This is a genomic window from Plectonema cf. radiosum LEGE 06105, from assembly GCF_015207665.1.
GTDB classification, from domain to species: Bacteria; Cyanobacteriota; Cyanobacteriia; order Cyanobacteriales; family Nostocaceae; genus Rivularia; species Rivularia radiosa_A.
Genome location: NZ_JADEWL010000010.1, coordinates 1 through 57,671, shown reverse-complemented (window position 1 = coordinate 57,671; position 57,671 = coordinate 1). Strand labels below are relative to the sequence as shown.

Annotated in this window: 48 protein-coding genes (1 of these 48 running past the window's edge); 29 read left to right on the top strand and 19 right to left on the bottom strand. The window is 37.6% G+C overall.

Annotated elements, in window-relative coordinates; all coding sequences use genetic code 11:
- The 3 genes from secA to IQ247_RS05060 all read left to right on the top strand — a co-directional run.
- Positions 1–399: the end of a preprotein translocase subunit SecA gene (secA, locus tag IQ247_RS05070; protein ID WP_193917681.1), read on the top strand. It extends 2,388 nt beyond the left edge of the window; the window shows 399 of its 2,787 coding nt (coding positions 2,389–2,787); its start codon lies off the left edge, out of view; it ends in the stop codon at positions 397–399.
- 180 nt (positions 400–579) lie between these two features.
- Positions 580–1,311 carry an RNA methyltransferase gene (locus IQ247_RS05065; protein ID WP_193917680.1) on the top strand — a complete coding sequence of 244 codons (732 nt, stop codon included), beginning with the start codon at positions 580–582 and terminating at the stop codon, positions 1,309–1,311.
- Between the two features lie 156 nt (positions 1,312–1,467).
- A complete protein-coding gene (locus IQ247_RS05060; RefSeq protein WP_193917678.1) occupies positions 1,468–3,012 on the top strand; it encodes a serine hydrolase in 1,545 nt (514 codons plus the stop codon).
- Positions 3,013–3,097: 85 nt separating this feature from the next.
- On the opposite strand, the gene IQ247_RS05055 is transcribed toward IQ247_RS05060, so the two are convergent.
- Positions 3,098–3,679, bottom strand: a complete 582-nt coding sequence (locus tag IQ247_RS05055; RefSeq protein ID WP_193917676.1) for a Uma2 family endonuclease — start codon at positions 3,677–3,679, stop codon at positions 3,098–3,100.
- Positions 3,680–3,851: 172 nt separating this feature from the next.
- Between IQ247_RS05055 and IQ247_RS05050 the strand changes: the two genes are divergently transcribed.
- Positions 3,852–5,957: a M3 family metallopeptidase gene (locus IQ247_RS05050; protein ID WP_193917674.1), complete on the top strand. Its 2,106-nt coding sequence runs from the start codon at positions 3,852–3,854 to the stop codon at positions 5,955–5,957.
- Positions 5,958–6,039: 82 nt separating this feature from the next.
- Here the strand turns inward: IQ247_RS05050 and IQ247_RS05045 are convergent, their stop codons facing one another.
- Together IQ247_RS05045 and IQ247_RS05040 are read right to left on the bottom strand one after the other, a co-directional pair.
- Complete coding sequence (locus IQ247_RS05045; protein WP_193917672.1) at positions 6,040–6,780, bottom strand: hypothetical protein; 741 nt, start codon at positions 6,778–6,780, stop codon at positions 6,040–6,042.
- A gap of 147 nt (positions 6,781–6,927) precedes the next feature.
- The gene (locus IQ247_RS05040; protein WP_193917670.1) at positions 6,928–7,668 is read right to left on the bottom strand and encodes a hypothetical protein; all 741 of its coding nucleotides are present in this window, start codon (positions 7,666–7,668) and stop codon (positions 6,928–6,930) included.
- A gap of 850 nt (positions 7,669–8,518) precedes the next feature.
- Here IQ247_RS05040 and IQ247_RS05035 point away from each other — a divergent pair.
- A complete protein-coding gene (locus tag IQ247_RS05035) occupies positions 8,519–9,607 on the top strand; it encodes a methyltransferase (protein WP_193917668.1) in 1,089 nt (362 codons plus the stop codon).
- A gap of 67 nt (positions 9,608–9,674) precedes the next feature.
- On the opposite strand, the gene IQ247_RS05030 is transcribed toward IQ247_RS05035, so the two are convergent.
- Positions 9,675–12,800, bottom strand: coding sequence for a PAS domain-containing sensor histidine kinase (locus tag IQ247_RS05030; protein WP_193917666.1), 3,126 nt, complete (start codon positions 12,798–12,800; stop codon positions 9,675–9,677).
- Positions 12,801–13,188: 388 nt separating this feature from the next.
- Between IQ247_RS05030 and IQ247_RS05025 the strand changes: the two genes are divergently transcribed.
- Entirely contained in the window at positions 13,189–13,626 is a 438-nt protein-coding gene (locus IQ247_RS05025) for an arsenate-mycothiol transferase ArsC (protein ID WP_193917664.1), read from the top strand.
- Between the two features lie 70 nt (positions 13,627–13,696).
- Here IQ247_RS05025 and IQ247_RS05020 read toward each other — a convergent pair whose 3' ends face one another.
- The 3 genes from IQ247_RS05020 to IQ247_RS05010 form a co-directional block, all read right to left on the bottom strand.
- Positions 13,697–14,485: an FHA domain-containing protein gene (locus IQ247_RS05020; protein ID WP_193917662.1), complete on the bottom strand. Its 789-nt coding sequence runs from the start codon at positions 14,483–14,485 to the stop codon at positions 13,697–13,699.
- 140 nt (positions 14,486–14,625) lie between these two features.
- The gene (locus tag IQ247_RS05015; protein WP_193917660.1) at positions 14,626–15,900 is read right to left on the bottom strand and encodes a DNA double-strand break repair nuclease NurA; all 1,275 of its coding nucleotides are present in this window, start codon (positions 15,898–15,900) and stop codon (positions 14,626–14,628) included.
- A 140-nt stretch (positions 15,901–16,040) separates the two neighbouring features.
- Positions 16,041–16,835 (bottom strand): HAD family hydrolase, encoded by a 795-nt coding sequence (locus IQ247_RS05010; protein ID WP_193917658.1) that lies wholly within the window; start codon positions 16,833–16,835, stop codon positions 16,041–16,043.
- Between the two features lie 287 nt (positions 16,836–17,122).
- Between IQ247_RS05010 and IQ247_RS05005 the strand changes: the two genes are divergently transcribed.
- The 3 genes from IQ247_RS05005 (at position 17,123) to IQ247_RS05000 (ending at position 19,827) form a co-directional block, all read left to right on the top strand.
- Complete coding sequence (locus tag IQ247_RS05005) at positions 17,123–17,938, top strand: RNA-guided endonuclease InsQ/TnpB family protein (RefSeq protein WP_322745427.1); 816 nt, start codon at positions 17,123–17,125, stop codon at positions 17,936–17,938.
- Positions 17,939–17,942: 4 nt separating this feature from the next.
- Positions 17,943–18,362 (top strand): zinc ribbon domain-containing protein, encoded by a 420-nt coding sequence (locus IQ247_RS33740; RefSeq protein ID WP_322745426.1) that lies wholly within the window; start codon positions 17,943–17,945, stop codon positions 18,360–18,362.
- Positions 18,363–18,633: 271 nt separating this feature from the next.
- A complete protein-coding gene (locus tag IQ247_RS05000; protein ID WP_228059494.1) occupies positions 18,634–19,827 on the top strand; it encodes a DUF4336 domain-containing protein in 1,194 nt (397 codons plus the stop codon).
- Here the strand turns inward: IQ247_RS05000 and IQ247_RS04995 are convergent.
- The 4 genes from IQ247_RS04995 to IQ247_RS04980 all read right to left on the bottom strand — a co-directional run bounded on the left by IQ247_RS04995 (position 19,824) and on the right by IQ247_RS04980 (position 23,110).
- Positions 19,824–20,426, bottom strand: coding sequence for a hypothetical protein (locus tag IQ247_RS04995; RefSeq protein WP_193917656.1), 603 nt, complete (start codon positions 20,424–20,426; stop codon positions 19,824–19,826). The genes IQ247_RS05000 and IQ247_RS04995 overlap by 4 nt on opposite strands.
- A 155-nt stretch (positions 20,427–20,581) precedes the next feature.
- Entirely contained in the window at positions 20,582–21,586 is a 1,005-nt protein-coding gene (locus tag IQ247_RS04990; RefSeq protein WP_193917654.1) for a protochlorophyllide reductase, read from the bottom strand.
- 245 nt (positions 21,587–21,831) lie between these two features.
- A complete protein-coding gene (locus IQ247_RS04985) occupies positions 21,832–22,227 on the bottom strand; it encodes a KTSC domain-containing protein (protein WP_193917652.1) in 396 nt (131 codons plus the stop codon).
- Positions 22,228–22,573: 346 nt separating this feature from the next.
- On the bottom strand, positions 22,574–23,110 hold the full coding sequence (locus tag IQ247_RS04980) for a nucleotidyltransferase family protein (protein WP_193917650.1): 537 nt from the start codon (positions 23,108–23,110) through the stop codon (positions 22,574–22,576).
- Positions 23,111–23,339: 229 nt separating this feature from the next.
- Here IQ247_RS04980 and msrA point away from each other — a divergent pair, with 229 nt between their 5' ends.
- Entirely contained in the window at positions 23,340–23,816 is a 477-nt protein-coding gene (gene msrA / locus IQ247_RS04975) for a peptide-methionine (S)-S-oxide reductase MsrA (protein ID WP_193917649.1), read from the top strand.
- A 108-nt stretch (positions 23,817–23,924) separates the two neighbouring features.
- Here the strand turns inward: msrA and IQ247_RS04970 are convergent, their stop codons facing one another.
- On the bottom strand, positions 23,925–24,809 hold the full coding sequence (locus tag IQ247_RS04970) for a class I SAM-dependent methyltransferase (RefSeq protein ID WP_193917647.1): 885 nt from the start codon (positions 24,807–24,809) through the stop codon (positions 23,925–23,927).
- A gap of 497 nt (positions 24,810–25,306) precedes the next feature.
- Between IQ247_RS04970 and IQ247_RS04965 the strand changes: the two genes are divergently transcribed.
- From IQ247_RS04965 to leuD, 3 genes are all read left to right on the top strand, one after another.
- Positions 25,307–25,879: an HPF/RaiA family ribosome-associated protein gene (locus IQ247_RS04965; RefSeq protein ID WP_193917645.1), complete on the top strand. Its 573-nt coding sequence runs from the start codon at positions 25,307–25,309 to the stop codon at positions 25,877–25,879.
- 147 nt (positions 25,880–26,026) lie between these two features.
- A complete protein-coding gene (gene leuC, locus IQ247_RS04960; protein WP_193917643.1) occupies positions 26,027–27,433 on the top strand; it encodes a 3-isopropylmalate dehydratase large subunit in 1,407 nt (468 codons plus the stop codon).
- A gap of 92 nt (positions 27,434–27,525) precedes the next feature.
- Complete coding sequence (gene leuD, locus IQ247_RS04955) at positions 27,526–28,122, top strand: 3-isopropylmalate dehydratase small subunit (RefSeq protein ID WP_193917641.1); 597 nt, start codon at positions 27,526–27,528, stop codon at positions 28,120–28,122.
- 189 nt (positions 28,123–28,311) lie between these two features.
- Here the strand turns inward: leuD and ruvC are convergent, their stop codons facing one another.
- Positions 28,312–28,803: a crossover junction endodeoxyribonuclease RuvC gene (gene ruvC / locus IQ247_RS04950; RefSeq protein WP_193917639.1), complete on the bottom strand. Its 492-nt coding sequence runs from the start codon at positions 28,801–28,803 to the stop codon at positions 28,312–28,314.
- A gap of 181 nt (positions 28,804–28,984) precedes the next feature.
- Between ruvC and IQ247_RS04945 the strand changes: the two genes are divergently transcribed.
- Positions 28,985–30,394 (top strand): gluconeogenesis factor YvcK family protein, encoded by a 1,410-nt coding sequence (locus tag IQ247_RS04945; protein WP_193917637.1) that lies wholly within the window; start codon positions 28,985–28,987, stop codon positions 30,392–30,394.
- Between the two features lie 212 nt (positions 30,395–30,606).
- Positions 30,607–31,107, top strand: coding sequence for a tRNA (adenosine(37)-N6)-threonylcarbamoyltransferase complex ATPase subunit type 1 TsaE (gene tsaE, locus IQ247_RS04940; RefSeq protein ID WP_228059489.1), 501 nt, complete (start codon positions 30,607–30,609; stop codon positions 31,105–31,107).
- An 817-nt stretch (positions 31,108–31,924) separates the two neighbouring features.
- On the opposite strand, the gene IQ247_RS04935 is transcribed toward tsaE, so the two are convergent.
- Positions 31,925–33,244, bottom strand: coding sequence for a dihydroorotase (locus IQ247_RS04935; RefSeq protein ID WP_193917635.1), 1,320 nt, complete (start codon positions 33,242–33,244; stop codon positions 31,925–31,927).
- Between the two features lie 261 nt (positions 33,245–33,505).
- Here IQ247_RS04935 and lepB point away from each other — a divergent pair, with 261 nt between their 5' ends.
- The 5 genes from lepB (at position 33,506) to IQ247_RS04910 (ending at position 41,225) form a co-directional block, all read left to right on the top strand.
- On the top strand, positions 33,506–34,180 hold the full coding sequence (lepB, locus tag IQ247_RS04930; RefSeq protein ID WP_193917633.1) for a signal peptidase I: 675 nt from the start codon (positions 33,506–33,508) through the stop codon (positions 34,178–34,180).
- Between the two features lie 619 nt (positions 34,181–34,799).
- Positions 34,800–36,659 (top strand): two-component system response regulator, encoded by a 1,860-nt coding sequence (locus IQ247_RS04925; RefSeq protein ID WP_193917631.1) that lies wholly within the window; start codon positions 34,800–34,802, stop codon positions 36,657–36,659.
- A 243-nt stretch (positions 36,660–36,902) separates the two neighbouring features.
- Positions 36,903–38,210: a hybrid sensor histidine kinase/response regulator gene (locus IQ247_RS04920; protein ID WP_193917628.1), complete on the top strand. Its 1,308-nt coding sequence runs from the start codon at positions 36,903–36,905 to the stop codon at positions 38,208–38,210.
- A gap of 53 nt (positions 38,211–38,263) precedes the next feature.
- A complete protein-coding gene (ldpA, locus tag IQ247_RS04915; protein ID WP_193917626.1) occupies positions 38,264–39,421 on the top strand; it encodes a circadian clock protein LdpA in 1,158 nt (385 codons plus the stop codon).
- Between the two features lie 55 nt (positions 39,422–39,476).
- The gene (locus IQ247_RS04910) at positions 39,477–41,225 is read left to right on the top strand and encodes a R3H domain-containing nucleic acid-binding protein (RefSeq protein WP_193917624.1); all 1,749 of its coding nucleotides are present in this window, start codon (positions 39,477–39,479) and stop codon (positions 41,223–41,225) included.
- Between the two features lie 267 nt (positions 41,226–41,492).
- Here IQ247_RS04910 and tnpA read toward each other — a convergent pair whose 3' ends face one another.
- Positions 41,493–41,906 carry an IS200/IS605 family transposase gene (tnpA, locus tag IQ247_RS04905; protein ID WP_193917622.1) on the bottom strand — a complete coding sequence of 138 codons (414 nt, stop codon included), beginning with the start codon at positions 41,904–41,906 and terminating at the stop codon, positions 41,493–41,495.
- A 78-nt stretch (positions 41,907–41,984) separates the two neighbouring features.
- The gene (locus IQ247_RS04900) at positions 41,985–42,353 is read right to left on the bottom strand and encodes a hypothetical protein (RefSeq protein ID WP_193917619.1); all 369 of its coding nucleotides are present in this window, start codon (positions 42,351–42,353) and stop codon (positions 41,985–41,987) included.
- Between IQ247_RS04900 and bioA the strand changes: the two genes are divergently transcribed.
- Positions 42,348–43,625 carry an adenosylmethionine--8-amino-7-oxononanoate transaminase gene (bioA, locus tag IQ247_RS04895; RefSeq protein ID WP_193917617.1) on the top strand — a complete coding sequence of 426 codons (1,278 nt, stop codon included), beginning with the start codon at positions 42,348–42,350 and terminating at the stop codon, positions 43,623–43,625. The genes IQ247_RS04900 and bioA overlap by 6 nt on opposite strands.
- A 491-nt stretch (positions 43,626–44,116) precedes the next feature.
- On the opposite strand, the gene IQ247_RS04890 is transcribed toward bioA, so the two are convergent.
- Both IQ247_RS04890 and IQ247_RS04885 read right to left on the bottom strand, forming a co-directional pair.
- A complete protein-coding gene (locus IQ247_RS04890) occupies positions 44,117–44,911 on the bottom strand; it encodes a PhzF family protein (RefSeq protein WP_193917615.1) in 795 nt (264 codons plus the stop codon).
- 35 nt (positions 44,912–44,946) lie between these two features.
- Entirely contained in the window at positions 44,947–46,509 is a 1,563-nt protein-coding gene (locus IQ247_RS04885) for an aminotransferase-like domain-containing protein (RefSeq protein WP_228059488.1), read from the bottom strand.
- A gap of 90 nt (positions 46,510–46,599) precedes the next feature.
- On the opposite strand from IQ247_RS04885, the gene IQ247_RS04880 reads away from it, so the two are divergent.
- From IQ247_RS04880 to IQ247_RS04865, 4 genes are all read left to right on the top strand, one after another.
- Positions 46,600–47,493: a DMT family transporter gene (locus IQ247_RS04880; protein WP_193917611.1), complete on the top strand. Its 894-nt coding sequence runs from the start codon at positions 46,600–46,602 to the stop codon at positions 47,491–47,493.
- A gap of 364 nt (positions 47,494–47,857) precedes the next feature.
- Positions 47,858–48,217 (top strand): hypothetical protein, encoded by a 360-nt coding sequence (locus IQ247_RS04875; RefSeq protein ID WP_193917609.1) that lies wholly within the window; start codon positions 47,858–47,860, stop codon positions 48,215–48,217.
- A gap of 55 nt (positions 48,218–48,272) precedes the next feature.
- Positions 48,273–49,064, top strand: a complete 792-nt coding sequence (locus IQ247_RS04870) for a peroxiredoxin-like family protein (protein ID WP_193917607.1) — start codon at positions 48,273–48,275, stop codon at positions 49,062–49,064.
- 360 nt (positions 49,065–49,424) lie between these two features.
- Positions 49,425–49,607 carry a hypothetical protein gene (locus IQ247_RS04865; protein WP_193917605.1) on the top strand — a complete coding sequence of 61 codons (183 nt, stop codon included), beginning with the start codon at positions 49,425–49,427 and terminating at the stop codon, positions 49,605–49,607.
- 116 nt (positions 49,608–49,723) lie between these two features.
- Here IQ247_RS04865 and IQ247_RS04860 read toward each other — a convergent pair whose 3' ends face one another.
- Positions 49,724–50,824, bottom strand: coding sequence for a glutamate--cysteine ligase (locus tag IQ247_RS04860; protein ID WP_193917603.1), 1,101 nt, complete (start codon positions 50,822–50,824; stop codon positions 49,724–49,726).
- A 789-nt stretch (positions 50,825–51,613) separates the two neighbouring features.
- On the opposite strand from IQ247_RS04860, the gene IQ247_RS04855 reads away from it, so the two are divergent.
- From IQ247_RS04855 to IQ247_RS04840, 4 genes are all read left to right on the top strand, one after another.
- Positions 51,614–52,303 (top strand): Mo-dependent nitrogenase C-terminal domain-containing protein, encoded by a 690-nt coding sequence (locus tag IQ247_RS04855; RefSeq protein ID WP_193917601.1) that lies wholly within the window; start codon positions 51,614–51,616, stop codon positions 52,301–52,303.
- Positions 52,304–52,686: 383 nt separating this feature from the next.
- Complete coding sequence (gene obgE / locus IQ247_RS04850; protein WP_193917599.1) at positions 52,687–53,742, top strand: GTPase ObgE; 1,056 nt, start codon at positions 52,687–52,689, stop codon at positions 53,740–53,742.
- A gap of 8 nt (positions 53,743–53,750) precedes the next feature.
- Positions 53,751–55,151, top strand: coding sequence for a 1-acyl-sn-glycerol-3-phosphate acyltransferase (locus IQ247_RS04845; protein WP_193917597.1), 1,401 nt, complete (start codon positions 53,751–53,753; stop codon positions 55,149–55,151).
- Between the two features lie 174 nt (positions 55,152–55,325).
- Entirely contained in the window at positions 55,326–57,662 is a 2,337-nt protein-coding gene (locus IQ247_RS04840; protein WP_193917595.1) for a monovalent cation:proton antiporter family protein, read from the top strand.
- Positions 57,663–57,671 lie beyond the last annotated feature (9 nt).

Genomic DNA, 57,671 nt, shown 5'->3' with positions numbered 1-57,671 from the left:
TTCGTTTATCTGTTATCGGACGTGCAACCTTCCCATTTAGAAGATATGTCCATGAACGAAATCAAAGCCTTTTTACACGAACAAGTCCGCATCGCTTACGACATGAAAGAAGCTGAAGTTGACCAAATTCAACCAGGATTAATGCGTCAAGCAGAGCGATTCTTTATTTTACAGCGGATTGATACTTTATGGCGCGAACATTTACAGCAAATGGAAGCCTTGAGAGAGTCAGTCGGATTACGTGGTTATGGTCAAAAAGACCCGTTAATTGAGTATAAGAGCGAAGGTTACGAACTATTCTTGGACATGATGACAAATATCCGCCGTGACGTAGTTTACTCCTTGTTCATGTTCCAACCACAGCCACAACCTACAGTAGAAGCATCGCAAATGGTCTAACGATTTTGGATTTTAGATTTTAGATTTTGGATTGACAATTCTAAAAATATCAACCGGGTTTTAAATATCCGGTTTTTTTATATTCTCAATTACTGACCACGGATTGAGAAGGATTTCACTGATTTCACGGATTGAATTACCTATTCCCCATTCCCTATTCCCCATTCAAAGAAATACAAAATGAATGTATCAGAGGTGAAAATTATTTTAGTCGAACCAGGTGGAGCATTAAATGTAGGTTCAATTGCGCGGGTAATGAAAAATTTTGCACTCCATCAACTGGTTTTAGTTAATCCCCAATGCGATTATTTAGGGGAAGAAGCAACAAGAATGGCAGTTCATGCCAAAGACGTTTTAGAATCAGCAGTATCTGTCGCTACATTACCCCAAGCATTACAGGGATGCAAAAGAGCGATCGCCACCACAGCAAGAACCCGCGATTTCAACAGTCCGCTACAAAGTCCCCGTGAAGTATTACCTTGGTTATTGGAAGCATCCGCACAACCAGCAGCATTAATTTTCGGTAGAGAAGACCGAGGATTAAGCAACGAAGAATTAAACTACGCTCAGAAATTTATGCGTATTCCTACTGATGCCGGATATGCATCGTTGAACTTAGCTTCTGCTGTGGCAATTAGCTGTTACGAACTAGCCCAAAGTCAACCCCATACCGTTGAAACTAATATAGATGATAAAGAAATTGCATCATTAGAGGTTGTCGAAGCCTACTATAAACAGTTAGAATCACTATTGCTGTCTATTGAGTATCTTTATCCCCATACCGCCAGCAGTCGCATGGAAAAATTTCGGCAACTGTACAACCGCGCTCAGCTACAAACGCAGGAAGTCGCCATGCTCAGAGGTATTTTACGACAAATGCAGTGGGCGCTTACACAACCCGGAAAATCATAAAAACTGATGAATCAATATTAATTATGTGCGCTATTACTCTCCAAAAGTCAGAATAATAGCTTAAACTATACACAAAAATGCTACAAAGCGTGATTTGAAAACAGGTTTGGGAGTTAGTAGGGTGTTTACAGAGTAAGTGGGTTAGAAGGAGTAGCGGTGTCAGAGTCAAGTTATAAAATTACAGCTTCTGGAAGACGACAACCCACAAAGCGTCGTCAAAAATTACGTAAAGTTCAAAAGCCAGGAAACACTAAAGTAAAAGCAGTTGGAACATCGCGATCCCTTGGGCGAGGGCAGCTATCGCCTGATCAAGGTGAGACAATTTCGCGTACAGTAATTAGTTCTTCCTCAAGCACCGCGAAAACACCCCGCAAGCGAGAAAGAATCGAAGCACCAGCAGAAACCTGGCTGAGAAAAAAAAATGCATCTCAAGCAGCATCTAGTGGAATGAAATCGGCTGCTGTAAATGGCAAGATTCCACCCCTAAAATTTAAAACGCGGGTGACTAAGAGAGTCAAATTATCCCACAAAACTCGCCTCAAACCAATGGCGAGAACTATGCTTTACATATTGCGCTTATTGATTGTAGGAGTAGGTATTGGCGCAATTGTTGGTACATTATTATCAGTACTAGACCCAGCAACTCAAGTTACTACAGCCAACTTATCGAATGTAGAACAAAATCAACCCCAAGTAGCGAATAATAATCAAGGTTTCTACTTAACCCAAGAAATAATTCCCCTCAAAAGCTCTATCCAAATTCTTGCAGGTAGTAATCCAGATTTGACACCTGGAGTTTTTATTGCAGATTTAGATACAGGTAATTATGTAGATTTAAACGCTAATAGCGCATTTGCAGCCGCTAGTACAATTAAATTACCCATACTTGTTGCTTTTTTCCAAGATGTAGATGCAGGGAAAATCCAGCCGAACGAAATGTTGGTTATGGAGCAACGAATGGTTGCAGGAGGTTCCGGTGATATGCAAAGTCAGCCAGTAGGAAGCAAATTCACAGCATTAGAAGTTGCAACCAAAATGATGGTAATTAGCGATAACACCGCTACAAATATCTTAATCGACCGCATGGGCGGCATAGAAGCTTTAAATCAAAGATTTCGCAGTTGGGGATTAACAGCTACAGTACTCCGCAATCAACTACCCGATATCGAAGGAACTAACACCACCAGCCCCAAAGAATTAGGACAGGTACTCGCAATGGTGAGCAAAGGGAATTTAGTTCCAACTACGGCATCCCGTGACCGTATACTTGATATCATGCGTCAAAATCAAAGACGGCATCTATTACCCACAGGTTTGGGTGTGGGAGCAGAAATTGGTAATAAAACTGGGTATATTGGGGCAATGTTGGGAGATGTAGGTTTAATTAATTTACCCACAGGAAAGCGCTATATTGCAGCAGTCATGGTAAAGCGTCCTAGAAATGACTCCCGCGCTGAAACTTTAATTACTTCGGTATCTCGTTTAGCCTACCAATACTTTAACCAACCTCCGAGCATGACAGGAACTCCTGGGACTAATATTCTTCCTCCCAGTGGTAATTCACCTTATTTAAATAATCCCATCAACGGCACAATCCCTTATCAACCCCCACAAATGAATACCGTTCCCAGCGGTGTAAATAACACAATACCCACAACAACTTATCCACAGTATTATTATCCTTATCAAAATCAAAGGTAGAAAAAACCATTTCTCAACCAAAGTTCATATAATCTACTAATTTTGGATTGCGATTATTAATTATATCGTGGGTAGGGATGATAATTTATATTTTGATTACATCTTCGTAAATTTCTGTCATTCTCAAGGTTAAGCTCTGAGAATCTAAGTGCAATTCATTATCTTTACCTAAAATTGTCAATGACCAATTTCCTTGAGAATCTTTTCGATAAATCTCTATTTTAATTTCGTCTTGAGAGACTAATACATATTCTTGTAAACTTTCTAAAGTTCGGTAATTTACAAGTTTTTCCCGTCTATCAGTTGTTTCCGTGCTAGGTGAAAGCACTTCGATAATTAAGCAAGGATAATCCACAGAAAAACGGTCTTGGTCATCTGGGTCACAGGTTACAATAATATCGGGATAGTAATATATATTTCTAGTATTTTGAATATTTTGGCTGGCTAACTGTATATTTACTTTCATATCAGCCATGAAGACGCTACAAGAACCACCACGTAAATAAGAACGCAAGCGTGAATAAATATTCCCAGCGATTAGATTATGTTCCTTACTACCTCCAGACATTGCGAATAGTTGTCCGCAAACATATTCGTGACGAATTTCGCTGCTTTGTTCAAGTTCAAGGTATTCTTCAACGGTAAAGATATGTATAGGGGATTGCATGGCTTTTCGGGCAACTTTTCTTAATACTATATATAATCCGGCTTTGTAGGTGCTTTAAAGTTTCAAGATGCTGTACGTCATTTATTTGCAAAATGCTCTATTAATTTAATTTTATTTAATTTAATTTTGTTAAATTTGGATTAACTACATTTCTAAAAAATCTCACACATATATGACTGCTTCATTTGCAATTTCAAATAATCCCTTGCTCAAATGTTCAGGTTTGCCTCCTTTTACAGAAATTAAACCGGAACACGTAGAACCAGCATTAAATCAATTACTTTCTGAATTAAATGAAGAACTTACTCAATTAGAAGCTAATGTAAAACCCAGTTGGAGCGATTTGGTAGAACCTTTAGAACAGATAACCGAACGTTTAACTTGGAGTTGGGGAATAGTTAGTCATTTGATGGGTGTAAAAAATAGCCCAGAATTACGTCAAGCCTACGAAACCGCACAGCCAGAAATAGTCCAATTTTCTAACCGACTCAGCCAAAGTAAACCGATTTATAACGCTTTTAAAGCACTAAGAGAAAGTGATACTTGGAATACTTTGGATTCAGCACAACAACGAATTATAGAATCAGCTATTCGTGATGCGGAACTTGCTGGTATTGGTTTAGAAGGTGAAGCACAAGCACGTTTTAACGCAATTCAAACGTCACTAGCAGAAATTTCGACGAAGTTTTCTAATCATGTTTTAGATGCGACTAAAGCTTTTAGTTTGACTTTAGTAACACCAGAAGAAGTTGAAGGTTTACCTCCAAGTTGGCTGAGTTTAGCAGCACAAACAGCACGGGATGCAGGGGAAGAAAACGCAACTCCAGAAAATGGTCCTTGGTGCGTCACTTTGGATTTTCCCAGTTATTATCCTTTCATGCAGCATAGCAAGCGGCGAGATTTACGGGAAACATTATATAAAGCTTTTATCTCTCGTGCATCTTCAGGAGAATTGGATAATAGACCGATAATTAAGCGTATTTTGGAATTAAGGCAGGAATTAGCTGAGTTACTTGGATATAAAAATTATGCATCCGTCAGTTTAGCAAGTAAAATGGCTCCTAATGTCGAAGCGGTAGATCAACTTTTAGAAGAGTTGCGTCGCACTAGTTATGATGCTGCACAAAAAGAATTAGCAGAACTCAAAGAATTTGCAGCGGCTAAAAATGCTCCAGAAGCCGACGATTTAAAACATTGGGATATCAGCTTTTGGTCAGAACGTCAACGGGAAGAAAAGTTTTCTTTTACACAAGAAGAGTTACGTCCTTATTTCCCGCTTCCCCAAGTTCTAGATGGTTTATTCGGATTAGTAAAACGCTTGTTTAATATTAGCGTCACTCCTGCTGATGGACAAGCGCCAATATGGCATGAAGATGTCCGCTATTTTCAGATAGCCGATGAAACGGGTTCTCCCATAGCTTACTTTTATTTAGACCCCTACAGTCGTCCGGCAGAAAAACGCGGTGGTGCATGGATGGATACCTGTTTAAATCGTCGTAAAATCAAACAAAATGGTAAAACTGATATCCAGTTACCAATAGCATATTTGATATGTAACCAAACTCCCCCAGTGGATGGTAAGCCTAGTTTAATGACCTTCGCGGAAGTAGAAACCCTTTTTCATGAATTTGGTCATGGTTTACAACATATGCTCACGAAAATAGATTATCCCAGTGCTGCTGGTATTAATAATATCGAATGGGATGCCGTAGAATTAGCCAGTCAATTTATGGAAAATTGGTGTTACGAACGCCCTACTTTAATGGGAATGGCGAAACATTACGAAACCAACGAACCGCTACCGGAACATTATTATCAGAAACTTGTCGCAGCACGCAATTATATGAGCGGTGGTTTTATGTTACGTCAGTTGCACTTTAGCTTGTTGGATATAGAATTACATTACCGTTATCGTCCTGGTGGAGAAGAGACACTCGATGATGTACGTAATCGTATCGCCAAGAATACAACCATATTACCACTACTACCGGAAGATAATTTTCTCTGTGCCTTCGGACACATTTTTGCTGGTGGATATGCGGCAGGTTATTACAGTTACAAATGGGCTGAAGTCTTGAGTGCAGATGCATTTGCAGCCTTTGAAGAAGCCGGATTAGAAGACGAAGAAGCAATAAAAGCTACTGGTAAACGCTACCGCGACACTGTACTTGCGCTTGGTGGTAGCAAGCACCCGATGGAAGTATTTAAGTCTTTCCGGGGTAGGGAGCCAAGTACCGAACCTTTACTCAAGCATAATGGCTTGAAAAGTGCTGCTTAAAATTTTGTGAAAATAGATTAATGTAGAGACGTTGCAATGCAACGTCTTTTTATTTTGATTGTAATTTCAGACGACTAAATAGTTACACGCAAAGCATTAAATTCGTTTCAACCTCGTTTTTCTTAACAGATTCTACACCATACTTTTGTGCGTAAACTAAAAGTTCGTGCGTCCATTCCGTAAAAAGTTGAAATATTTTCTCGACTATATCCAAAGCTTGTTGACGTTGTGAATCTGTAAGTTTTATTGTTGCTACAAAACTTTCTGCTTCTGGTGTACGCATTGCATGTCCAGTTTCTACTCGTAAATGTGTATCACCAAAATAGAAATAATCTGTTTGAGAAATTACTTGTAGTTCAGAAGCAACTTGTGTTGACATATTAAAAAAAATATGACCAATGGATTCTAATGCTTCGACAACTAATAATTTAATTGTAGGAGTAGCTTGGTAGCTATATCCAGCAATTTGATAGGTTATTTGACGAGTAATTTTAGTTTCTTCACCCCAAACAAATCTTAATCCTTGAGTAAAGTTGAGATTATAATTGAATCCAAGTTCTTCAATGTCTCTAAGATACCAAGACCAATGTTCTTCATCCTCATAAGCGTGTTGATTGATGATATGCTGAATTTGATTGACGGGTTGATGCTCCAAAAAAACGTATTTATTTAAGTCGCTAAAACTCATAATAAAATGAGCCATGCAAGGAGCAAAGCTTAATCTTTGACTTGGGCTTAAGTTTTTGTTTTGCATAAATGCAAACAAAGGTAACTTCGTAAATTCTTGCTTCTTACTTTCAATGAAAGCTATTATATCTAGCATCAGAATTTCTTTGAATTTTTGTATTTTTTTTCAAGCTTGATTGCACCAAGTGTAATTATTTCCAAGGTTATATGGAATTTTTATGAAGTCAAAAATGACAGCTAATAACTAACTAAATTAATCATAGCTATTAGCTGCCAAAAAATACTATACGCAAACTTTTGCAGAATTTTCTATTTCTTTGTATAATTCTAATTCTGCATTTTGCTTTTGTGCATAAGCGAGAAGTTCATGAGTCCATTCTGTAAAAATACTAAACACATTTTCAACTACTTCGTAAGCTTGTTGACGCTGTGATTCAGTAAGATCAAGTGTTGCTAAGAAAGCTTCTCCTCCTTCTGTACCCATAGCGTGTCCGTTTTCGAGGTTAAAATGAAAATCACCGAAATATGTGTATTTTTCACCAGTTATTTCTGTGAGTTCGGAAGCAACTTGCGCTGTTCTAGAAAACAAGACATATCCTGTAGCTTCTATGGCTTCTATCGCTGCAATTTTAATAATAGGTTCTGCTTGCAGAGTATAGGCAGAAAGTTGATAAGATAACTGACGAGAAACTTTGCTTTGTTCGCTCCAAAGGTATCTTAATACCTGAGTGAAGTTCATCTGGGGGTTAAATCCCAGTTTTTCTAGGTCAGTTACAAACCAAGGCCAGTGATGGTCATCTTCATAAGTATGTTCGTTGATTATATCTTGAACTTTGCTAAGTACCTGCTTTTCACGGAATACATATTTATTTAAGTCACCAAAACTCATAATAAAATGTGCAATACACGGTGCAAAACTCAGTCTTTGTCTGGGATTTATTGTTTTATCTTCTAAAAACTTGAACAAAGGTAGAAGAGCGTATTCTTGATTCTTTTCTTCGATTAGAGATAATATTTCTTGCATTGAAATTGATTCCTATGAATGCTAGCTTTTATCAAATTAGAAATGCAGTTTGAGTTAAATCTGATAAATGATTAACTCCGTTTTTTTTGAAGTGGATAATGCAACCTCTGATAAACAAGCAACCTCAAAACTTTCGCTTTCAAATACCTGCTGCGATAATTTTTGTTGTTTATTTTTTCGCTATGAAATTAATTTAAAATATTTTGTCTATTTTGCCAGTCGTAAAAACTCAGAAATTAGTGTTTTTTTCTAAATCGGTTTAAGGTAGAAATAAATTGAATGTTTTACGTAAAAATATTTATCTGAAAAAACAATATATAAAAATAACAATAAATATATAAATAGATTTATAAAAATTAGATAAGTTATTAATTATGATGATATGTATATAAATTTTTAGTTGATTTTTATCCTAAATTTTAATTAATGCTTCAAGTTTTTGTAAAGTTAATAAAATTTAAATGATATTGTTTTTATAGTTTGTGTAAAAATAATCTATAATCTCAATCATTATTATATTTTGATATTTGGCTCTAACTACTTTATGAGGTCTATAAATTTTAAATTTGTAAGCATTCTCACTGATTTTGACCAAAAAAAATATTTTCATCCGAGTTCTTACTCATGTCATTAATAGTTTAATAATTTAAACTAAATCGTTATCAAAAGTGTTTTGAATAGTTTTGCAGCACAATTTTGCTGTTGATTTAAACAAGAAAAGAGCGATATTTGTAGAAGATATGATGTATCTTTATGCTGCTGGGTTGTCAGGTTGCACGATTAAATTTAGTACAAGATATTTAATGTACTTATTTCTTGATAATAGCTAGCAATATAGGAAGATAATTTTATGACAGATTTGATAGCATTTGGAAAACAGCAAACAAATCAAGATGAAAATAATGTTTGGTTATTAAGTGGAAAATCACAATTTGCTGTGCCAGCGTGTGATGATGGATTACTTTGGAAAACATGGATGTCCATGTTTCATTTTCCAACGTTGACAGTAGCAGATCAGTTAGGATTGTTTGCTTTGATAGCAGAAGCACCGAAGACAGCATCTGAGGTAAGCGAAACCCTTTCTTTGAGCGAACGTGCTACTGAAGCTCTTTTAGGAGTAATTACCTCATTAGGCTATTTGATTCAGCAAAGCGGTAAATTTAATCTCACCCAAGTTTCTCGCAATTTTTTACTTCCTCAAAGCCCTTATTACTGGGGTGGAATGCTCAAGCTAATGGCGAATAATCCCCTATCGCATTCTGTATTATTAGAAGCATTAACAAATGATAGGTCAAGCGTTTACCAGGAACAAGATGTTTGGGAAGCTCACGAGGTAGAAGTTGAGAAAGCCAAACTATTCACTGGTGCCATGCAGAGTATGACAATGCCTGGTGCTTTAGGTCTAGCAAATCATGGTAACTTTACTGGGGTAAAACGTCTTCTCGATGTCGGAGGAGGTTCTGCTGCTGTTTCAGTAGCTTTAGCTCAACGCTATTCTCAAATGCAATGTACGATTCTAGATTTACCAGTAGTATGCGAAATTGCGTCCGGTTATATTTCTAAAGCTGGATTATCAAATCGCATAGACACATACTCTGCTAATTTCTTTACTGATCAGTTCCCTGGTGGTTACGATGCTATTTTATTTAGTAATATTTTTCATGATTGGGGACAAAAAAAATGCCAGCATTTAGTCAAGAATAGTTTTGATGCATTACCTAAAGGTGGTCGTATTTACTTACATGAAATGCTTTTAAACGATACAAAGGATGGACCTGCAACAGCCGCTTCATACTCAATGTGTATGATTTGGTGGACTCAAGGTAAGCAATATACAGCAAGTGAAGTTAATCAATTTTTAAAAGAGGCAGGATTTGAAGATATTTCCATAACTTCAACCCATTCTTATTTCTCATTAGTTTGTGCAACTAAACCATAAATTTTTACCAAGATGAATCTTCCCCATCCAGTTATTGGATGGGGAAATTTATTTAATGGGATTTTTACTAAGTGTTCTGTGGTTGAGTAATCGGAATTTCGATCACAAATTCTGTACCTTGTCCCGGTTCGCTAAAACAGTGTAAATGACCACCGTGTCTATCAACAATTATTTGATAACTGATTGATAATCCCAAACCAGTTCCCACACCAACAGGTTTAGTAGTAAAAAATGGGTCGAATAAACGTCGCTGCAATTCTGGAGGTATTCCCGTACCATTATCTGCAATGTGGATTGCCAGGCGATCGCTATCTAGCATTTTTGTGGTAATTGTAATTCTGGGAGCGGATACTTCACCCTTGCGTATTCCTTCTTCTAGGGCATCAATAGCATTGGCAATCAAATTCATAAACACTTGGTTGAGCTGTCCGGCAAAGCAAACAACTTGAGGTAAGTTAGCGTAATGCTTAATTAGTTCAATTTGTTCGTGTTCCTGGTTAGCTTTAAAGCGATGTTGCAGAATCATCAAAGTGCTTTCAATGCCTTGATGAATATCTACCATTTTCATTTCAGCTTCGTCAAGGCGGGAAAAAGTTCTTAAAGATTGCACAATTTCCCGAATCCTTTCAGCCCCTACCATCATTGATTTCATTAACTTAGGTAAATCTGAAACTAAGAAATCTACATCTACAGCTTTCATTTCCTCTTCTATTTCCGGAGTTGGTTGAGGATATTCTTGCTCGTACAGTTTGAGTAAACCTAATATGTCTCCAGTATAATTACTAGCATGAATTAAATTGCCATAGATAAAATTAACAGGATTATTGATTTCGTGAGCCACTCCAGCGACTAGCTGACCTAAACCAGACATTTTTTCACTTTGCACTAACTGAGATTGGGTTTTCTGGAGTTGTTGCAGCGTTTGCTCTATCTGTTGCGCTTGTTTTTGAGCATTCAGTGCAGTTTGCTGAGTTTCAGCATAAAGATCGGCTTGGTTAATCGCGATCGCAATTTGATCTACTACTGCTTGGAGTAATTCTACTTCACTATCAATCCAAGGACGAATTTCTGCCCAGTGACCGCAAACAATTACGCCAATTTTACCGGAACGAGTCTGAATCGGCAGCACAATTTCTGATTTGATTCCTAAAGTTTCTAAAAATTCCCGATGTATTGGTTCTTCACACTTGCTTGCGTCATCTATTTGTAATATTTTTTGCTTTAAAAATAGTTCTGTCACTGACCCTACTTTATCTATAGAATGACGACCTAGCAAACTAGGCAAATTGTGATTTTTTGATTCTTTAATCGTTTCCCAAATCGGAGGTTCGACGTTTGGTTCAAACCAAGAGAAGCTACAGCGGTCAATATTTAATAAATACTTAATCTCGTTAATCGCTGTTTCTAGTACTGTATCTATATCAAGACTATTGCGAATTTGACTAGCAAGACTATTAAGTAATTTTTCTCGACTAGCTAGTTTTCGATACCGTGCTTCTGACTGTTTTACGGCTTCTTCGGCTTTCTTACGTTCTGTAATATCTCGCCAAACTGTGTAAAATACCTGTTCACCATTTAAGGGAATTGCTGTCAATTGTACATCTAATGGCTTATCCGTACCATCTATGCGACGAATTGTCCATTCAAAACGATGACCACCATTAGCAAAAGCAATTTTCGTTAACTCCATCTGTTTATCAAGAGAGGAAGTACCATCAGGTTGAAATTCGGGAGATATTGCTGATGGTGCCATACGCATCAGTTGTTCTCTGGTAGTGCAGCCCATCATCTCTACCGCTGCTTGGTTAAAATCTATAAAAACTTTACCGTTGTATAAAAGAATTCCATCTGCTGATTTTTCAAACAAAGTACGGAATTTTTCTTCGCTTTGTTTGAGCGCATCCTCTGCTTGTTTCAACTCGCTAATATCCATTATCATACCATCCCAGACAATATCGCCGTTAGCTTGCTTGGATGGTCGGGAATGTCCTTGTAACCACTTTAACTTTCCTGATGGAGTGATAATTCGCCATTCTTGTTTCCAAGGCTCTAAAGTTTGAGCGGAAACTGCGATTGCTTGTTGCAAGATTGGTAGGTCATCGGGATGAGTTATGTCCAAAGCACTGTTAATGTCTTGCTGAATTTGTTCCGGTTCTAATTCATAAAGGTGATAACAACCAGGACTAACATAGGAGAAGCAACTAGTACCATTGGGAAATAATATGTATTGATAAATCATTCCCGGAATATTCGCAGCTAGTTTTTCAAACCGTGCTTCTGTTTGATGTAACAAGTCTTCAGCTTGTTGTCTTCCGACAATTTGAGCTTGCAATTGTTTGTTAGCTTTTTCCAGTTCTGCTGTGCGATACTGTACCTTTGTTTCCAAATCTTGCTGAGACTTTTTTAACTTTTCTTCGATTTGTACTCTGTCACTGATATCAATCATCAGTCCGCTCCACAGGATATCCCCATCTGCTTGTTTTTCAGGTCTTAATATGCAGCGAACCCATTTACATCTACCGCTAGGTATAATTATTTTTCCTTCCCATAGCCAGGGTAATAATGTATCTGCCGAAAGTTTCATTGAATCGAGATAAGATTCTCGATCCGAAGGATGAATCAAATCGAAAATAAGCTGGGAATTTTGTTCTACCTTTATGGGTTCTATTTCTAAAAACCTACGACAACCAGAACTAATATAAGGAAATGACATTGTGCCATTTGCACTCAACTGAAATTGATAAATTACTCCCGGTAGATTGGCAGCAAGCTTGCGGAAGCGTCTTTCATTGGCTGTTAATGCTTGCTCGCATAGCATTTGTTCGGTAACTTTCTTTGAGGAAAGGATAATTCCACCAATTTCATTATTACTATCATTCCAAGGACGACATTCCCATTCAATCCACTCCAATTCACCATCAATACGCACCATTTTATCAGCTTCACATTTTGCTATCGCACCAGCTAGACAACGTTGGTGAATTATCTTCCATTTTTCTGAAGTATGAGGAAATATTTCATAATAACAGCAACCAATTACAGATTCACCATCCAAGCCATAATCTATCAGCCATTTGTGGCTTGCCGCTATCAGGCACATCTTTTGATCAAACATTGCCACAGCTATTGGTGTATGTTCCAGAAAAACTTGGAACAATTGGGAATTATTTTCTGAATTTGCGTGCAAATGCATATGGTGACTGGTAAATAGGTCGATAAACGCTTAGGTACAATGGAAAATCGAACTTTAGGGAATGCCACCTAATATAACTAGTCGCAAGGTAAATCAGCTACCGAATTTTCTCTTAATTAAAGTAAATAGTTTTTAAATTTAATCGGACTTACGTAATTATCTGATAAAGTCACCCCAATTAGCTGTAATTAAAGATTCGTAATCAGAAATCGGGTTTCTCAGATTCAACATCTCTAAATACAAAAAAATAATTATAAAACCCGACTTCTTAGTCACTACGAATGAAGTGATAAAAAAAAGAATATTTTTTGTGATTAAAAATGCAAGAAATGAAAGCTATTTAGCTTTAAACTTTTTGAGACACCGAAAACAAAAACATTCTATCTATATGAAAAAAGTTCTATTTCTTTGTACTGGGAATTATTTCCGTAGCCGTTTTGCAGAACTCCTGTTTAATGATTTAGCCAGAAAGCAAGGACTAGAATGGGAAGCTGATTCACGAGGTATCGCTTTAGGTCGAGGAATACCAACTATTGGGGCTATTTCTTGGTTTACAATCAGAAAACTTCAAAGTCAGGGAGTAATTCTTCCTAAAACACAACGAAATCCAATACAAGTCAATAATGAAGATTTTCAGACTGCTGAGATTATAATTGCTATGAATGAAGCTGAACATCGTCCTCTAATGTTGAAAAGATTTCCTGAGTGGGTAGATAAAGTTGAATACTGGAATATTCGTGATTCTCATCAAGGATTACCAACCATTGCTCTGAGAAAATTAGAGAATAATATAATTCAATTAATCGAAAGATTAGCCAGCAGCTAAAACAGTATTTCAAACTACAAAATCCATAACTTAGTAAAACTTAGGAGTAAAAACTAGATAATTTTGATGATTATTCTTTTCTTCCTTTAAGGGAATTCAAACCATAACCAAAGACTGTCCCGGTTTTAAATAATTTATATCCCATAAATATCAAGCTAGCTGATAAGAGGACAGCTAAAAGATTAAACGAAGCGAATAGTCTACCAGAAAAGACGATTAATGCAGTTCCGAGTCCGATTAAAACCCATCCCCAATTACGATTAATGCGACGCTGCAAGAGAATTACAACTCCCCCAATCAATAATAAAATAGTTGAAATACCAACACCAATACCAATTCGAGTATTTGCAGCGAAGATTAACATTCCTACAACCATCAATGTTAAACCAACAAATTTACTTTTACCGTCTACTAATTGTACTTGCTGCCTGTTATTGATACGTTGATGTTGGATAGTGGTAGGTTGATTACTTTCTACAATCGCAGTATGTTTACTTTGCTGTTTGTATTGGAATATAAAAGTTACTTTCTTATCGTAACCGAGGTCAATTCGATCTCCTAGTTGGAGTGGGTAGCGTGTCCGGGCTTCCAGCTTATTGTCATTAATAAAAGTACCGTTAGAACTACCCACATCGATTAAATAATAAGTATTACCTTCGACAAGAATCTCTGCGTGGACTCGCGAAACAATATCAGCAGAAGGTAAACCCAAAACATCAATATCAATAGGAACCTGTTCGTTTGACTTCCCCATACGAATAACTGGATAATTCTGGGGAATTTCAAAGGAAGTATTGCTTTGGGTATGAAACAGCTCTAAACCCAGCCCTGTTATTTGTAAAGTACCTAAATTTTGCATTTTCAGGGACGATATGATATTTGTATTTATTTGACAACTATTGTAACGAGAAAAATAGGTTAAAGGTTATAGGTCAAAGGGAACGTGACTATTCCCAATCACTCAATTTACTGTTAACTGTCAACTAACTCCTTTCCTAATTAAGCAATACTTCCTCTCTTCCGTGCTTCCTTGTAAGAAGTTCCGACATTTTTTAACCCAGCTTTAATCATTTGTCGTTCTAATAAACCGAAGAAACGAGAGCGATCGCCACCTCTGACAACCGCTTGATTGTGAGCTTCTGCTAAAGCCACTGGATAACCATATCCTTTATGAACTTGCGCTAACATCAACCCCAAAGATTCCTCAAACATTTCGGTATTTTCTACTACCCATTGGGGAAATTCTATCCGTGCTATTTCCGTACCGACGTGAACGTAGCAAAAGTAAATTTGCTGGTCTTCGTATAAATCTAAAATTCGCGAATTACTACGCCACAAAGGACTCCGCTGTCCCGGTTTAAGTTGAGTTGACCACAAAGTACTATCTCGTAATCCTTCAAAAACTTTACAAGGAATCTTCTCCATTTGATTGGGGCAAAAACTGATACAATCTGGTGCTTGATGAGGACAAGCAGACAACCGAAAAAAATTCATTCCCTCAATACTCCGTGAAGCACTCAAATAACCCATCAAAGGAATGCCCGCATCTCGTAAATCCTTCCAAGACTGCAAAATCGGCGGTAAAATATGGTCTCTAGCGTCAAAAGGTAATTGTTCCAAAAACCAGTAAATCAGCGAACCATCTACCATCGCTAAATTTGGTACCCTTTCCGCAACAGATTTAGATGCAGAAATATTCCCCTTGTCTCCTTGCCCCCCTATTTCCTTATCCATCCATCCCTTTGTCGCCTCATCCCTTTGTCCCTTCTCCGTTGCTGCAATAGCCAATTCCGACAATACCACCGCTTCACTTGCGGTGCGTCGGTAACTCATCCACTCTTCGGTTCTAATTCCCCATTGACGAGACATATATAAATCTTCGGGACGGTAAAATATCTCCGGCAAACTATCTAGAAGTGGGTGTTTATTTTGTCCATAATGTAAGACTACTCTACCGATATTTAGGAGATAGCAATAAGCAATTTCGTGATGGTTAGGAGCAATTTGAGAACCATCAGTAGCAATTACAGTATGAGTTTTTGGAGGAACCATAATATCAATACAAGTATGTAGCGGTTCCACGGGAGTTGCATTTGCAAACAAAATACGATCACGCCATTTCTGTTGGATTTTAACTAACTCATCTTGATTGGAAAAAGCATCCTCAAGATGTTTTTGGGCTAATTGCAAACGTTGACGATTTGCTTCAGCTTCAGCCGTCAAATGTTGACTCAAACCACGCATTTGTCCCGCAAGTTTACTAAGGTCTAGCATAATGAGTTAAAGGTTAGGGGTTAGGGGTTAGGAGTTAGGAGTTAGGAGTTAGGAGTTAGGGGTTAGGAGTTAGGGGTTAGGAGTTTTGAGTTAGTTGTTGGTGGTTAGTTGTCAACTGTCAACTGTCAACTGTCAATTATTCAAGATTGCCATTTATCAAAATCTTGGACAAATTGAGCTAGCGATATTAATTGAATTCGCATATCTTTTTTCGCGGTTTCTCTATGTTTCGGGGTATTATAACCCCAATCGGCAAGAAACAATTCTACATCTTCTAAATCTGGTTGCTCCTTAACTTTTTGTAACGTTTGTATCCGGTCTTCGATAAACCATAAACTAACTGTTAAATCATTGGCTTCTTGCTTTAATTCTCGCAAAATTTCGTATTTGGGACGTTTTTCTTCTTTGCCAAAAATTGCTTCTTGTGGTAAATCGAAGCCTGCTTTATGCAATAATTCTTTGACAAAACGTCCTTCTTTAGTAGTTACTATATATAAAGCAATTTGAGTATTATAAATACTTTGAATTTTTTCTACTACTCCCGGATAAAACTTGTGTAAATTCAGCCAACCATTTTTATCTGTGGCTATCCATTCATCTCGCTGTTTGTCTAACATTCCAGCAATTTCTTGAGCAACAAAATCCTCTTGTCGAAGAATTTTATGGGATATATCACCCCACTCTTGCAGAATTTTATCTTCTTCAAATCCTTCTAATAATGCTTTAATTAAAACAGGCATTTCCCAACCCGTCTCAATTACTGGTCGCAGACGATAGAATTTATTCGCTAAATCTTCTGTTTGATTTTGATTTTGATTAGCACAAGACCAAAATTTGCAGTAAGTACGCCAAGCTACCTGAAAGTATTCTATCAGTCCGTTACAGATTACACCGTCAAAGTCCAATGCCAAAATTGTCGGGCTAATTGCTGTCATTTTCTGAATTCGCGAAACTGCTTTTGTCAGCTTATCGAATTTGTCTGAAATCTGTGTCTTTATTTTTGAAATTTTACCTTAAACAGCAAGAAGGCTCACACCTACCCTCTGGGGGAGGTGTTGAGATGAATTGCTCCTGATTGCGAGTTGCGTAGTTTGAATGCATTTGAGCGAAGCGAGAACAAAGAAAACTACAGCGACGAGACGAGCAAAATATTTGTTTTTAAGTAACACACTATCTCAAATATGTGTTATCATGAATAAGTAAACACGGTAAGGTCGATACCATGTATAGAGCAGTTAAAGTTAGAATTTATCCGACAGACGCGCAAGAAACCTATCTTTCCCAATGTTTTGGGAATACCCGTTGGTTGTGGAACTATATGCTTAACAAGACTTCCACAACGTATAAAGAGACAGGGAAAGGTCTTTCTAAAGCGGCAATGGATAAATTGCTTCCGGGATTAAAAAAAGAATATGAATGGTTAGGACTTGCATACAGTCAAGTATTGCAACGAGTCACATTTAATCTTTCTAGCGCGTTTGTCAATTTTTTTGAGGGTCGCGCTAAATACCCTAACTTTAAATCTAAACATGGTAAACAATCTATTCAATATCCCCAAAACGTTAAGTTAATTCCAGAAGATTCTGTCATTAAGTTTCCCGGTACATTGGGGTTGATTAAAACTGTGTTTCACAAACAACTACCGTCTGGCAAATTCACGACTGTAACAATATCAAGAAACGCAGATGGTAAGTATTATGCTTCTATTTTATTTAGCCAGGAAGATACGCCAGTAGTAGCAATTAGAGAAGCTATAGGTGTTGATTTAGGGTTAAAAAACTTTGCTATAACCTCGTCCGGTTCTAAGTATGACCTTCCCAAAAAACAATTAGCTAAATTAGAAAAGAATAGAAAGCGTAAACAGAAAAAACTAGCTAAAAAGACGGATAAAAAATCTAACAAGCGTCGTAAAATCAAACGGTTAGTTGCAAAAGTCTCTAGCAAAATCGCTAGGGTTAGAGAAGATTTTCTACACAAGCTATCTCGCTGTCCGAGCATACGAAAACCAAGTTATTTGTGTGGAAGATTTAGCAGTTAAGAACATGGTTAAAAATCCGAACTTGGCAAAAGCAATATCTGACCAAGGATGGGGAATGTTTCAAACCATGCTCAAATATAAAGCTGAGAGATTCGGTCATACCTATATTGAAATAGGTCGTTTCTTCCCATCTTCTCAACTTTGTAGCGAGACGCTACTACCAATCCCAATGCTACAGAAAGGATATGATTCCTTGGGTGTGAGGTTTGTAGATTGTCCGCACTGCAACAAACAGCATGATAGAGATATCAATGCTGCAATAAATATTAGGAATGAAGGATTGCGAATTTTGGCGTTAGGAACTAGCGCTTCTGCCCTTGGAGGGGATGTAAGACCAAAATCTTCGGGACGTAAAAAATCTACGAAGGTCGAGGCAATCCCCAATGAATTGGGAAGCCTACACGCTCTCCGAAGGTCAGTGTAGGTAGTTCACCCATTAATTAACAGGTGTAAACTTGGCTGCATCATCGCGTTCAACTATATACATACTAGAGAACATACGGAATTTCCGGCTGTGATGAGGTACACCCGTAGCGGGCTGTCCGGCCCGCACTACAAAAGCTATATTGTACTTAAACAACGAAAACAAACTAAATCAAATCATGATTTGCTAAACTCCATATTCTCAGGACAAGATAGATATAAGAAAATTGTCTATTTTTCGCCCGATTCGTGGAATGATACAACAAACGACGATGAAAATGCTCCAAAGGTCAGAACAACCAAGCAATACTCAAGACTATTCATGGCGCTTTTGGTTTACTTTGCCAATTTACCCATTTGGTAAACGGCGCACAATCCGTAAAGAAGTAGTCAAGGATACTATTTGGACTTTTGATCAGCTTCAAGGCATTTTCTACGTTGTTGTCCCCATCCGCATGACTGTTGTCAAGTTAAATGAAGGTGGTTTACTTGTTTATGCACCAGTAGCACCAACTCCAGAATGTGTTCGTCTTGTGGAAGAATTAGTGGCGGAGCATGGCAAGATAAAGTATATAATATTGCCCACCATATCGGGCTTAGAACATAAAGTATTTGTCGGTCCCTTTGCCAGACGTTTTGCCGATTCACAGGTATTTGTTGCACCCAAACAATGGAGTTTTCCTGTAAATCTTCCCTTGAGTTGGTTGGGTATACCTGGAAAACGTACTCAAGTACTTGCAGAAGACAGCAGTAAAATACCTTTCGCGAACGAATTTGACCACTCCATTCTTGGTCCCATCGAACTAGGGCTGGGTAGATTCGCTGAGGTCGCATTGTTCCATAAATCATCAAAAACTCTTTTAGTTACGGATTCAATCGTTTCCGTCCCCGAACAACCTCCCGCAATTATTCAATTAGACTCATACCCTTTACTATTCCACGCTAAAGATAAAGCAACCGATATTATTGCAAATACTCCAGAAAACCGTCGCAAAGGATGGCAACGTATCGCTTTATTTGCCTTATATTTCCGCCCCAGCGTCTTAGATTTACCCAAATGGAGGGAAGTATTCCGTAATGCGTTTCAAGCCTCAGAACGTTCTAAGAACGCTTACTTTGGTTTATATCCTTTTCAATGGAAATCAAATTGGCAGCGTTGCTTTGATGCGTTACACGGGGATGGTAGATTATTCGTAGCACCAATTTTACAAACTTTAATTCTCAACCGCGCACCATCCGAAACTATTGCATGGGCTGATAAAGTTGCTAATTGGGACTTTAAACGAATAATTCCCTGTCATTTTGATGCACCAATAGAAGCAACACCCTATCAATTTAGACAAGCATTTTCGTTTTTAGAAAAATATAGTAATAGTATTTTACCTCAAGAAGATTTTCAGCTTTTAGAAGAGATTGATGCTACTTTGAATAAATTAGGAATACCTCCAGCAAAGGAGAAGGTTTAATTTTGTCTGAGTGCATTTATTAATATTCCTAAAATTTTTTCAATATCTTGAATATAATATTCACTTAGATCAATATAAATATTATCATCTTCTAATCTTAAAAACTGCCAAATCGTTCCAATCGATATTACACCATAAATACTTCTAATTGTATTTCCCTGCATTTGATTAAATAGCTGGGCTGCAATCATTTCTGCAATACACTGACCCAATCCAGATTTGAGATTTTCATTTTTTGCTTCAACTAGAGTAATTGCAGGTGCGCGGATAAAAAGCTGTTCTTGAGAAAGACTAATCAGAAAGTCACAGAAGCCATTTAATCCTTTTGCACTATCGACATTAAAATCTACTCCTGAAAATAAACTGATTTTGTTATCAAGTTTACGCCTAACCTCAAGTAATATGGGACTAATTATCATTTCAGAACGGGCTTTTTCTGTATTGATTGCAATTGCTAAATCTACATTTTCTTTAAGAATAGTTGAAAGTAAGTCGCTACATTTTTCTTCGGGAAAATGAGCAAATATTCTGGAACCTTCATGAACTGTTAATCCAAAACTTTGGATAACTTGAGCTAATTTAAAATCACTATAAGCCATTTTGTAAATTCACTTATCTAACTTAACTTAATGAAAAATTACAAATGTTGAGGATTTTATCGTAGCTTGAATATCGCGATCGCAAAGTAATCGACTAACCATAAATTAATAAAATACATTCCCAAGGCAAAGCTTGGGAACGATAACGTCAAACTTCACACAGTACTCGCAGCAGCACCTACTGCTTGCTCACCTGCAATTCCCACTAATTTCGCGCTTAATTCCCACAAACGTTGTGCTTTATCATCATCCAAGGCTTCGTTAGAAACTTCTTGCTCAAAAGATTTTCTACCTTCCTTCTGACGATTTCCCCAACTATAATAAGAACCAGATTTATTATATTCTGGGTCTGCAACTACTGCTGCAACTCTTTCACCAGCCAGTTCTTCAGATACATATCCGCCGGTGATATTCTTTTGAAATAGAGGAAATATTTTCTGAAATAGGGAATAGTGATTGCGGAATAAAGCAGTTTCAGCAACGCATCCGGGATACAGTGAACTAAACACAATTCCTGTGGAATCATGATAGCGTCTGTGTAATTCCCGCATAGTCAAAACGTTACAAAGTTTACTATCTTTATAAGCTTTCCCCGCTTTGAATTTCTTACCGTTAATCATCGCAATCGGTGCTTTGAAACCGGATTCAAAACCTTTTAAATCTCCTAAATCTGGAGGCGCGGGAATGGGAATCTTTCCTCCCAACTCTTTGGGATTTGCTGTTACTGTTCCTAAAATCACTAACCTGGGTTGAGAAGCAGATGATTTTTGCAAATCTTCCAACATCAAGTTACATAATAAGAAATGTCCCAGGTGATTTGTCGCAACACTTAACTCATATCCATCTTCACTCCGCATCGGTTCCTTTAACAAAGGTAAATACACCGCAGCGTTACACACCAAAGCATCCAGGGATTTACCGCTTTCCCGAAAATTATTCACAAATTGACGCACGCTATTTAAAGATGCCAAATCGAGATGCATAATAGTGTAGCTCTCAGGTGACATTCCCACCTCATTAGCTACTGTTTGAGTCTTTTCTAAATTGCGACAAGCCATTACTACGTGCCATCCTTTTTTAGCAAGGGCTTTCGCAGCATACAAGCCAACTCCAGAGGAAGCACCCGTGATGACAACCGTTGATTTGTAATTTTGTTCCATATTCTTAAAACTCTATTTATCAACGTTAGTTATACTAATGTTCTCATAACTCGTTTAATTACTATCACTATTGTTAAGAGTACTTAACGATTATCTGACATCAAACTACTCCAATTGCAAAAGTAAAGGCTAATCGCTTTAAAAACAATTAGCCGTGGCACCAGGAAACTTTAAAATTTTAATTTAATTGATATATTTCAAACTGTTGTAGAGTAAGCATTATATCCCCTCGAATGTACAACAGTTCAATAAAAATTATCTATACGTTGAGATTGGTATCTACTCTTAATATTCTGATTGAAATACCTACCCACTGCATCGGATGCATCCTCATCTATATCTGAATATTCATATACCGCACCACTATTAAACTCTATCTGTAAAACTTCATTCTCAGAGTCGTATCCAACAGCGTTTGCCATTGTTGAGGCTATTGGTAACATAGCAAACTCTTGTTCCTCTAACAATGGTGGAACTTCCGCAATTAATTCATTTAAATCCTGCAATCCTTCATAAGCTTGTATTGGTGCGGGTATCTCCAATAGCTCCAGTTCGTCACCTCTATCAATTAATAATTGTAAGTATCCGTCAGAGTGAGCTATACCTAATAAATTACTTAAATCGAGCTTGCTAAACTTCATCTATTATGCTCTCCTATTAACAGATATAAGTGGAATTTCTCAATCCCAATTATTGATTAATAGTACATTAGTATCATATTATTATTTTGAAGTCAACAGCGATTAGAAATTCGGTATGGGGTATGGGAGTTAGGAGTTAAAGAAAGCGGAGAAAGCAATTTTAAATTTCCGTCCCCTTATCTTCCTTTTCGAGTATCACAGAAGTCGGGTTTTGAGGATAAATCTCTGTAGTAACAGACAATAGTTATAAAAACCCGACTTCTAACCCCAGGAAAAATCAAGGTTTTGCAGCTTGCTTATGATTTAACCAGTGATAGAAGCAGCGAACATCGAACTCACCTTAAATTCACACCAACCGCAAACAAGGACATTTCTGCAAATACCCATCGGCTTTAAGCTGTGCATCTGGATTATCTATATTTGCTGGAGTTGGGCGGATAATACCATTAAATAAATCGTCTAAACCATAAGGAGTGAAAAATTCCCATTCTCCTTGAGTATTTAAACGTACACCGATGGCTGCTGTCGTGTGCAGCCAATTTTTGATACCGTCTTCAGTGCTAGTGTAAATTTTTCTACCAGAACGCCATCGGCCAAAGCTGGCTTGATTTTTGATATCGAATAGATAGTCTGGAAATACAGTATTTAAAGCTGCTTTCGCGGTTAATTCTTGATTGCGCTCGCCATTTTCGTCAAAGAATGCAATATCAAAGTCTTTGATAAACAGTTTACAGTTTTCGCCAAAAATTGAACGCCAAACTGTGTTTCGTACAGCACCTCCAGCTAACCACCAATTAGGAAGGTTGAGTTGAGATATGGGACTTAGTACAGCACCAACAGTCGAATTAGTCAGAATATTTTGTAGGCGATCGACACCATTCATGATACATAACTGATTTCTATTTATTTGGCAGAGTATATCATTAACGTGAGTACCCCTTAATCACAGAAGTCAAGTTTTTATGATCAATATCGGTAACAAACTCATAACAGTAATAAAAGACTTCTTACTCTATCGAATTCACCTATCATGAGATAAAAATGTAGAAGCGTAGTAAAAACGTGCCAGTTGTGTAAGTCCTAATAATGATTAAAAAATTACAATAATTAAGATGAAAGCTACATTTGGTGCAGGTTGTTTTTGGGGAGTAGAAGCTGCTTTTCGTGGATTAAAGGGTGTGGTTTCTACAACAGTTGGATATATGGGAGGACATTTTGAAAATCCTTGTTATCTTGATGTAGTTTCTAGAATTACCGGACACGCTGAAGTTACACAAATTGAATATGACCCTGGAATTATTAGTTATGAAGAATTATTAGAAGTATTTTGGAAAATCCACGACCCTACAAGCTTAAATCGTCAAGGACCTGATAGGGGAGAACAATATCGTTCTGTAATATTCTTTCATAATTCCGAGCAAGAAGTAATAGCGAGAAATTCAAAACAGCAACTACAAGAGTCTGGGAAATACCAAAAAGATATTGTGACAGAAATTCAACAAAGCCAGGCTTATTGGTTAGCTTTCCAAGAACATCAACAGTATTTTGAGAAGAAGAATCGAGAAGAAATGTTAAGAGTTAGGAGTTAGGATTAGTAAAAGAGAGAAGATTATTGATCAGGAATTATCAAGAAGTCGGGTTTTCCCTTAAATATCTGTAAAACAAGATAATCATTGTAAAAACCCGACTTCTCCTAACTAACTAATACGTCTAGCGATGCACATAATCGATTGTGCAGCTTCTGGAGTGTCTGGATTGATACCTGATAACCGTTGACTTAATCTCAATCTCCAAGAATTCCGACCATTTTTACCCTCAAGTACTTCAGCACCTAAATCGTGACTATGAGGGTACAATTTCACCTCAAAACCCAATGGTTCCAAAGCTTCATAGTACACAGAAGGTGTAATTCCGTCCCCTGGTCTTTGGTTATGAATTTCGGTTTTCCACCGTGCATATCTTTCCTCGTAAGGAATATAATGCTTGCTCCTCAACAGACGATAGAGAGGATATCTAATATCCCGAATAAATAAACCTACTCCTTTTAGATTCCAAGCAGTACGCTGGGGGTCTTGGTCAGTAAATAATAATCCACCAGGACGCACCAACCGCCCAGCTTCTTGCAAAATTCTACCCATATCATCGCAATGATGAACGGTAGCATTTGCAACTACGATATCTGCAAATCCATCTATGAACGGTAAATGATGAGCATCAGTCAAAATTGGTGTATAGCCAACTTCACGAGCCATTTTGAGAGCGCTTGGAGAAATATCAACCCCAATTAAAAGTTTGGGTAGACCACCCAGCGTTGCATAGACATTACCAGGACCGCAACCGATATCTACAACTATTTTGTCATCCCAGCTACCCATTACAGCCTGCCAACGTTCTTTAAACGGTTCGCTGCGATGACTATCTTCAAAATATTCCGATGCCCATTTTGGATGTCCAAAAAAGAAACTGTTAGCCTGCATACCCTTTGTAAAAACTGGAATTGGACAGGTAGGAATATCTCCCCCATCCACCATCGCATCCGAAGCTAGATAAGGTTTCAACCGCGAAAACGCAGAATCTTCCATTATTGTTCCTTAAGTATTATTTGCAGGTTCAGAGTTATATTTAGCACTACTAGTTCATAGTATCAAATATTCGGGTATTCCCCTGGTATGATTTAAGTAATATTACAGAGAAAGATAAAAAGAGTTGATAAAGTTTTTTTTATTTGAAAAAAACAAGTTTAAGAATTAATATTTCAGCTTTTATTTTTTGAAGTAAATTTTATTTTCTTTAATTGGATGTATTGAGATGTTTGTCAAAAATATTTATTTGATACTGCTTTTTATTAAGTTTCAATATTTGTGAAAAATTATGACTTGCCTAAAATCATCAAATAATTTCCCTAAAAAAACTGCTTAATTTGCGATCGAATAATAAAAATTTCCTACGTAAGATAGAAGCCGATTACATAATTATCATCTGTTAGAAAGAAGTATTTATCCTACCGCTTGAACTAAAAAGGAATGGTTTGCCTCAATCGAACGGGGTAAATAGAAACCATATATACAAGTAAAATTTTATGAACATACCAGCAGAAGTAACTTATCGCGGTGTAGAAAAAACAGATGCAATAGACTCATTAGTAAATTCTAAAATTGCCAAATTAGAACAATTTTGCGACCACATTAGTAGTTGTCGCGTAGCCATAGAAAAAACCCACGACCACCCCAGTAGCGGTTCTCCCTATCGAGTGCGTTTAGATATTACCGTACCACCTGCCCACGAACTAGCAGTAGACCGCAGTCCCGATATTGGAATTCAATACGAACCCTTGGATGCAGTAATTCGCCATGCTTTCGATGCGATGCAGCGTCAATTAAAAGAACTTAACGACAGACAGCAAGGTGAAGTTAAAGAGCATCCCCAACAAGCAATGGTAGCGGTTGTCAGTAAACTTTTCCCAGAGCAAGATTACGGCTTTATCAAAACCCTCGATACCGGAAGGGAAATTTACTTTCACCGCAATAGCGTCATTCACGGAGATTTTGAGCGTATAGAAGTTGGTACCGGCGTACAATTTTCCGAAACCCTAGGTGAAATGGGACCCCAAGCAACCACTGTCAGAATTGTAGATACAGTAAGTAACAAATAGGTAATTGGGTATAGACATGAGATAATTATCAACTCCTAACTCTTAACTCCTAACTCCTCACTCCTAACTTTTTCTTTCCATCCCTACCGCCTGTGACCATTTTTTGATAACATCATTAAACCCGATTCTTAACAAACGGATTGATGTATGAGCAAAGGCACTTTATTTGATAAAGTTTGGGATTTACATACAGTTGGTATGCTTGCTTCCGGACAAACGCAACTGTTTATCGGACTGCATCTGATTCATGAAGTGACAAGTCCTCAAGCCTTTGCCATGTTAAAGGAACGGGGTTTGAAAGTGATGTTTCCTCAACGCACGGTGGCAACTGTTGACCATATCGTACCCACTGAAAATCAAGCGCGTCCTTTTGTCGATACTTTGGCTGAAGAAATGATGCAGGCGCTGGAAAATAATTGTCAAGAGAATAAGATTACTTTTTACAATATTGGTACCGGAAACCAAGGCATTGTTCATGTTATCGCCCCAGAATTGGGATTGACACAGCCGGGAATGACTATTGCTTGTGGAGATAGTCACACTTCAACTCATGGTGCATTTGGGGCGATCGCCTTTGGTATTGGCACCTCTCAAGTGCGGGATGTGCTGGCTTCGCAAACCTTAGCGCTATCTAAATTAAAAGTCCGCAAAATTGAAGTAAACGGTAGTTTAAATCCTGGTATTTACGCCAAAGATGTGGTTTTACACATTATCCGCACTCTCGGTGTTAAAGGTGGTGTGGGATATGCTTACGAATTTGCCGGTACCACCTTTGAGCAAATGAACATGGAAGAACGAATGACTGTGTGTAATATGTCCATCGAAGGTGGTGCGAGATGCGGTTACGTTAATCCCGACCAAGTTACTTATGAATACCTTAAAGATAAGGACTTTGCTCCAAAAGGTCAAGATTGGGAGCAAGCCGTTAATTGGTGGAATTCTATCCGTAGTGATGCGGATGCAGAATATGATGATGTCGTAGTATTTGATGCTATTGATATTGCACCTACCGTTACTTGGGGAATCACTCCCGGTCAAGGTATAGGAGTTAATCAAACTGTTCCGTTACCGTCCGAATTACCATCCGATGAACGTTTTCTTGCCGAGGAAGCTTATAGCTACATGGATTTAGCACCCGGTAATCCCATCAAAGGTACAAAAATAGATGTCTGCTTTATTGGTAGCTGCACCAACGGTAGAATCAGCGATTTACGGGAAGCCGCGAAAATTGCCAAAGGACATCAGGTTGCCTCCGGAGTCAAAGCCTTTGTAGTTCCCGGTTCCGAACGAGTCAAAAAACAAGCCGAAGCTGAAGGTTTAGATAAAATCTTTCAAGCTGCCGGATTTGAATGGAGAGAACCCGGATGCTCCATGTGTTTGGCTATGAACCCCGATAAATTGCAGGGAAGACAAATCAGTGCTTCTTCCTCCAACCGCAACTTTAAAGGAAGGCAAGGTTCCTCTTCCGGACGTACATTATTAATGAGTCCAGCAATGGTTGCAGCCGCTGCAATTAAAGGTACCGTTACAGATGTACGTGAATTAGTTAGTTGATAATTGTTAGCTGAAAAGAGAAAGGGAAGAAGTTGAGATGACCTATGCTCATTTCCCAATCCAAAATCCAAAATCTAAAATCCAAAATTGTAATGAGTGAAGTTAAAACAGTTTCCGGAAACGGCATTCCTTTAGTAGGTAACGACATCGATACAGATAGAATCATCCCGGCGCGGTTTTTGCGTTGCGTTACCTTTGATGGTTTGGGAAAATACGCTTTTGAAGATGATAGAAAAGCACTTGCAGGTAAACATCCTTTCGACCAACCGCAGTATCAAAACGCCAATATATTAGTAGTCAATCGCAACTTTGGCTGTGGTTCCTCAAGAGAACACGCACCCCAAGCCCTCGCTAAATGGGGGATAAAAGCTTTAATTGGCGAAAGCTTTGCAGAAATATTTTTTGGTAATTGCGTAGCAATGGGTATTCCTTGTGTTACCGCTGATACTGCTATTGTTCAAGAATTGCAGGTCATGTTAACAGATAATCCCCAAGTAAATATAACGGTAGATTTGCAAATTATGAAAGTGCATTGCGGTGATTTTTCAGCATCCGTAAGCATGGGTGAAGGAGCGAAAAATATGTTTATTTCCGGAACTTGGGATGCTTGCGGACAATTAGTCACAAATGCACCGAAAATTCAACAGACTACAACAAAATTACCCTATATGAATTGGGGAAATTTATAATACAATACAACTCTATTGATTGTAAAAATACACAACTCTAACTTTGTGCGCTACCGTTTCATTACCATGATTTGTTTAGAAAAAAACAAAATTACAAAAATTAATCATTTATTTATCTAAAATTTATCTAAAATTATCGGTGAAATTACTTTAAGTAGCGTAGAAACTATTCATGAACTACATCATATCTTAAGATTGAAACCATGCTGTTAAGGCGATCGCCAAAGCATCAGCGGCATCATCAGGACGAGGAATGTAGTCTAGATCAAGTTCTCGCGCTACTGCTTCTTGGACTTCGGATTTTTCAGCCTTGCCATAACCAGCCAAAGCGAGTTTAATTTGAGCAGGTGCAAATTCTACGATAGGTAAACGATGTTGTCCCAAGACTAACATGATGATTCCTCTAGCTTGAGCAACCAAGATAGTATTTGACATCCGGTAAAAGAAGAATTTTTCAATCGCTACCAAATCTGGTTGGAATTGTTCAATTACAGTATGTAAATCATCATAAAGCGTACATAATCGTTGCTCCAGTGGAGTATTGGCAGGCGTACTTATGACCCCAAAATCTTGTAAAATTACTGAGCCGGAAGGCAAATTAACTTGATTTTTTTGGCATATAATCACTCCAAAACCTAAAATTGCTAATCCTGGATCTAATCCTAAAATTTTTTTTTGCATTTACTTTACAGTATTTTCATATAACTAAAGTGATTTTACTTAATATTTTCGCGAAGTTAATTACATCAGTCCAATCAATTAGATAGAATTAATTATTGTTATAATTCCATTCTTAGATTTGAATGTTCTTAGTGTAAATTTTCAATTAATTATTGTTTAGACCACTGCTTACCATTGCAATATGTCAATTGGTTTTATCAGACAAGCTCTTAACGTCATGCAAGAACAGTCGCGTCGTCGCACTCCTCATCGAGTTAATCAGTGGTTTAAGTGGTTATCCCCTGGGTTATCGGTCAAACGTTGGTTTTTAATGAGTATGGCTGGCGTAGTGCTGGCAAGTCTGGGTTTCGCTATTTGGAGCGGATTAACCCCAATTTATTGGGTACTGGAGTTGATTCGAGGCGCACTCTCGTTAATTACCAATACAATACCTTACTACATCAGTGGACCCGTGGTAATGATTAGCGGTTTATTGTTGTTGCTTTGGGGACAAAGCCGTACTGTTGGTTCGATTACTCGCGTACTACAACCCGAAGGAAATGAAGAATTAGTAGATGTACTCTTAGCTCATCGTAGATTATACAGAGGACCGAAAATTGTTGTCATTGGTGGTGGTACAGGACTTTCCACCTTATTGAGAGGACTCAAAACTTACAGCGCCAATATTACTGCTATTGTGACTGTAGCTGATGACGGTGGTTCATCCGGTCGATTACGTGAAGAATTTGGCGTATTACCACCAGGAGACATTCGTAACTGTTTGGCAGCTTTAGCAGATGAAGAAAAATTATTGACAGAATTGTTTCAATATCGCTTCAGTGCTGGAGATGGTTTAACTGGTCACAGTTTTGGCAATTTGTTCTTAACTGCAATGAGTGAAATTACGGGGGATTTAGAACAAGCCGTTACTGCCAGTTCTAAAGTTCTCGCCATCAGAGGACAAGTACTTCCAGCAACTCTTAGCGATGTTCGTCTCTGGGCTGAACTAGCCGATGGTCGCCGTATTGAGGGTGAATCAAAAATTACCAAAGCTGGAGGTAAAGTTGTTAAAATAGGCTGCACTCCCGCCAATCCACCCGGTTTACCTGCCGCTGTCAAAGCAATTCAAGATGCCGATTACATCATCATGGGACCCGGTAGTCTTTATACCAGCGTCATTCCCAATCTTTTAGTACCCGAAATTGCCAGCGCGATCGCCGCAACATCGGTACCAAAAATATATGTGTGTAATATTATGACTCAGCCGGGAGAAACTCAAGGATATACAGTCGCTAATCACATTCAAGCTATTGATAAAGCTTGCGGACAAAAACTATTTGATGCGGTTTTAGTACACAAAAAATCTCCCACAGTCCGCGCATTGATCCGCTATGCTAAGGAGAATTCCCACCCCGTATTTTTAGATCGCGAAGAAGTAACTATAAGCGGACGCAGAATAGTTTCAGCTAACGTCATGAGCGAAGATGAAATCGGTTGCGTGCGTCACGATCACCAAAAATTAGCGCAAGTTCTGCTACGTTGGTACAGTGGAACTCCCAAAGGAATGCGAAAGTTGTACAAGATTTTTAATAAAGAATCGACAATTAGTTGATCATCAAGTTTATTTCAAAATCAAACAAACAGGCTTAAGCATTCGTGACATTTCCAATACTTCAGATGGGAACATAATTAATCCATAGGGGTAAGTCCGACAAGAATCAATTCTCTGCCCGGAAAAGGCAAAATGCGTCTCCGGAGGAGATACGGAGACGCGGAGGCTCTCAAAATTTTGCTCGGTAATTCTAGAGCGCTTTAGGAGCAAAGATGATAAAAATCCTTCTTGAAGATGCACTCGCAACTCAAAATTTGGGCATTATTCTCGGCAAAACCCTAACTGCCAATAGTATAATTTTACTAGAAGGTGATTTGGGGACGGGTAAAACTACCTTAGTGCAAGGTATAGGTGAAGGTTTGGGTATTAACGAAACAATCGTCAGTCCAACTTTCAATATTATTAATGAATATACTCAAGGACGCTTACCCTTATACCATCTAGATTTATATCGTTTAGAATCTCGCGAAATACTGGGCTTAAACCTCGAAACTTACTGGGAAGCTCTTGAGGTTGCACCGGGAATAGTAGCTATTGAATGGGCGCAACGAATGCCTTATAAACCCTCTTCTTATCTCACCATACATTTAACTGACGACAACCGGGACATTCAAGCGTCTAACTCTTCTATACGCTTTGCCGAAATCACTCCATTTAATTGCACTCTTAGCGAGAAAATTCTGAGTTTAACCGAAGAATATCATTGTCAGTAGCAATATCTCTTCTAAAAAATGAACCCTTAGATATACTCCCACAAGTAATCTAGGTTCCTTCTGTAGTCCGTTCTATCTGCCACTGCCTCGTTCATCAAAAAAAATGCAGCACATTGTAATTATAATCACCTAATAATTGATTTACAAAATAGAAAGACGTATTCATTTTCAGCGCTTATTTTATACTAACTATGACGATTGATTAAGTATCATGCCAAACCAAGTAAGAGTTAACAAGGGAGGATGATACCTTAATTAGTCACAAATTTGTCAAGTATTTTATTTTTAGTGTTTTTTGTCAGTAGATGCTTGTAAATAGTGCTTGTTTACCAAGATTTTTATCATCTTTAACAATCAAGCTTATTTATTTTTGTGTTTAGTTTGACACGTTTATTATTGATATGCCTGAGTAATTGCTCGTAAGAGTAAATGCTAGTAATTTATTGAAAAAAATCAAGTTAATATTAAATTAATCTTTTTGTCTTCAGTAGTTTTGCATACTCTTAATAATTGCATTATCTAGATTTTTGCGGTTTGTCAAATGTCATAAATACTGAAAAAAATAATTTTCAACTATAATTAATCCGATTAAAAGCAGAATATATACTTAAAAAATCACGGTTGAATAAGTTTGGTAATTAGTATAAATAAAAACACTAATGCGATTACGTAAATTTGTTTGGATGAAAAATAGACTATTTGTACCTGTAGTTGACTGAAAGTTTGACTAATTAGTGCCTTCAAATTACTGGTAAACAAAAATAAAGCGCTTGTGTGAAAACCACAAGCGCTTGAAAGCTTTTTACCTGATTACGAGCTAACGCTCAAAACTTAAAGCTCTACCTCTTATAGAGGTATTTAACTCACCTTTGTGATAAACAACTTCACCTCCAACAATAGTTGTTACCGGCCATCCCGTGAGATTCCAGCCTTCAAAAGGACTCCAACCGCATTTAGTCACAAGTTCCTCGCGGCGGACTTTTTTTCGCGAATTTAAATCTACCAACACTAAATCGGCATCATAACCGGGAGAAATTAGCCCTTTATTCGGAATAGAATAAGCAGTAGCAACAGCAGTTGACATCCAGTTAACAACTTGAGCAACAGTACAACGTCCTTCAACTGCGGCAGTTAGCATTAAAGGTAAAGAAGTTTCTACTCCCGGCATTCCCGAAGGACTTTGAGGATAAGTTTGGGCTTTTTCTTCTAAAGTGTGGGGCGCGTGATCAGTTGCGATAAAATCAATCACCCCATCCAACAAAGCCTGCCAAAGTACTTGATTATCATGAGATGTTCGCAAAGGAGGATTCATCTGCGCCAAACTGCCTATTTTTTCGTAAGCAGTCGTATTCAACAATAAATGTTGGGGTGTTACTTCTGCCGTCACCCAACTAGGTTTATCTTCACGAAGTAAATCTGCTTCCTCTGCCGTAGACATATGCAGAATATGTAGGCGGCGACGATATTTTTTAGAAAGTGCTAAAGCTCTTTTTGTTGCTATCAATGCTGCAAGAGAATCTTGTATTTGGGAGTGAATAGCGACATCATGAATATTTGCAAATTCTTCTCTGCGCTGTCTTAACCTAGTTTGGTCTTCTGCATGAACTGCAATTAAGATGTTGCCGTTGGCAAATATCGCTTCTAATATTTCTTGAGGATCTACTAGCAAAGGACCGTGCATCGACCCCATGAAAATCTTGATTCCTGGAGTAGGGCTAGCCTGTAGCAATTCCAACAAATTATCTGAGGTTGCTCCAATAAAAAAGCCATAATTAACAAGACACTTATTAGCAGCACGTTCTAACTTGTCATTTAAAGCAGCTTGACTAATTGTTAAAGGGCGCGTATTTGGCATTTCCAGGAACGAAGTCACTCCTCCCTTGGCACAGGCACAAGAAGCAGTAAATAAGTCTTCTTTATGCTCCAGCCCCGGCTCCCGAAAATGTACTTGTGGATCGATAACTCCTGGCAACAAAGTTAACCCGTCAGCGTCAATTGAACGGGTAGCTGTTTCCTCTATCTCTGATGGTGAAACATTAACAATTTGGCGATCGCGTATCAGCACATCCCCAACGATTGATTCACCATTGGGTAAAATGATATTCGCACGGCGAATTAGTAAACCTTGAGATGACATGAAAATACACCAAACTCAAATAACATTAAATTCTGACATACAGCTATCCTTAATTGAAGTTAAACTTATGGAATGCCAGACAGTAGGGATTATGTGTTATTAACAACGAAGACTCTCTAGCTTTTCAATTACAAAATAACCAGGTCAAAATGACAACATAACTCGTAGCAGCATCTTTGTACAGTTAAGATAAAAAAATACAGTATTCCTAGAAATCAGTCTCTTTTTGGAGCATAATTTAGTTTCTACTTGAGTAATTACATGCAAAATCCAGTGTCTGACCGTCACTCCAACCAACAACCCGATAATTCCTGGTTTTTTGAATTAGGTAAAACAATCGGATTAAGCATCGTGCTTGCTCTTTCGATTCGCACTTTTGTTGCTGAAGCTCGTTGGATTCCTTCCGGCTCGATGGAACCCACTTTGCACGGTACTCCAAATCAGTGGGAGGCAGACAAAATAATTGTTGATAAGTTAAGTTATAATTTTTCTATTCCTCAGCGGGGAGATGTTGTAGTTTTTTCTCCTACAGAAGAGCTACTAAAAGAGCAATATGAAGATGCCTTTATTAAACGGATAATTGGTTTACCTGGAGACAAGGTTGAACTGATTGGGGGGAAAGTACATATAAATGGAAAGCCTTTACAAGAGCAAAATTATCTCGTTTCCGAACAAAATACATCTGTTGAAGTTTGCGCTTCAGCATCTGCACAGCCTTTTTTGTCTACATCTCAGACTATTCCACCAAATTCCTATTTAGTGTTAGGAGACAACCGTGGGAGCAGTTACGATGGTCGTTGTTGGGGTGTTGTTCCTCGTGGAAATATTATTGGTCGTGCCGTACTTCGTTTTTGGCCTTTAAATAAAGTCGGTGGCATTGATCAAACCCCATTGTATAACGAGGAACTACCTCAAGACAAAATCAAAGCTGAATAAAAAGTTACCGTAAATATCTATTGCTGTCTTTTCAAAAGCAAATTTTTGTAAATAAAGGCAGCTAATTTTTTGTGAATAATTCGGGGATGTCGATCGCGATTACTTTTTTTACAGTGCTTGGCGGCGGACTATTGATATCTAAACCCGTGTAGACGGGTGCCGCGTTGCGGGGGAACCCAGGCGTTGTAGCAAGTGGCGTGCGACTTCTACTTGCCAGGTATAAATAAAATTTTACTTAAAATACGTAAATCCTAAACAAATAAAGCAATTATTTTACTATCAGCACAAAACAATAAGTAAAGTAAATAAATATTAAGATTTATTTAGTTGTGTTTGTAGTTTAAAATACATAATATATTTTATAAGTTGAGACATCAGAATCAAGTATAAACTTTTACATTTAATTTTGTAAAAAATATTAAGATAAATTAAATTCAAACCTGCTTTGATGAGACTCGTACCCATATTATATTTTACATAATTAGAAAAGTGGATGATATGGTTTTAGAGAATAAATAAAAGCCAAAAAGTCGTAATAAGTCAGCAGTATACCACCGTTCCCTGGTCAATGATGATTAAAATTCAGGAATTTAGCTTCTAATTATAGCTTGAATAAATTATGGAATTGACTCAAAAAAATACATTCGGGAATTACTCACCGCACCCTAATAAACAAGATATTTTAATTATTGATGATACAGCGGATAACTTACGTATTTTATCCTCAATTTTGGCTAAAGTTGGGTATAACGTTCGCAAAGCTTTGAACTGGCAAATGGCTTTCACTGCTTGTCAAACTCAATTACCTGATTTGATTTTACTCGATATCATGATGCCAGGCATCGATGGGTATGAGATTTGCCGACGTTTTAAAGCAAATCAAACAACTGCCGATATACCAATTATTTTTATCAGTGCATTAGACGATGTTTTTGATAAAGTCAAAGCTTTTAAAGTAGGAGGTGTGGATTATATTACTAAGCCCTTTGAATTTGCAGAAGTCATAGTCAGAATACAAAATCAACTGGAGTTGAGAAACGCTAAATTAGAAGTCTTAAAATTAAATAATCAACTTGAAGAAAGAGTAAAACAGCGTACTTTAGAACTTGAAAATACCCTCTCCAAGCTGCAAACAGAAATAAATTCTCGTCAGGAATTACAAAGTAAGCTACTGGAAAGTGCCTTACGTGATGCTTTGACTGGTTTACCGAATAGAGTATTTTTTATTAATCGATTAGAACAAGCATTAAATCGCGCCAAATTAGAAGCAGATTATCACTTTGCCGTGCTTTTTCTCGATTGCGATCGCTTTAAAATTATTAATGATTCCTTGGGACATTTAGTAGGAGATCAATTATTAGTTGCTATAGCCAAGCGCTTGCAATCTTCTTTATCACCATTTGATACTTTAGTACGATTAGGTGGCGATGAATTCGGTATTATTTTAGAGAACATTTCAGATATCAAGATGGTAATTAGTGTTGCGGAAACTATCATAAATTCACTTGGGAAGCATTTTAATATATCTAGATATCAAGTATTTGTTAATGTAAGTATTGGGATAAATTGGGGTAATTTGAATTATGATAAATCAGAGTATCTCCTCAGAGATGCCGATACAGCAATGTATCGTGCCAAAGCACTGGGAAGAGGAAGATTTCACGTATTCGATCCAGCAATGCATCGGGAAGCTATTCAAAGTTTAGAGTTAGAAAATGATTTGAGAAGAGCCTTAGAAAAGCAAGAATTAATTGTTTACTATCAACCGATAGTTTCCTTAAATACAGGGACAATTATTGGATTTGAGGCACTTGTTCGTTGGCAACATCCTAGCAAAGGTTTGATTTTGCCGACAGAATTTATTTCTGTGGCGGAAGAAACTGGGTTAATTTATAATTTAGATACTTGGGTATTGCGATCGGCTTGTAACCAACTACGTATTTGGCAAAATCATCCATCAATTCCTAAACCTTTACATATGAGTGTTAACTTGAGTGCAAAATTATTTTTACAACCAAACTTTATCGCGACCATTGACCAAATAATTTATGAAACTAAAATAAATCCTGCCTTTTTGGAACTGGAAATTACCGAAACTGTAATCATGGAAAATAGTATAGATGTAAAAACAACTCTTGAAGAACTTAAACAGCGGAATATTAAATTAATCATGGATGACTTTGGTACGGGTTATTCTTCTTTAAGTTATCTGCATAGCTTTCCATTGAATACTCTTAAAATTGATAAATCGTTTCTAAATTTGATGCAGGAAAATCATCAAAATGTCAGTTTGGTTCCAGCAATTATTGAAATAGCTCATTCAATGGGAATGAAAGCAATTGCTGAAGGTGTAGAAACTTGCGAGCAATTATCGCAAATTAGAAATTTAAATTGTGATTTTGCTCAAGGAAACTTATTTTCTTCTGCAATGGAACCACAATCTATTTTAGAGTTGATGTTGTCAGTTCCTCAATGGTAAATATCAAGCTGTTGTATATTTTCAACATCATAAGTATTAATTTTAATTAATATGTATACAGCCATACTCGCATATTTGACAACTACTTATATAATTTCAAGTATACAAAATGGATATAACGTATTATTTTATAATAGTTATTCATTGATGATTGCTTAATATATTTTCCCAATTTGTAATAAATAAACATAATAATTGTATGAATAAAAAACAGTATTTATGGGATATTTTTTAGGATAAAAAATGTATTCAAATCAAAATGAGAAAATCAATATATTAGTAGTAGATGATACTCCGGACAATTTGCGTCTTTTGTCGGCAATGTTAACCACACAAGGTTATGAAGTTCGCAAAGCTTTGAACGGAAAAATGGCATTAAGTGCTTGTAAAATATTACAACCAGATTTAATTTTACTTGATATAAATATGCCCGAAATGAACGGGTATGAAGTTTGTCAAGAATTAAAAGCAGAGGAAATAACTTTTCAGATTCCAGTAATATTTATCAGCGCTCTTGATGATGTGTTAGATAAAGTAAAAGCCTTTGATGTCGGAGGCTCTGATTACATAACTAAACCTTTTCATGCAGCAGAAGTTATATCTAGAATAGAAAATCAAATTAATTTGCATCGCTTACAAGTAAAATTGTATGAAAAAAATGCCTTATTACAAAAAGCTCATAAAGATTTACAAGCAGCACAAGTACAGCAAATTCAAAATGAAAAAATGTTTGCTTTGGGACATTTAGTTGCAGGTATTGCTCATGAAGTTAATAATCCGGTTAGTTTTATCTACGGAAATTTAGAATATGCAAGGGAATATATCGAAAATTTAGTCAATTTGGTTGAAGCTTATCAACAGGAATATCCACATCCTACTACCAAGGTTCGAGAAATACAAGAAGAGATAGACCTTGATTTTTTAAAAAATGATTTACCATCCCTGATGGGTGCGATGTATAGAGGAGCAGAGCGTATCCGTTCGATTGTATTAGCGCTGCAAAACTTTGCTAGACATGATGAAACCGACAGCAAACTAGTTAATATTCATCATGGTATAGATAGTACGATTATCATGTTGGAGCATCGATTGGAACAAACTATTTATCGTAATGCAGCAGTTAAAATAATCAAAAAATATGGTAATTTACCTTTAATTTCTTGTTATGCTAGCGAACTTAATCAGGTGTTTATGCATTTATTGAACAACGCCATTGATGCTTTGGATCAGCAAGCAGAAAATTTTTATGGAAAAAAAAATTTTTATGATTCAACTTTTATTCCTACTATTTGCATCAGTACTGAGGAGATTGAACGCGATAGTGCTGCTAGAATTTGCATCAGCGATAACGGTGTGGGAATATCAGAAGAAGTTCGCAAATGTATATTTAACCCTTTCTTCACCACAAAGCCCGTAGGCAAGGGTAGCGGGCTGGGATTATCTATTTGCCATCAAATTATAGTACAAAAGCACTCAGGAACAATAGTTTGTAATTCAACTCCCGGAGAGGGAACAAAATTTGCAATTCAAATTCCTTTGAAACAATTTTGATCAAATTGAGAATTTACCGCATCGATTTCTCACTCACGTAGCATAATAGAAGTGTGACTGATTTGTTTGACCCCTTACTATCGCTTAAAGAAGGTCACTGGTTCAAGCTGATTTGCGGAGCCAGCTTCCAACATCTGCCTGCGGTTAGAAGTTTAACATTAGCTTACACGCTGGCTGGAGCTGACTGCATAGATGTCGCTGCCGATCCAGCGGTCATTGGAGCAGCTCGAGAAGCAATACAAGCTGCTGCTTCTTTAGGTGCCAATGCACGGCAACGAGGCTTTTCCTATCAAGGAACCCCGTTGTTAATGGTTAGCTTAAACGATGGTGAAGACCCCCACTTCCGCAAAGCAGAATTTGATGCTACTAAATGCCCAAGTGAATGTTCCCGACCATGCGAAAGCATTTGTCCCGCACAAGCGATTACGTTTAACAGTATAAAATATAACTTTAATGGGGTTTTGTCTGACAAATGTTACGGCTGCGGTCGTTGCCTTCCTATCTGTCCGTATGATAGAATAGAGGCGGTATCTTATACAACATCCGTGGGAGCAATTGCACCATTGATACTGAAATCTGGGGTTGATGCTGTAGAGATTCATACGACTGTCGGGCATTTGGCAGAATTCAAGAAATTGTGGCAAACAATTTTGCCATATATTGGGCATTTGAAATTAGTTGCCATCAGTTGCCCGAATGACGAAGGGATGATTGATTATCTACATGAATTGTATGATGCGATCGCCCCGCTAAATTGCGTGAATATCTGGCAAACCGACGGTAGGTCAATGAGTGGTGATATTGGTTCGGGTACCACATTAGCGACTGTGAAATTAGGTGCCAAAGTATTGAGAGCAAAAATACCAGGATATGTGCAGTTGGCAGGTGGTACTAATAATTACACCGTGCCGAAATTGCGGGCAATGGGATTGTTGAAGGAATTAACGAGGTCAAAAAGTCAAGTTATGGGAGAGAATAATGTTATCTCTCATACATCAGCTCGTTTGGGAACCGAAACATCCGTTGCAGGTGTTGCTTACGGTAGCTACGCCCGAAAACTGCTCTCAAGTGTTCTCGAAGAACTAGAAGAAAAGGAGGTGAATAATTCCAGTGTCAAAGTAACTGCTCGTCTGGAAGAAGAACCAACACTGCTTTGGCAAGCTGTATCGCTTGCTGATTCATTAGTTTCCCAGCTTAAACATAAATTTTGAGCCCCTCTTGAGCCTTGGCTCGTCCCCTATCTCCAAAAACGTCACCATAAAAAGCATGACGATTACAGACGATCTCCAAAAATTATTAGCCATATTGCCCCAAGACTTACAGGAGATGCTAGAGCAGCATCCTCAAAGAGATAGTTTAGTAGAAGTGGTCTTGGATCTGGGTCGTCGCCCAGAAGCACGTTTTACGGATGGAGCCGAATATCTTAGCGAAATACCCATTACCCAGCAACAAATAGATGATTGCATTGTGCGAGTGGGAACTTTCGGTGGAGATAATCGGGCAGGAATAGAACAAACTTTACATAGGATCAGCGCCATTCGCAACCGCGCCGGCAAGATTATCGGTTTAACTTGTCGCGTGGGACGGGCGATATATGGAACGATTACCATGATCCGCGATTTAGTAGAAAAAGGTCAATCAATTCTGATGCTGGGTCGCCCAGGTGTCGGAAAAACTACTGTTTTAAGAGAGATTGCCCGTGTTTTAGCGGATGAACTTGATAAAAGAGTGGTAATCATTGACAGTTCAAATGAAATCGCCGGAGATGGTGATGTTCCCCATCCCGCCATTGGTAGAGCGAGACGAATGCAAGTGTCTCATCCCAACCAACAGCATCAAGTAATGATTGAGGCAGTGGAAAACCATATGCCGGAGGTGATAATTATTGATGAAATTGGTACGGAATTAGAAGCATTAGCATCTCGGACTATTGCCGAACGCGGTGTGCAGTTAATTGGTACGGCACACGGTAATCAAATAGAAAATTTGATCAAAAACCCTACCCTTTCGGATTTAGTAGGGGGTATACAGGCTGTGACGTTGGGAGATGACGAAGCCAGACGGCGAGGCTCTCAAAAAACGGTTTTGGAACGCAAAGCGCCTCCTACCTTTGAAATTGCTGTGGAAATGCAAGAAAGGCAGCGTTGGGTAATCCATGAAAGCGTTGCTGACACTATAGATAGTCTTCTCAGAGGACGACAGCCCAGCCCGCAAGTGAGAACCATGGATGAGAACGGTAAAGTGGGAATTGCCCGTCACTTAACTGCTATTAACGGTGGTGCTGCACAAACTTTAACAGGAGAAGAAACTTTTCGCGGGCGCAATTCTGCTAGATCCAACAGTTGGAGAGAATCCGGGCAAATGCGTCCTTTAGTGCCATTAAATGCCGAATATCAAGTTGCTAATGGTTCTGGACGTAGCGAATTTGATCGTTTATTGGATCAATCTTTCAATAACTCAAATGGATTTGAAAGCAACGGGAATAAAGATTCCGGACCAAATGGTGAAGATTTACCGCTGCATATTTACCCTTACGGCGTTAGTCGCTCTCAATTAGACCAAGTAGTTGGGGTACTTCATTTACCCGTAGTCTTGACAAAAGATATTGATAGTGCTGATGCAATTTTAGCATTGCGATCGCACGTCAAAAATCATGCGAAGTTACGGCAAATGGCGAAGGCTCGTCAAGTGCCGATTCACATGATTAAATCTAGCACCATTCCTCAAATTACCCGTGGCTTGCGGCGGTTGTTAAATATGGACGACCCCGAAGTTACCGACGAGCGCGAATTGGAATTATTTCTTCATCAAGGCAGCGATGATGAAATTGATGCTTTAGAAGAAGCTAGACTTGCGGTAGAACAAATCGTCATACCCAAAGGTCAGCCTGTAGAATTATTGCCGCGTTCGTCGCAAGTGCGTAAAATGCAGCATGAATTAGTCGAACATTATCGACTCAAATCAAACAGTTTCGGGGAAGAACCAAATCGGAGGCTACGGATTTATCCTGCCTAAGTTTTCCCTATCTCTTTTTTTCACCAGTGTGCAGCACAACAAACCCCTTCTTCCTTTAGGTCGAGGGGGATTCTAATTATTATTGTTGTATATTACAAACGACAAGAATAATATTATAGCACAAATTTAAGAGAAAGTTAATTAATGGTTAGTAATGGTTTGTTTTTTGGTTAATTTATTCGTTGATGGATGAAAATAGATAATTGAATCTGGCGGTTTAAACCGCTGCTACAAAAGCGAAACCCACCGTAGCAGGGGTTTAAATGATTAGTTATGATTTAGTTCCCAAGTTGGAATTATTGATTTTTGTTGGTGGTGGATTGCTTGATTTCTAATATAGTTGGCTACTTTATCTATACCATCATGACCAACGGTAAATGCTCCATAACTTCCTTGCCATTTGAAGAATTCGCCGGGTTTGATTTCATGAGTAACAAGATGTGAAGAACTACCTTTGATATTTTTGATCAAGTCAGATACTGATAAAGTAGGAGGAAGACCTATTAATAAATGTACATGGTCTTCAACACCGCCGACAGCAATCATTGTGCATCGTAATTGTTGGCAATGTTTAATAATTGCAGCGTAAATATTTTGTTGTATATCGGGTGTGATTAAAGGTAATCTGTCCCAGGTAGCCCAAACAACGTGTAAATACAATTGGGTGAAATTGGCTCTCATATTATTAATGTTTTTTAAATAGGTAAAAAATCTGGCGATTGAAATCGCAGCTACACAAACGAAGTCCGCCTTCGCGGACTAAAGATTTATAAAAATCGGATAAAATAGATTATATTCTTTATAACCCACCTTCGTTGGGTGCCGGTCTGTGTAGCCGCGATTTCTAATCGCCAGGTTAATTAAAATTGCTTTATAACCCACCTTCGTTGGGTGCCGGTCTGTGTAGCCGCGATTTCTAATCGCCAGGTTAATTAAAATTGCTTTATAACCCACCTTCGTTGGGTGCCGGTCTGTGTAGCCGCGATTTCTAATCGCCAGGTTAATTAAAATTGCTTTATAACCCACCTTCGTTGGGTGCCGGTCTGTGTAGCCGCGATTTCTAATCGCCAGGTTAATTAAATCGGATAACATATATTCCAATCCAAACCCCCAATCAAACCAATGCATCCCCACATCTGGTATCCCTTTACCCAAGCAAAAATTTCTCCTCCACCTTTAAAGGTAATATCGGCTCGTGGGATTTGGTTGGAGTTGGAAGATGGACGCAAAATTATGGACTGCATTTCTAGCTGGTGGGTGAATCTTCACGGACATTCCCATCCTAAGATTGCGGAAGCAATTTATCGTCAAGCTATTGAATTGGAGCAGGTGATTTTTGCTGGATTTACTCATCAACCAGCAGAAAAACTGGCACAAGAGTTAGTTAAAAAACTCCCAGATGGATTAAGCCGAGTTTTCTATTCCGATAACGGCTCAACTGCGGTAGAAGTTGCCCTGAAAATGGTTTATCAATATTGGGTAAATCAAAATCAGCAGCGTCAAAAGTTCATTGCTTTTCAAGGAGCGTATCATGGGGATACATTTGGAGCAATGTCTGTAGGTTCGCGATCGCTATTTTCTCAAGTTTTTTCTGATATGTTGTTTGAGGTAGATTTTTTACCTTTCCCTGAGACTTACATCGGTGATACTTCTATTGAGGAAAGGGAAGAAGCAGTTTTAACTCTATTTAAAGAAAAATTAACACAAAATCCTCAAGAGTATGCTGGGATTATTATTGAACCTTTGGTACAGGGTGCTGGTGGAATGCGGATGTGTAGAGTGGAGTTTTTGCAGAAATTACAGCAAGTAGTTAAGCAATTTGATACTTTATTGATTTTCGATGAAGTAATGACTGGGTTTGGTAGAACTGGGGAATGGTTTGCTTGTCTTAAAAGTCAAGTTACACCGGATGTTATTTGTTTATCAAAAGGGATTACGGGAGGTTTTTTACCGCTTTCAGTTACTGTATGTTCGGATAAAATTTACGATACTTTTTACAGTGATGACCCGATAAAAACACTGTATCACGGTCATAGTTACACTGCTAATCCTTTAGGATGTGCTGCTGCTTTAGCTTCTTGGGAATTGATGAACGAAAATCAAGTTGTTTTTAATAGTATGGAAGCGAAACATTTACAATATTTGGAAGTATTGCATGGAAATTCAAAAGTTGAAAAGTTGCGAGTAACGGGTACAATTGCAGCGATGGAGATTGTAAATACGCAAGAATCGGGATATTTAAATCAAGTTGGTTTGGAAATTAGAGAAAAAGCTTTAGAAAAAGGTTTACTTTTACGTCCTTTAGGAAATGTACTTTATATAATGCCGCCTTATTGTATTACTGATGAGGAATTATCGGAAGTGTATGATTCTATTTTGAGTATTTTGAAGAGTATTTAATAGTTAATCTATATGGATGTTAGCAAAAATCCTAGCGGATAAAATATTTGTAGATATAAAAGATTATTTAAATAGACATCTCCGGAAATTAATTATGCGTTGTTTGAAACCCTTGTAGAGACGCGAAATGGAGATGTCTAATGGGTAAGAAGTCGGGTTTTTATAAGTGTTTTCTGATGTGACCAATATTTTTAGTAAAAACCCGACTTCTGTAATCGTCGTCGGTGGGGTAAGAAGTCGGGTTTTTATGAGTATTTTCTGATGTGACCAATATTTTTAGTAAAAACCCGACTTCTGTAATCGTCGTCGGTGGGGTAAGAAGTCGGGTTTTTATGAGTGTTTTCTGATGTGACAAATATTTTTCCTAAAAACCCGACTTCTGTAATCGTCGTCGGTGGGGTAAGAAGTCGGGTTTTTATGAGTGTTTTCTGATGTGACCAATATTTTTAGTAAAAACCCGACTTCTGTGATTACCCATTACCCATTACTGATTAACAAATTATTTCCCCTCTTAAAACGGTGACAGCTTGTCCACTGAGAAAAACTCTATCTTCTCCAGGATATTTTACCTTTACTACACCACCGCGACTTGATGCTTGATAAGCTAAAAATTCGTCTTTATTTAACTTATTTCTCCAATAAGGTGCAAGACAGCAATGAGCAGCACCTGTTACGGGGTCTTCATTAATACCTAATCCCGGACAAAAGAAGCGGGAAACAAAGTCATATTCTGAGCTATTATCACCGATACTAGTAACAATTACTTGGGGAAATTGTTTTGCTAAAAGTGTAAAATTTGGCTGTATTTTTCTAACTAAATCTGCTGATTCAACTTCTACTAAATAACCTAAAGAATTTTTCATTACTGTTTTAATCGGTACTCCCAAAGCTTGATTAAGTTCCGTAGTTGTGGAAGTTGTTTCTGATAAATTAGCAGGAAAATCTAACTCAATCCAATCTTCTTGCTTTTTCGCTATTAATAAACCGCTTTTGGTATGAAAACAGGCTGATTCGTTGGGAGAAAGATGATTTTCTGACCATAAAACGTGAGAACTTGCAAGAGTAGCATGACCACACAATGGTACTTCGGTTGTGGGAGTAAACCAGCGTAGATTGTAACCGTCTTGTTGTTTTACTAAAAATGCGGTTTCGGATAAGTTCATTTCTTGCGCTACGTTTTGCATCCATTCATCATCTTTAGGAGAAGGTAAAACGCAGACAGCAGCGGGATTTCCGGTGAAGGGTTTGTTGGTAAATGCGTCCACTTGGATGATGGTTTGTTTCATATTCTTTTATTTTTAAACGCAAAGGTACGCGGAGGTTAGCGCAAAGGTACGCTAAGAAGATGCTTTTTAAGTAGTTTACCTAAAATAGAGATTCCTAACTCAATTTCTGTTTCTGAGGTGTTAGAAAAACTGAGTCGCATTGCTGGATAACCTTGTTGATTCGGAAAAAATGCCGAACCTGAAGCGAATAAAACGTTTTGTTCTATTGCTTGTTTACGGATTTGTGAAATATCAAAATTAAGTGGTAATTGAACCCACAGAAATAATCCACCATTCGGAACTGTCCATTTAGCTTCTTGGGGGAAATAATTTTCCATTGCTTGTAGCATTGTATTACGACTGAGAAGGTTTTCGGTTTGCAATCTTCTACGATGACGGCGATAATGTCCGGAAGCCAGATACTCGCTGACTATTGCTTGAGAAATTGTAGATGTGTGAACATCATGCATTAATTTACGTTCAACTAAGAGTTGATAATGTTTTCCCGTTACTACCATATAGCCAACTCTTAAACCGGGGATTAATGTTTTAGAAAATGTCCCAGCGTAAGTTACTAAATCTTGTTTATCTAAAGCTTTGATGGGTGGTGGTACTGGTTCAAAATTTAATCCTTCGTAGGCATTATCTTCTAAAATAGGACATTGGTATTGTTCTGCTAATTGTAGAAGTTGTTGACGATGGCTTTGTGATGTAGCGATTCCTGTAGGATTGTGTTGAGTACTGATGGTATAAATGAGCTTAGGGCGATGACTTTTGAGGTATTTTTCTAATAATTCAAGATTCATTCCCTCAGCATTCATGGGAATACCAATTATTCTGGCTCCCATATTTTCTAAAATTGCGATCGCGCCGTGATAAGTTGGAGTTTCGACAATTACCCAATCACCTTTTTGCAAATAATATTGCATTGTTAGTGATAAAGCTTGTTCGCAGCCGTTGGTAATAATCAAATTTTCTGACGTGACTTCTAATCCTTGTTGTACCAAAATTTGAGCGACTTGTTTGCGTAAAGTTAATTGTCCTTGAGGTACATCGTAAGCAAATAAATTATCAACAGCATTGGTGATTGTACGTCTACCAATTAATGCTATATCTTGAGGAGGACGAGGTACACCATAGCTAAAATTAATTATTTCTTTTTTAGCTTGTGCTTGTACAGCACTCATATGAATTTCAAAAAAAGAATTTCCTGCACCTTCGGAAATAATTACGTTTTGTGCTGGTGCAAAAGTTGATTTTATATTAGTATAAATAGTATTTGATTGATTAACAAAATAGCCGGAACCCTGACGAGCAAAAATAATTCCATCCGCTTCTAAAATACTGTAAGCTTCCAGAATTGTTAATTTATTTACTTGCAACTTTTCTGCTAAACAACGAATTGAAGGTAAACGTTCTTCTGGTTGCAATGCTCCAGATTTTATCAAACGACTGATTCTATCTTTAATTTGTAAATATATCGGTTTGCGTGACTTTCTATCTAAAGGAATCTTCACGGCTAAGTATTGATAAATCGTTATCTGTAATATACGCGATTTTTTAGCGCTATACACGGTACAGTTAAGAGTTTTTTGGCTAGAACAGTTACATTTATTCATAACTGTACTAGTCAAATTTAGTTAATCTGTACCTTTTCAGATAATTAATTATGAGTGAAATTGATTTAAAATTGAATTATTAACAGTAAAATGGGTAAAAATATTACCAAAATTAATCATGAAACCATTGGATTAATATATGGTTTTTTTGGAGTTCTCGGATTTAGTGGAACATTACCAGCAACACGAATTGCTGTAACAAATTTTGACCCTATTGTTGTTGGTTTAGGACGAGCGGTTATTGCTGCGGCTTTTGCTATAGTACTTTTACGATTGACTCGGCAACCAATACCACATCGACAATATTGGAAAAGCTTAGGAATTATTGTGGGAGGAGTAATTATTGGATTCCCTTTATTATCTGCTTGGGCTATGCAACAATTACCGGCTTCACATGGAGCAATTGTGACGGGAATTTTGCCTTTAGCTACTGCAATAGTCGCAACATTCCGTATGGGCGAGAAACCATCTTTAGGCTTTTGGATTGCAAGTTTTTTGGGAAGTACAACGATTGTTACCTTTGCATTGATTGAAGGTAATGGAACAATTCAGTTTGCTGATATATTTTTAATTGTGGCTGTAATAGCAGCTGCATTTGGCTATGCTGAAGGAGGGGAATTAGCCAAAACTCTTGGAGGATGGCAGGTTATTTGTTGGGCTTTGGTATTTTCTGTACCAATATTAATTATTCCTGTAGCTTTAATCATATTAGAAAAAGGTATTAGTGCTTCTCTTAATGCATGGTTAGGCTTTGGTTATGTAAGTATTATCAGTATGTTTCTCGGTTTCTTTGCTTGGTATCGTGGATTAGCGATAGGTGGAATTGCTAGAGTCAGTCAGATACAGTTACTGCAACCATTTTTAAGTATTTTATTATCTGCTTTATTTCTTAAAGAAAAGATTACTTATTTAATGATTTTTACTGCAATAATTGTTGTAATATCTGTTGCTATCGGTAGAAAACAGCCGATTCAAATAAATTGATTCGTAGATTTTTTTACAATACTCATGTTGGGTTAAGACACGATTAATATAGATTATTTTGAAAAATTAGCTTTGCTTTTCGTGTCTAATCCAATTTAATCCCATAGTTAAAATAATATCTAAAAACTTTTACTCACACTTTATGAATACTGAAAGTTCAAATTCTGAAAATGTTTCAAACTCAACGCTTACGAATTAGCGATGGATAAGCAAGAAATATTGTAGAAAATTTTTCTCGTAAAATCTGAATACCTTACCACGATTACCATTCGTTATGGAAGCCATCTCAAAATATGCCGATATCTAAATACAAAGAAGCTTTAAAATTAATTGGTGAATCTTTTACGAAGGTAAGTTAATTTTTATGAATCTATCATTTAAAGATACAAAATTTATTGTTGAAGCATTAAAAGAACTAATTAATAGATATAACGAACGGTTAGAAGAAATTGAAGATAATGATGAATTTGATGATGAAGCTTCTGAATTAAGTAATGATACTTTATTCCTAGAATCGCTACTTACAGATTTAGAGAATAATTTAAACAAAAACAAAACTTATTCTTTATCAGTATCATCTAATAATTTTTCTCATAAACAGGGAACAAAATCTGTAGATATGTTATTCAATTTAGTTGTTCAATTATCTATCAATGAACGTTTATTATTAGTAGAAGCTATTTCTGAATCTATTCGTAATGATAATAGGTTAAAAGCTAGTTGAACTGAAGATTATTTATAGTCATAAAATAATATCTAAAAACTGTTACTCACACCTTATGAATACCGAAAGTTCAAATTCTGGAAATGTTTACTCGATTTTGAGTCAAACTCAACGCTTACGAATTAGCGATGGAGAAATTAAACCCGTTTTAGATGGTTGCTCCAATGCTTCACATTTACTCGTACTTATTTGGTCACAGTTGGGTGATTTTGATAATCTAGAATATGCTTGGTGGCTGCAAAAAGAAAAAGCAAAGCTAGAAGCTAAAGGAATCACAATTCGTGCGGTAGGAATTGGCGATCGCAATTCTGGGATAAAATTTTGTAACTATACCCGATTTCCTCAAGAATGGCTGTTTGTGGATTCCTTAGCTGAAATTCACGCTAATTTAAAACTTTATCGTGGTTTATCTATACAATTCCCCTTGCTTTCAACTTCCCAAAAAGCTTGGTTGAATTTAATGTTAATGTGTGCTGGGATTGGTAGCCCAGGAACTTTAAGGGAAGTTTTTCGGGGTTATAAAGGTGACAGACAAGCTCCTCAGTTAATTGCTGATGAGGAAGTGATCAGCGGTACACCTCTACCACCACTCAAAGGTTCGTTTTTTCAAGCTGCTGGAGGAACAGGTTTTCAACGTCCTTTTGAACTCGCAACCCTACGTCTACGAAATATGACTGAAGTTTTGAGCAACTGGAATACCTATGTACCAAATTCCTCTTATTTGACACAGCGGGGAGCAACTTTTCTATTCGATTCTCAAGGTAAATTAATCTACGAACATCGCGATCGCGGTATTCTGGGTTTTGCGGAAAATAAGAGCAATCCTTTGTCTTTTTTATCTTTATAGATTAATTAAACAATAATTCCGCTGTTATGAAAATACTAAGTAATAACTATTTACTCAGTTAGTGCTTATTTTACAAATACAAAATATTTAACGAGTCACAATCAACAAACCTAAATCATGGAATTTTGTATCAACAACTACTAATTATTAAAATTCTCCGCGTAAATATATTTACATTCCTTGACTTTTAATACAAAATTAACCAATATTCTTTGAAAAATTGTTTTGAAATTACTTATAATTTCTGAGAAGTGTTGTATATCTAAATGTAGTTTACTATCATCTTTTGTAAAGCAGCATACAACTTAGTCTGGTTGTTGCTATAAAATTGCAATAGTCCTTGGAGTCGTCAAGTTTATCATGATTAAAGTAACATCGAATATACCCACCTTACTATTTACTGAAAGTAAATGGGAGGATGAAGAAGATAATTATCAATCTGAGGAGTACTTAGCTAAACTCCAAGATTTAATTAGTGAACGTTGGGACGATATTTGGAAAGAAGTTCAAGCAAGAAAACAAGAAGAAATAAAGCTTAATTAATTTTAAATTGCAAAAGAGGTCTTAGGATAAAGGTAAGAACCCCAGATGGTTTTTCTTTGCCTTTATCCCTTGACCTTTAACCATTTCTTAATCTAGCAACGGTTAATAGATAATTGCTAACTATGGTAAGTTTGTTTCAAAGTTGCTTCGATAGAATTAGTATGTTTGTATATTTGGATCAATTCGTGGGCTGGAGTTTTTCGCTTTTCTAAAAGAGTTTTGAGTGGTGCGAGTAAATGGACATCAGAGTCATCTTTCAATACAGTTTCTACAGTTTGTAAAACCTGTTTTGCTGTATTAAAAATCTCATCGTTGTCGAAACCTTCTTGTGCAGAAATTTGATGTATTTCAGCATCGGGAACAATTGCTCTACCAGATAATGATTCGTCCAAAACAATACCTTTTAATAAAGCTAATAATCCAGCATAGATAGAGAAATCACTACAGCTATCAAAAGCTTTAAATTCAATTCTGCCGACTTCTGCGGGAATGCGGGCAATTTTTGTTAAAGAGGGAACGCTTTTGATCAGTTCTTCTTGTTTTTCCACAAATACCATTGTCGCAGGTCTTTTCCCCGTTCTCATAAAAGTTCTCACAGAAAAACCTTCCCAGAGTTTACCTTGATAAAATGGAGAACTGTAGCTAAAAGGAATAATATAAGGACTGTAAAAAGTCAGTTTTTTACCAATATCAATAATACGTTCAGTAGTTAACCCTACCATAGAAATATTCAAATCCGGACCATAAGTAAGCATGGGAATATTCGCAGTTTGTTTCTCCGGAGAAGCCTGTCTGCGTATTCTTTCATACTCGTTTAAAGGTGGATCGGGTACAAATGTATCGTGGTGAGGATTAAAACTAATTAATACTGGTAAAAACCCATATTCTGCTGCTGTTTCTTTTAGTAAGCGAAAACTTTCGGATAATTCAGCGATCGCACTATGAATATCGGGATTTATAGTCGTTCTAATTTCGATGCCTTTGGGTACGCATTCGATAACTGTTTCGGAATCAGTAAAGCGTTCAAAACCTTCTATATACCAACGCTTTTCTTTAATCCCAGCGTCACCAATTCGTAATTCTGGGTAATCTTCTTTGTAAACAGGTAATTTTTCAACTATTTGGTTAAAATCAGCGAACTTTACCCGCGAAAAATCAGCAAAATTTCCAGCATTGTCAAGGAAAGCAACCTCATGTTCGATGCCAAAATGAAACATTATTTATTCCTTTTTAAGAAGTTAGTAATTGTGATTCAACTTAGTTGAAATAATGCCAAACGATAGGTGTTTCTGAGCAAGGGAATATACTTGAAGAGCAAACGATTTATTAATGAAAAACGTCGCAGAAATTTAGCTTCAAGATTTGCTTCCGGTAACAACTTCCATCACCACATAAGCAGGGTTACAATTCTGAATCTCGCGAATATCAGAAATGCTCCAATCAAAAATTATCAAATCAGGATACTGTTGATTCTTCAGCATCAGCGGCGAGATAGAATCAAAGGCAAATCGTGATTCAAAAAATTCTCAATAAGCTTATCAAACAGATGCTTAACTTGCTGTTCGCTGAGATACATCAACACACCTTCTGGGATGAAAATATAGGGCGGGTCGGTTCGACTTGTTCAAGCTCTCTAGCTCTTGCCAAAAGGGTAATTAATAGCGTTTCTTGAATAGTACCGAGGTTGAATTGGGTTTTCACAATGCACCTGTTGACACAAACAGCGAACTTTTTCTATAAATATCATAAACATAAATAAAAACAATTATCAACAATATCATGAATATAAATTTACATCAATAGAAATTATCAATTAACGATTAGAAAGCAAGTTTATTGTGAAAAATATGAGAAATAAGAGTTTTGAGGCTAATGCTACGAATTGAAAGTTGATTGATTGTATATATCAAGCAGAAAAAATTTTTTATATTAATTGGCAATAAGCTATCAGAAACATAGTTAGACAGCGAGTTAATATGTATTTGGGAAAGTTAGAGACGTGAATTATGACCAGTGCTATTCAATCTCCCTACAGCAGCGAGCAAATATCCGCTTGGCTGCGTGGGCTGCTGACTATTGCTTGGGCTGATGGAAATTTTGACGAACAAGAAAAGCAATTGATAAGTGCGATCGCCCAAGAAAAACTTAGTCCTGGGGTAAATGTAGAATCATTTGAAGCGATTGCACCGTCCGAATTAGCTGCTATTTTGGGTAAAAATACCCCGATTGCAGAAAACTTTTTGCGAACTGCGGTAATGGTAGCTATTGCCGATGGAATCTATTCTCCGAGCGAAGACGAAGTATTGCAGAAACTCTGTGAAGCTTTGGGAGAGCCGACAAACCTGCTGGAATCTCTGCGCCACACTTTAGAAAATCCCCAACCAGCAGAAGCTGCGTCAAGCGTTGCTTCACCTCTCACACCTCCTGGAAAGCCGCCAATTGAAGCTTTAAACCCCTTACGAGATTGGCTTGATGGATTGGACGTTCAAGACCCCACAGTGGCTCGCTTTTTATGCAAAATGATTCCTAGTCAATGTCCTTTTGAACGAGATGTCAAACTGTTTGGACGCAAAATCGTACATATTCCTCCCTTGTGCAAAATAAATCCCCTGTACGAACAACTCGTAGGCTTACGCTTCCGTGCTTTGTCCTATTTAGCGGATGATTGTAATGAGGATATTTCGGAATATATTTAGTTTGAAAGGGTAATGGGTAATTGGTAATGGGTAATTGGGGATGGGTGATTGGGGGTTGAAATTTTGAGTATTAAAGTGAAAAGACAACTATCCTACAGATAGAAGGAAAAATACTTCTAATCACGACTTACGCACGGATAACCTATTTATGTCATTACGACCGAACGGAAGCATTCACCCGTAAGGTGAAGTTCATCTCAAACCATTAGAAATGCCTAACGAGTGCGTAAGTTATGATTTAATTATGATGACTTCACTTCGGAATAGTGATAATATAGTTTACTTGATTTGGGATATTGAGTGGTAATTAATTGCTGGGAATTGCCCCCGAACCCCATTACCAATTACCCATTACCAATTACCCATTCCCATTTTTTATAATTATGCAATTTATCGATCAAGCAAAAATTGAAGTAGAAGCAGGTAAAGGCGGTGATGGTATGGTAGCTTTTCGTAGGGAAAAGTACGTACCTGCTGGCGGTCCTTCGGGAGGAAATGGCGGACGCGGTGGTTCGGTAATTTTAGCTGCTTCTGAAAATCTACAAACCTTGTTGGACTTTAGATACAAACGTCGTTTCGTAGCGCAAAACGGTTCTCGCGGCGGTCCGAAAAATTGTACCGGCGCATCTGGAGATGATTTATTAATTGAAGTTCCCTGTGGTACTGCTGTTTATAATGGGGAAACTGACGAATTAATTGGTGATTTAACAAAACCCGGACAAACTTTATTAGTTGCTCAAGGCGGTAAAGGTGGATTAGGAAATAAGTGTTTTTTGAGCAACCGCAACCGCGCACCCGAATACGCTTTACCCGGATTGGATGGAGAAATTAAAGCGTTACGTTTAGAGTTGAAACTGTTAGCAGAAGTCGGAATTATTGGATTACCAAATGCCGGAAAATCTACTTTAATTTCGGCTTTATCGGCAGCACGTCCCAAAATTGCCGATTATCCTTTTACTACTTTAATCCCTAATTTAGGTGTTGTAAGGAAACCTACCGGAGATGGTACGGTTTTTGCGGATATTCCGGGATTAATTGAAGGTGCTTCCCAAGGCGCGGGATTAGGACATGATTTCTTGCGTCACATTGAACGTACCCGTTTATTACTACACGTAATTGATGCAACTAGTGAAGATGTAATTGGCGAGTACAAGACGATAGTGCAGGAATTACAATCATATGGACGGAAATTGCGAGAAAAAACCCAAATTATCGCCTTGAATAAAATTGATGCTGTAGATAAAGAAAGTGTTGATTTAGAAGCATTAGCAACCCAATTAAATCATCTTTCCTACGCTCCGGTTTTTCTAATTTCGGCAGTAACTGGTGAAGGTTTACAGTCGATGTTGCAGCAAATTTGGGATACTCTTGATACTTTGGTTGTTGATGAAGTTGAAGAGATTGAAATACCAGTTTCTAGTTCATCATTTGAATTTTAAAGCATGATATGGTTCCTAGCGCTCAACCAAAATTAGATTTTATTCCCCCAACTTTTAACCCCTTGATTCTTAGACTTATTCATTGGTCGTTGCCAATTTTACAACGTTTTAGGTTGCGACCTTGGCTACCATCAGGAATTACCAAAATTGAAATATTGAATGGAGAAATTTTAGTTAATCTTTACCATCAATTCCAGTTAGGAAAAATTCGTTTAATTTTAGCCTTTCGTCATTGTGAAGTAGACGACCCTCTGAGTGGTTTGTATTTATTTTCTCGCGGAATACCTCAGATTGCTCGTCAACAAAAGATTAATTTAAAACTTCCAATTCACAATCATTTTATGTATGACAGAGGTATGACAATCTGGGCTGGTGATTGGCTCGGTTGGTTGTTTGCTCAGTTAGGAGGAATTCCCGTACATCGAGGTAAAACTCTAGACTTACAAGCAATTAAAAAAACTAGAGAATTATTAATTAATGGTAAATTCCCTTTAGTAGTTGCTCCTGAAGGTGCAACAAATGGTCATAGTGAAATTATTAGTCCTCTCGAACCTGGTGTTGCTCAATTAGCGTTTTGGTGTGCAGAGGATTTAGCAAAAGCTAACCGGATTGAAAGAGTAATCGTTGTTCCGATTAATATTCAATATCACTACATTAATCCTCAATGGTCAAAACTAGATTGGTTGTTAAGTAAATTAGAAGCAGATTGTGGGTTATCAAAACAAACAGTAGGAATTGCCACTACAGAACAACCAGAAAAATTATATTCAGAACGTTTGTTGCGATTGGGAGAGTATTTACTCTCAGAAATGGAAGATTTTTATCGTTGTTTTTATCATCGTCATTTACCAGATTTATCTGAAGATTGTGATAGTAGAGAAGAAAATATTACTCTTAGATTAAAAAAATTATTAGATGTATCTTTACAAGTAGGAGAAGACTATTTTGGAATTAAGAAAACGGGAAATATTATTGAGCGGTGTAGACGTTTAGAAGAAGCAGGTTGGAATTATATTTATCGCGAAGAACCAGATAAATTTAAACATTTATCTCCTGTCAAAAAAGGGTTAGCAGATTGGATTGCAGCAGAAGCCGATTTACGGATGCTGCATATGCGTTTAGTAGAAAGTTTTGTTGTCATGAAAGGTACTTATATTCAAGAAAAACCTTGTTTTGAAAGATTCGCCGAAACAACCTTAATTTTATTTGATGCCATTGCCAGAATTAAAGGAAATATTAATCCTCGTCGTCCTCGCTTAGGATTCCGTAAATCAACAATTACCGTCGGACAACCAATTGACATTAGCGATCGCGCTACTGTTTACCGACAAAACCGTCAAGGTGCAAAGCAATCTGTAGCTCAATTAACTCAAGATTTAGAAACGGCTTTGAAAGAAATGGTTTTTTAACAGGTCAAAGGTTTAAGGTTATAGGTCAAAGGTCAAAAACTCCTAATTCCCTTCCTCCTAATTCTTAACTCCCTTCCTCCTAACTCCCTTCCTCCTAACTGTTGATTCCTAAGCGAGTCTTCACAAAACTTTGTATGCTGGTAAAAAGAGTTATTGATATTTTTTTATAAACTTGTGCAAGAAGATTTTAGATTAATCGTTGATTTGGTTTCGGTTCTCGCTGTTGCTGCGGGTGGGGGACTGTTTGCTTCACTTTTGGGTTTACCTGTGTTATTAGGGTATCTCGTGGGTGGGATGCTTATAGGTCCCGCTGGATTTGGATTAATTAAGGAGTTTATCCAAGTTGAAACTTTAGCACAGTTTGGTGTAGCTTTCTTACTGTTTGCCCTAGGAGTGGAATTTTCCTTTGCAGAACTCAATAAGGTTAAGAAAATTAGTTTGGGTGGTGGTGGGTTACAAATTATTTTAACGATCGCAATCACGACTCTGGTATCTGTGGGGGTAGGTTGGGTAGATTCCCCGGTTCAAGGTGTGTTTTTGGGAGCAATTTTATCTTTGTCTTCCACTGCGGTGGTGCTAAAGTGCTTGATGGAACGCAATGAAACGGAAACTCCCCACGGACAGGTGATGTTGGGAATCCTAGTGGTGCAGGATTTAGCATTGGGATTGATGTTAGCGGTATTACCCGCTCTCGATCAACCAGCGGAAACCCTTGCGATTGCGGTATTAATGGCGCTGTTAAAGATTGGTTTATTCGCTGCGGGTGCTGTGGCTACAGGAATTTGGTTGATTCCCCCTTTATTGCGATTGCTGGCTCAGACAGAAAGCCGAGAGTTATTTTTATTGGGTGTGGTGGCGTTGTGTTTGGGAATTGCACTGTTAACGGAACAGTTGGGACTTTCCATTGAAATGGGGGCTTTTGTCGCCGGTTTGATGATTTCCGAAGTGGAATATGCCGACCAAACTTTAACTTATGTTGAACCTGTGCGGGATATTTTCGCTAGTTTATTCTTTGCTGCGGTGGGGATGTTGATTGATCCGATATTTTTATGGAAAAATCTGGAATTAATTTTGGGATTGGTAACCCTGGTATTTATCGGTAAATTTTTAATTATTACTCCTTTAGTCAAAATATTCCGCTATCCCCTAAAAACGGCTTTAATTTGTGGTTTGGGACTAGCTCAAATTGGTGAATTCTCCTTTGTACTTGCTAGTGAAGGTCAACAATTAGGGCTAGTATCTCGCCGAGTATATTTACTTATATTAGGTACAACGGCAGTAACATTAGTTTTAACGCCCTTCGTACTGCGTTTACTGCCAATTTTATTTGACTGGGCAGAAACAATGCCTTGGTTACAACCCTATCTCAACGGTGAAGGAAAACCCCTCGAAGTTGCCGATGATTTACCAATTAAAGACCACATCATCGTTTGCGGTTACGGTAGGGTCGGTAAAAACTTAGTTAAAGTGCTACTTTCTCATCAACTGCCCGTAATAGTTATAGACCAATCCGAAAGGATAATTCAACAGTTACGGGAAGCCTCCATCCCTTATGTATACGGAAATTGCGTAAGTTTTCATGTATTAGAAACAGCAGGAATCAATCGAGCCAAAGCAATGGCGATCGCACTTCCCGATCCGATGAGTACTCGTCTGACTTTACGACGGGGTTTAGAATTATTCCCAGAATTAAATATAGTCGTCCGTGCCACTAATAACAAAAATATTGAAGCACTTTATCAATTAGGAGCGCGAGAAGTTGTACAGCCGGAATTTGAAGCTAGTTTAGAAATGGTTTCCTTTCTGTTAACAGATATTGGTCTTTCAGCAATATTGGTACAGCAAGAGATTCAAGAAATCCGTCAACGTCACTATCTAGATTTTCGTCCCGAACAATCAGCCTCCGAAGCAGCCCGTGCTTTACGACGTGCTACAGCCGATTTAAACAAACGCTGGTATACTTTACCAACAAACTCCCCCTTAGTCGGAATGACCTTAGAACAAGCCGATATGCGCTATTTAACCGGCGTAAGTTTAATGGCAATTCAACGCACCATAGGAGAAGAAATCGATTATCCCGACGCTAAAACTATTTTAGAAGAAGGAGACAGGCTTTTAGTAGTTGGTTCATCCGAAGAAATAGCCGCATTAGAAGAATTCGCATCAGGAAAAGCCACCGTACCCGGAGAAAACAGCGCTTGTCAGTGGGTAAAACTCGATTCGGAATCCCCCGTATTAGGTAAAACCCTTGCCGATTTAGACATTCGCCGACAATACGCTGTAGAAATACAAGCAATCAGAAGGGAAGGAAAATTTCTTCGCTATCCCGAAAGTAAAACCCGGCTGCAAAACCGCGATCAATTGTTATTGTGCGGTAGATTATCAGCTTTAAATAAACTAGAAGAACTATTTTCCTGCCAAAATCAGCCAGTATTCTCAATTCCCATAGTCAAAGCCGCAGAATTAGAAGCATTACGCGAATATTTGCCATTGGATGAGTTGAGGGAATAGAAGACAAGG

Coding starts and splice junctions, on each gene's coding strand:
- IQ247_RS04995 (WP_193917656.1), bottom strand. CDS start 20,426: ATGGCTTATAGTGATTTTAAATTAGCTCAAGTTATCCAAAGTTTTGGA.
- tsaE (WP_228059489.1), top strand. CDS start 30,607: ATGATAAAAATCCTTCTTGAAGATGCACTCGCAACTCAAAATTTGGGC.
- IQ247_RS05030 (WP_193917666.1), bottom strand. CDS start 12,800: ATGCATTTGCACGCAAATTCAGAAAATAATTCCCAATTGTTCCAAGTT.
- IQ247_RS04885 (WP_228059488.1), bottom strand. CDS start 46,509: ATGAATAAATGTAACTGTTCTAGCCAAAAAACTCTTAACTGTACCGTG.
- IQ247_RS05010 (WP_193917658.1), bottom strand. CDS start 16,835: ATGACAGCAATTAGCCCGACAATTTTGGCATTGGACTTTGACGGTGTA.
- IQ247_RS05020 (WP_193917662.1), bottom strand. CDS start 14,485: ATGCAAAATTTAGGTACTTTACAAATAACAGGGCTGGGTTTAGAGCTG.
- IQ247_RS04965 (WP_193917645.1), top strand. CDS start 25,307: ATGAACATACCAGCAGAAGTAACTTATCGCGGTGTAGAAAAAACAGAT.
- IQ247_RS04985 (WP_193917652.1), bottom strand. CDS start 22,227: ATGAAGTTTAGCAAGCTCGATTTAAGTAATTTATTAGGTATAGCTCAC.
- leuC (WP_193917643.1), top strand. CDS start 26,027: ATGAGCAAAGGCACTTTATTTGATAAAGTTTGGGATTTACATACAGTT.
- tnpA (WP_193917622.1), bottom strand. CDS start 41,906: ATGAGAGCCAATTTCACCCAATTGTATTTACACGTTGTTTGGGCTACC.
- IQ247_RS04880 (WP_193917611.1), top strand. CDS start 46,600: ATGGGTAAAAATATTACCAAAATTAATCATGAAACCATTGGATTAATA.
- IQ247_RS05035 (WP_193917668.1), top strand. CDS start 8,519: ATGACAGATTTGATAGCATTTGGAAAACAGCAAACAAATCAAGATGAA.
- obgE (WP_193917599.1), top strand. CDS start 52,687: ATGCAATTTATCGATCAAGCAAAAATTGAAGTAGAAGCAGGTAAAGGC.
- IQ247_RS04970 (WP_193917647.1), bottom strand. CDS start 24,809: ATGGAAGATTCTGCGTTTTCGCGGTTGAAACCTTATCTAGCTTCGGAT.
- IQ247_RS05050 (WP_193917674.1), top strand. CDS start 3,852: ATGACTGCTTCATTTGCAATTTCAAATAATCCCTTGCTCAAATGTTCA.
- IQ247_RS04945 (WP_193917637.1), top strand. CDS start 28,985: ATGTCAATTGGTTTTATCAGACAAGCTCTTAACGTCATGCAAGAACAG.
- bioA (WP_193917617.1), top strand. CDS start 42,348: ATGCATCCCCACATCTGGTATCCCTTTACCCAAGCAAAAATTTCTCCT.
- IQ247_RS05000 (WP_228059494.1), top strand. CDS start 18,634: ATGAAAATGCTCCAAAGGTCAGAACAACCAAGCAATACTCAAGACTAT.
- IQ247_RS04870 (WP_193917607.1), top strand. CDS start 48,273: ATGAATACCGAAAGTTCAAATTCTGGAAATGTTTACTCGATTTTGAGT.
- IQ247_RS04925 (WP_193917631.1), top strand. CDS start 34,800: ATGGAATTGACTCAAAAAAATACATTCGGGAATTACTCACCGCACCCT.
- ruvC (WP_193917639.1), bottom strand. CDS start 28,803: ATGCAAAAAAAAATTTTAGGATTAGATCCAGGATTAGCAATTTTAGGT.
- IQ247_RS33740 (WP_322745426.1), top strand. CDS start 17,943: ATGGTTAAAAATCCGAACTTGGCAAAAGCAATATCTGACCAAGGATGG.
- IQ247_RS04980 (WP_193917650.1), bottom strand. CDS start 23,110: ATGAATGGTGTCGATCGCCTACAAAATATTCTGACTAATTCGACTGTT.
- msrA (WP_193917649.1), top strand. CDS start 23,340: ATGAAAGCTACATTTGGTGCAGGTTGTTTTTGGGGAGTAGAAGCTGCT.
- IQ247_RS04890 (WP_193917615.1), bottom strand. CDS start 44,911: ATGAAACAAACCATCATCCAAGTGGACGCATTTACCAACAAACCCTTC.
- IQ247_RS04875 (WP_193917609.1), top strand. CDS start 47,858: ATGAATCTATCATTTAAAGATACAAAATTTATTGTTGAAGCATTAAAA.
- lepB (WP_193917633.1), top strand. CDS start 33,506: ATGCAAAATCCAGTGTCTGACCGTCACTCCAACCAACAACCCGATAAT.
- IQ247_RS05025 (WP_193917664.1), top strand. CDS start 13,189: ATGAAAAAAGTTCTATTTCTTTGTACTGGGAATTATTTCCGTAGCCGT.
- IQ247_RS05045 (WP_193917672.1), bottom strand. CDS start 6,780: ATGCTAGATATAATAGCTTTCATTGAAAGTAAGAAGCAAGAATTTACG.
- IQ247_RS04900 (WP_193917619.1), bottom strand. CDS start 42,353: ATGCATTGGTTTGATTGGGGGTTTGGATTGGAATATATGTTATCCGAT.
- IQ247_RS04865 (WP_193917605.1), top strand. CDS start 49,425: ATGATTAAAGTAACATCGAATATACCCACCTTACTATTTACTGAAAGT.
- leuD (WP_193917641.1), top strand. CDS start 27,526: ATGAGTGAAGTTAAAACAGTTTCCGGAAACGGCATTCCTTTAGTAGGT.
- IQ247_RS04990 (WP_193917654.1), bottom strand. CDS start 21,586: ATGGAACAAAATTACAAATCAACGGTTGTCATCACGGGTGCTTCCTCT.
- IQ247_RS05055 (WP_193917676.1), bottom strand. CDS start 3,679: ATGCAATCCCCTATACATATCTTTACCGTTGAAGAATACCTTGAACTT.
- IQ247_RS04845 (WP_193917597.1), top strand. CDS start 53,751: ATGGTTCCTAGCGCTCAACCAAAATTAGATTTTATTCCCCCAACTTTT.
- IQ247_RS05015 (WP_193917660.1), bottom strand. CDS start 15,900: ATGCTAGACCTTAGTAAACTTGCGGGACAAATGCGTGGTTTGAGTCAA.
- IQ247_RS05005 (WP_322745427.1), top strand. CDS start 17,123: ATGTATAGAGCAGTTAAAGTTAGAATTTATCCGACAGACGCGCAAGAA.
- IQ247_RS05040 (WP_193917670.1), bottom strand. CDS start 7,668: ATGCAAGAAATATTATCTCTAATCGAAGAAAAGAATCAAGAATACGCT.
- IQ247_RS04855 (WP_193917601.1), top strand. CDS start 51,614: ATGACCAGTGCTATTCAATCTCCCTACAGCAGCGAGCAAATATCCGCT.
- IQ247_RS05065 (WP_193917680.1), top strand. CDS start 580: ATGAATGTATCAGAGGTGAAAATTATTTTAGTCGAACCAGGTGGAGCA.
- IQ247_RS04910 (WP_193917624.1), top strand. CDS start 39,477: ATGACGATTACAGACGATCTCCAAAAATTATTAGCCATATTGCCCCAA.
- IQ247_RS04935 (WP_193917635.1), bottom strand. CDS start 33,244: ATGTCATCTCAAGGTTTACTAATTCGCCGTGCGAATATCATTTTACCC.
- IQ247_RS04860 (WP_193917603.1), bottom strand. CDS start 50,824: ATGTTTCATTTTGGCATCGAACATGAGGTTGCTTTCCTTGACAATGCT.
- IQ247_RS04920 (WP_193917628.1), top strand. CDS start 36,903: ATGTATTCAAATCAAAATGAGAAAATCAATATATTAGTAGTAGATGAT.